Origin of the sequence: Psychrobacter sp. DD43, from assembly GCF_904846555.1 — a bacterium.
Taxonomy (GTDB): Bacteria; Pseudomonadota; Gammaproteobacteria; order Pseudomonadales; family Moraxellaceae; genus Psychrobacter; species Psychrobacter cryohalolentis.
In genome coordinates this window covers 1-57671 of sequence record NZ_CAJHBE010000021.1, presented here as the reverse complement: position 1 = coordinate 57671, position 57671 = coordinate 1, and the positions used below count along the sequence as shown (strand labels likewise).

General features: G+C 42.7%; 45 protein-coding genes, 2 pseudogenes and 2 riboswitches (1 of these 49 running past the window's edge). Of the genes and pseudogenes, 28 read left to right on the top strand and 19 right to left on the bottom strand.

The features are described from left to right. Together JMX89_RS10970 and JMX89_RS10965 are read right to left on the bottom strand one after the other, a co-directional pair. Positions 1–1240 carry the 5' portion of a CaiB/BaiF CoA transferase family protein gene (locus JMX89_RS10970; RefSeq protein ID WP_201532424.1) on the bottom strand. Its footprint begins 32 nt before the window's first position, so only the first 1240 of its 1272 coding nucleotides appear in the window; the start codon lies at positions 1238–1240; its stop codon lies beyond the left edge, outside the window. A gap of 223 nt (positions 1241–1463) precedes the next feature. Next, positions 1464–2648 (bottom strand): acyl-CoA dehydrogenase, encoded by a 1185-nt coding sequence (locus tag JMX89_RS10965; protein ID WP_020443096.1) that lies wholly within the window; start codon positions 2646–2648, stop codon positions 1464–1466. Between the two features lie 187 nt (positions 2649–2835). On the opposite strand from JMX89_RS10965, the gene JMX89_RS10960 reads away from it, so the two are divergent. The 5 genes and pseudogenes from JMX89_RS10960 to JMX89_RS12835 form a co-directional block, all read left to right on the top strand. Beyond that, positions 2836–3651 (top strand): IclR family transcriptional regulator, encoded by an 816-nt coding sequence (locus JMX89_RS10960; RefSeq protein WP_227673077.1) that lies wholly within the window; start codon positions 2836–2838, stop codon positions 3649–3651. 844 nt (positions 3652–4495) lie between these two features. Further along, the gene (locus tag JMX89_RS10955) at positions 4496–6298 is read left to right on the top strand and encodes an FMN-binding glutamate synthase family protein (RefSeq protein WP_133105324.1); all 1803 of its coding nucleotides are present in this window, start codon (positions 4496–4498) and stop codon (positions 6296–6298) included. Between the two features lie 64 nt (positions 6299–6362). Beyond that, the gene (locus JMX89_RS10950; protein ID WP_201532426.1) at positions 6363–7193 is read left to right on the top strand and encodes a phosphodiester glycosidase family protein; all 831 of its coding nucleotides are present in this window, start codon (positions 6363–6365) and stop codon (positions 7191–7193) included. Between the two features lie 590 nt (positions 7194–7783). Further along, positions 7784–8254: pseudogene (locus JMX89_RS12995) on the top strand (hypothetical protein); the annotation flags it as partial. 90 nt (positions 8255–8344) lie between these two features. Beyond that, positions 8345–8521, top strand: a pseudogene (locus tag JMX89_RS12835) (glycine zipper domain-containing protein); the annotation flags it as partial. 792 nt (positions 8522–9313) lie between these two features. Here the strand turns inward: JMX89_RS12835 and JMX89_RS10940 are convergent. From JMX89_RS10940 to JMX89_RS10925, 4 genes are all read right to left on the bottom strand, one after another. Further along, the gene (locus tag JMX89_RS10940) at positions 9314–10537 is read right to left on the bottom strand and encodes a vWA domain-containing protein (RefSeq protein ID WP_201532428.1); all 1224 of its coding nucleotides are present in this window, start codon (positions 10535–10537) and stop codon (positions 9314–9316) included. Positions 10538–10675: 138 nt separating this feature from the next. Beyond that, positions 10676–11530, bottom strand: coding sequence for an AAA family ATPase (locus tag JMX89_RS10935; RefSeq protein ID WP_201532429.1), 855 nt, complete (start codon positions 11528–11530; stop codon positions 10676–10678). Between the two features lie 286 nt (positions 11531–11816). Continuing rightward, a complete protein-coding gene (locus tag JMX89_RS10930; protein ID WP_201532430.1) occupies positions 11817–12404 on the bottom strand; it encodes a hypothetical protein in 588 nt (195 codons plus the stop codon). A gap of 222 nt (positions 12405–12626) precedes the next feature. Further along, positions 12627–12950: a YcgL domain-containing protein gene (locus tag JMX89_RS10925; RefSeq protein WP_020443088.1), complete on the bottom strand. Its 324-nt coding sequence runs from the start codon at positions 12948–12950 to the stop codon at positions 12627–12629. Positions 12951–13333: 383 nt separating this feature from the next. Beyond that, positions 13334–13471: riboswitch (glycine riboswitch) on the top strand. 55 nt (positions 13472–13526) lie between these two features. Then, positions 13527–13665, top strand: a riboswitch (glycine riboswitch). Between the two features lie 169 nt (positions 13666–13834). Here JMX89_RS10925 and gcvT point away from each other — a divergent pair. The 5 genes from gcvT (at position 13835) to JMX89_RS10900 (ending at position 20498) form a co-directional block, all read left to right on the top strand. Beyond that, positions 13835–15007 (top strand): glycine cleavage system aminomethyltransferase GcvT, encoded by a 1173-nt coding sequence (gene gcvT, locus JMX89_RS10920; RefSeq protein WP_201532431.1) that lies wholly within the window; start codon positions 13835–13837, stop codon positions 15005–15007. Positions 15008–15073: 66 nt separating this feature from the next. After that, the gene (gene gcvH / locus JMX89_RS10915; protein ID WP_011280078.1) at positions 15074–15454 is read left to right on the top strand and encodes a glycine cleavage system protein GcvH; all 381 of its coding nucleotides are present in this window, start codon (positions 15074–15076) and stop codon (positions 15452–15454) included. Between the two features lie 348 nt (positions 15455–15802). Next, positions 15803–16561: a nitroreductase family protein gene (locus tag JMX89_RS10910; protein WP_020443086.1), complete on the top strand. Its 759-nt coding sequence runs from the start codon at positions 15803–15805 to the stop codon at positions 16559–16561. A gap of 63 nt (positions 16562–16624) precedes the next feature. Further along, entirely contained in the window at positions 16625–19522 is a 2898-nt protein-coding gene (gene gcvP, locus JMX89_RS10905) for an aminomethyl-transferring glycine dehydrogenase (RefSeq protein ID WP_201532433.1), read from the top strand. Positions 19523–19820: 298 nt separating this feature from the next. Then, on the top strand, positions 19821–20498 hold the full coding sequence (locus JMX89_RS10900; protein ID WP_201551546.1) for an esterase/lipase family protein: 678 nt from the start codon (positions 19821–19823) through the stop codon (positions 20496–20498). Positions 20499–20508: 10 nt separating this feature from the next. Here the strand turns inward: JMX89_RS10900 and JMX89_RS10895 are convergent, their stop codons facing one another. The 4 genes from JMX89_RS10895 to JMX89_RS10880 form a co-directional block, all read right to left on the bottom strand. Further along, on the bottom strand, positions 20509–21807 hold the full coding sequence (locus JMX89_RS10895) for a ribonuclease D (RefSeq protein ID WP_201551544.1): 1299 nt from the start codon (positions 21805–21807) through the stop codon (positions 20509–20511). A gap of 140 nt (positions 21808–21947) precedes the next feature. Continuing rightward, the gene (gene recR / locus JMX89_RS10890; RefSeq protein WP_020443082.1) at positions 21948–22541 is read right to left on the bottom strand and encodes a recombination mediator RecR; all 594 of its coding nucleotides are present in this window, start codon (positions 22539–22541) and stop codon (positions 21948–21950) included. A gap of 110 nt (positions 22542–22651) precedes the next feature. Then, a complete protein-coding gene (locus tag JMX89_RS10885; protein ID WP_011513146.1) occupies positions 22652–22981 on the bottom strand; it encodes a YbaB/EbfC family nucleoid-associated protein in 330 nt (109 codons plus the stop codon). A gap of 84 nt (positions 22982–23065) precedes the next feature. After that, positions 23066–24334: an O-succinylhomoserine sulfhydrylase gene (locus tag JMX89_RS10880; protein ID WP_133105314.1), complete on the bottom strand. Its 1269-nt coding sequence runs from the start codon at positions 24332–24334 to the stop codon at positions 23066–23068. Between the two features lie 424 nt (positions 24335–24758). Here JMX89_RS10880 and JMX89_RS10875 point away from each other — a divergent pair, with 424 nt between their 5' ends. The 3 genes from JMX89_RS10875 to dusA all read left to right on the top strand — a co-directional run bounded on the left by JMX89_RS10875 (position 24759) and on the right by dusA (position 29082). Then, positions 24759–26459 (top strand): phospholipase D family protein, encoded by a 1701-nt coding sequence (locus tag JMX89_RS10875; protein ID WP_201551542.1) that lies wholly within the window; start codon positions 24759–24761, stop codon positions 26457–26459. 199 nt (positions 26460–26658) lie between these two features. Next, the gene (locus JMX89_RS10870; protein WP_201551540.1) at positions 26659–27960 is read left to right on the top strand and encodes an MFS transporter; all 1302 of its coding nucleotides are present in this window, start codon (positions 26659–26661) and stop codon (positions 27958–27960) included. 150 nt (positions 27961–28110) lie between these two features. Beyond that, complete coding sequence (gene dusA / locus JMX89_RS10865; protein ID WP_201551538.1) at positions 28111–29082, top strand: tRNA dihydrouridine(20/20a) synthase DusA; 972 nt, start codon at positions 28111–28113, stop codon at positions 29080–29082. Positions 29083–29178: 96 nt separating this feature from the next. Here dusA and JMX89_RS10860 read toward each other — a convergent pair whose 3' ends face one another. The 4 genes from JMX89_RS10860 to JMX89_RS10845 all read right to left on the bottom strand — a co-directional run bounded on the left by JMX89_RS10860 (position 29179) and on the right by JMX89_RS10845 (position 35399). Continuing rightward, entirely contained in the window at positions 29179–29964 is a 786-nt protein-coding gene (locus tag JMX89_RS10860; protein ID WP_263240372.1) for a CPBP family intramembrane glutamic endopeptidase, read from the bottom strand. Between the two features lie 111 nt (positions 29965–30075). Continuing rightward, positions 30076–30966 carry an alpha/beta fold hydrolase gene (locus JMX89_RS10855; protein ID WP_201551534.1) on the bottom strand — a complete coding sequence of 297 codons (891 nt, stop codon included), beginning with the start codon at positions 30964–30966 and terminating at the stop codon, positions 30076–30078. A 142-nt stretch (positions 30967–31108) separates the two neighbouring features. After that, positions 31109–32164, bottom strand: coding sequence for a signal peptide peptidase SppA (gene sppA, locus JMX89_RS10850; RefSeq protein ID WP_020443076.1), 1056 nt, complete (start codon positions 32162–32164; stop codon positions 31109–31111). Positions 32165–32420: 256 nt separating this feature from the next. Beyond that, entirely contained in the window at positions 32421–35399 is a 2979-nt protein-coding gene (locus tag JMX89_RS10845) for a ComEC/Rec2 family competence protein (RefSeq protein WP_227673076.1), read from the bottom strand. Between the two features lie 262 nt (positions 35400–35661). Here JMX89_RS10845 and JMX89_RS10840 point away from each other — a divergent pair, with 262 nt between their 5' ends. Next, positions 35662–36255, top strand: a complete 594-nt coding sequence (locus JMX89_RS10840; RefSeq protein ID WP_011513137.1) for a DUF2062 domain-containing protein — start codon at positions 35662–35664, stop codon at positions 36253–36255. A 9-nt stretch (positions 36256–36264) separates the two neighbouring features. On the opposite strand, the gene JMX89_RS10835 is transcribed toward JMX89_RS10840, so the two are convergent. Genes JMX89_RS10835 through JMX89_RS10825 form a run of 3 tightly spaced genes read right to left on the bottom strand, consistent with a single transcriptional unit; the run spans position 36265 to position 38592 of the window. Further along, positions 36265–36573: a hypothetical protein gene (locus JMX89_RS10835; RefSeq protein WP_133105306.1), complete on the bottom strand. Its 309-nt coding sequence runs from the start codon at positions 36571–36573 to the stop codon at positions 36265–36267. A gap of 58 nt (positions 36574–36631) precedes the next feature. Next, positions 36632–37312, bottom strand: coding sequence for a lipoprotein-releasing ABC transporter ATP-binding protein LolD (lolD, locus tag JMX89_RS10830; protein WP_011513135.1), 681 nt, complete (start codon positions 37310–37312; stop codon positions 36632–36634). Between the two features lie 44 nt (positions 37313–37356). After that, a complete protein-coding gene (locus JMX89_RS10825) occupies positions 37357–38592 on the bottom strand; it encodes a lipoprotein-releasing ABC transporter permease subunit (RefSeq protein WP_201532441.1) in 1236 nt (411 codons plus the stop codon). Positions 38593–39041: 449 nt separating this feature from the next. Here JMX89_RS10825 and JMX89_RS10820 point away from each other — a divergent pair, with 449 nt between their 5' ends. After that, positions 39042–40010: a hypothetical protein gene (locus JMX89_RS10820; protein WP_133105304.1), complete on the top strand. Its 969-nt coding sequence runs from the start codon at positions 39042–39044 to the stop codon at positions 40008–40010. A gap of 91 nt (positions 40011–40101) precedes the next feature. On the opposite strand, the gene JMX89_RS10815 is transcribed toward JMX89_RS10820, so the two are convergent. Continuing rightward, on the bottom strand, positions 40102–40491 hold the full coding sequence (locus JMX89_RS10815; RefSeq protein ID WP_133105303.1) for an SCP-2 sterol transfer family protein: 390 nt from the start codon (positions 40489–40491) through the stop codon (positions 40102–40104). An 872-nt stretch (positions 40492–41363) separates the two neighbouring features. On the opposite strand from JMX89_RS10815, the gene ccoN reads away from it, so the two are divergent. The 6 genes from ccoN (at position 41364) to JMX89_RS10785 (ending at position 47398) form a co-directional block, all read left to right on the top strand. Beyond that, a complete protein-coding gene (ccoN, locus tag JMX89_RS10810) occupies positions 41364–42845 on the top strand; it encodes a cytochrome-c oxidase, cbb3-type subunit I (protein ID WP_011513131.1) in 1482 nt (493 codons plus the stop codon). A gap of 9 nt (positions 42846–42854) precedes the next feature. Next, complete coding sequence (ccoO, locus tag JMX89_RS10805) at positions 42855–43493, top strand: cytochrome-c oxidase, cbb3-type subunit II (protein ID WP_011513130.1); 639 nt, start codon at positions 42855–42857, stop codon at positions 43491–43493. Next, a complete protein-coding gene (locus tag JMX89_RS10800) occupies positions 43493–43672 on the top strand; it encodes a CcoQ/FixQ family Cbb3-type cytochrome c oxidase assembly chaperone (protein ID WP_011513129.1) in 180 nt (59 codons plus the stop codon). The genes ccoO and JMX89_RS10800 overlap by 1 nt, the downstream gene beginning before the upstream one ends. Further along, positions 43672–44820 (top strand): cytochrome-c oxidase, cbb3-type subunit III, encoded by a 1149-nt coding sequence (gene ccoP, locus JMX89_RS10795; protein WP_011513128.1) that lies wholly within the window; start codon positions 43672–43674, stop codon positions 44818–44820. The genes JMX89_RS10800 and ccoP overlap by 1 nt, the downstream gene beginning before the upstream one ends. A 440-nt stretch (positions 44821–45260) precedes the next feature. Further along, positions 45261–46670, top strand: a complete 1410-nt coding sequence (ccoG, locus tag JMX89_RS10790) for a cytochrome c oxidase accessory protein CcoG (protein WP_201551530.1) — start codon at positions 45261–45263, stop codon at positions 46668–46670. A 146-nt stretch (positions 46671–46816) separates the two neighbouring features. Then, on the top strand, positions 46817–47398 hold the full coding sequence (locus JMX89_RS10785) for a FixH family protein (RefSeq protein WP_011513126.1): 582 nt from the start codon (positions 46817–46819) through the stop codon (positions 47396–47398). A gap of 108 nt (positions 47399–47506) precedes the next feature. Here the strand turns inward: JMX89_RS10785 and ttcA are convergent, their stop codons facing one another. Further along, a complete protein-coding gene (gene ttcA, locus JMX89_RS10780) occupies positions 47507–48652 on the bottom strand; it encodes a tRNA 2-thiocytidine(32) synthetase TtcA (RefSeq protein WP_201551528.1) in 1146 nt (381 codons plus the stop codon). 354 nt (positions 48653–49006) lie between these two features. Between ttcA and queC the strand changes: the two genes are divergently transcribed. The 7 genes from queC to JMX89_RS10745 all read left to right on the top strand — a co-directional run bounded on the left by queC (position 49007) and on the right by JMX89_RS10745 (position 57401). Beyond that, positions 49007–49783 (top strand): 7-cyano-7-deazaguanine synthase QueC, encoded by a 777-nt coding sequence (gene queC, locus JMX89_RS10775; protein ID WP_020443065.1) that lies wholly within the window; start codon positions 49007–49009, stop codon positions 49781–49783. Between the two features lie 274 nt (positions 49784–50057). Then, positions 50058–50387, top strand: a complete 330-nt coding sequence (locus tag JMX89_RS10770) for a hypothetical protein (RefSeq protein WP_201532447.1) — start codon at positions 50058–50060, stop codon at positions 50385–50387. A 161-nt stretch (positions 50388–50548) separates the two neighbouring features. Next, positions 50549–51046: a peroxiredoxin gene (locus JMX89_RS10765; RefSeq protein ID WP_201532448.1), complete on the top strand. Its 498-nt coding sequence runs from the start codon at positions 50549–50551 to the stop codon at positions 51044–51046. 53 nt (positions 51047–51099) lie between these two features. Beyond that, entirely contained in the window at positions 51100–52635 is a 1536-nt protein-coding gene (locus JMX89_RS10760) for a dihydrolipoyl dehydrogenase (protein WP_201532449.1), read from the top strand. Positions 52636–52847: 212 nt separating this feature from the next. Continuing rightward, on the top strand, positions 52848–54041 hold the full coding sequence (locus JMX89_RS10755) for a mechanosensitive ion channel family protein (protein WP_227673075.1): 1194 nt from the start codon (positions 52848–52850) through the stop codon (positions 54039–54041). A 185-nt stretch (positions 54042–54226) separates the two neighbouring features. Continuing rightward, on the top strand, positions 54227–56557 hold the full coding sequence (gene rlmKL, locus JMX89_RS10750) for a bifunctional 23S rRNA (guanine(2069)-N(7))-methyltransferase RlmK/23S rRNA (guanine(2445)-N(2))-methyltransferase RlmL (RefSeq protein WP_201532450.1): 2331 nt from the start codon (positions 54227–54229) through the stop codon (positions 56555–56557). Between the two features lie 268 nt (positions 56558–56825). Further along, positions 56826–57401, top strand: a complete 576-nt coding sequence (locus tag JMX89_RS10745; protein WP_011513118.1) for a TerD family protein — start codon at positions 56826–56828, stop codon at positions 57399–57401. Positions 57402–57671: the final 270 nt, after the last annotated feature.

Below are 57671 nucleotides of genomic sequence, written 5' to 3'. Positions count from 1 at the left end.
TCATATCGCTGTCATAGCCCAAATTACTAAGCGTGCTGTCAGTATGCTCGCTCAAACGCGGTGGCGGTGTACGATAAGTGACAGGCGAGCCTGAGAGTTTAATGGGGCTACCAAGTGCTCTTACCGGACTGCCTTGCGCGGCAAAATTAACAATCATCCCTCGTGCCAGCGCTTGCGGCATAGCCAAAGCTTCTGCAACATTATGAATAGGACCGCAAGGAATACCCGCCTCATGCAAGCGCGTAAGCCAATATGCACGTGGATGCTCGGCAAATGCGTTTATGAGCCACTCACAAATCAGCTCACGATGGGCAACGCGTTGAGGGTTGGTCGCAAAACGACTGTCAGTATGCCACTCTACGGATAACATCTGGCATAGTCTGGCAAATTGACTGTCATTACCGCAGGCTAAAATGAAATGCTCCTCCCCTGCACCGGCAAACACTTGATAAGGAACGATGTTAGGGTGACCATTGCCCAGTCTCGGCGGTATCTCACCAGATGCCAAATGATTCATACCAACATTGGCGAGCATTGCCAGCGCACTGTCTAGTAACGCGACATCGACATGTTGACCCATTCCAGTATGCTGGCGCGCTATTAACGCCGCTTGAATACCAATCGTCAGCTGCAAACCTGCAAACAAATCTACCACTGCCACGCCAACTTTATGCGGTTCGCCATCAGTAGGTCCAGTGATGCTCATTAGCCCTGACAAACCTTGAATAATATAGTCATAGCCCGGCAGCTCAGCATCGGGACCTGTTTGCCCAAAGCCCGTTAATGAGGCATAAATCAGACGTGGATTGCTTTGCTTTAAACTCTCATAGTCCAAACCGTATTTTTTCAGACCGCCAACTTTAAAGTTTTCTACCACGATATCGCTTGTTTCAGCGAGCTGCTTAATGATGTTTTGTCCAGCAGGCGTGGTGATATCGACCGTGAGGGATTTTTTATTGCGATTAATGGTGGCGTAATAAGCGGATGTATCATCGCTGAATTTTGGCGGCGCCCAATGACGGGTTTCATCACCAATATGTGGACGCTCAACCTTGATCACATCGGCACCAAGGTCGGCGAGCACTTGAGTGCAAGAAGGACCTGCCAATACCCGCGACAAATCAAGCACCTTGATACCATATAATGCGCCTTTTGATACCGCATCAGTCGCAATATCAGCGGTAGCATTATTAGTAAATTTGGCTTGTTCAGGCTGTTGTGTCGTTGTAGTGACAGTCATAATAATCCCTTATTGATAACGTATTTTTTATAATGATAAAAATGATAAGACAGTACCTAGTCCTCATTTATCTAATTCTTTAAAACTACTGCTAAACCAGATATAAATGAGGACTAATAACTAAAAAACGCACGCTACTGCTTATCAAGTGCTTCGTAAGAAGTACAACAGTAACGTACGTTAATGGTCGGGAAATTAGCCAATACTTATTAGCTAACAACGCTTAATAAAATGCCTGAATCCCAGTCTGCGCGCGACCTAAGATGAGCGCATGAATATCATGGGTACCTTCATAAGTATTGACCGCTTCTAAATTCATCACATGACGAATAATATGAAACTCATCAGAGATACCATTGCCGCCATGCATATCACGGGCAATACGGGCAATCTCTAGCGCTTTGCCGCAATTATTACGCTTAATCAGTGAAATCATTTCAGGAGCAGCATTGTCCTCATCCATCAAACGACCAACACGCAATGCTGCTTGCAGACCTAGTGTGATTTCCGTTTGCATATTGGCAAGTTTTAGCTGTACCAACTGTGTCGCTGCTAGCGGACGACCAAATTGTTTACGGTCAAGGGTATACTGGCGAGCCGCTTTCCAGCAGAATTCAGCAGCGCCCATTGAACCCCAAGCGATACCGTAACGGGCTTTATTTAGGCAACCAAACGGACCTTTTAGACCACGAATATCTGGGAAAGCATTGGCTTCAGGGACAAACACTTTGTCCATAACAATCTCACCCGTGACAGACGCACGCAATGAGAACTTGCCTTCGATTTTCGGTGCGGACAGCCCTTTCATACCTTTATCTAAGATAAAACCACGAATGTCACCAGCATCATCTTTTGCCCAAACGACAAATACATCAGAAATCGGGCTATTGGTAATCCACATTTTATTACCAGTCAGCTCATAACCGCCTGCCACTGCGCGCGCGCGCGTTGACATTGATGAAGGATCTGAACCCGAATCCGGCTCTGTCAGACCAAAGCAGCCGACATATTCCCCAGTTGCCAGTTTTGGCAGATATTTTTCTTTCTGCTCTTCTGTACCATAGGCATGTATCGGATGCATGACCAAGCTTGACTGCACGCTCATCGCTGAACGATAGCCCGAATCCACCGCTTCCACTTCTTTCGCAATCAAACCATAAGCCACGCTTGACATGCCAGCACAACCATAACCGTCGATCGTCACACCAAGAAGACCCATCTCGCCCATCTGACGCATGATATCGCGGTCAAAATGTTCATTACGATTGGCCTGAATGATACCCGGCATCAGCTCTTTTTGAAAAAACTGACGCGCACTGTCCGTTACCATGCGCTCTTCATCTGTAAGCTGGTCACGTAATAAAAATGGATCTTCCCAATCAAAACGTGGGCTGCTAGAAGTTGCCATGTGGTGCTCCTTGTTGTCAGTCATCCTGACCGACGATTAATGGTGAATATGATGCTTTGGCTAAATTTACTATTGACTTCAAAATTCCGCTGTGCGAAACTTAGTTTCATAATATAAACTATTTAAGCAAAATTTTAGCGTCCTGTAAACCCTTATTCATTCAGATGGTTATAAAATGAGAAAAAATATGCTGGTAGCTGCACCATTACTGGATCGATTAAATAGCTCCCTTACCCAAGGTAAAGAAGACAACGATAGGCAATTTGTCACTGCCCTTGGACGTGGCTTAATGATATTGGCAGCTTTTGAGCATGAAGAGACGCTTAGCCATCAGCAATTATGCCAGATGACAAAATTGCCAAAAGCGACGATTACTCGTCTGATTCATACCTTGATGACGCTTGGATTTTTGCGCGTGACGCTACATGGACAGTATAAATTGGGTAGTAGTGCGGTGCGATTAAGTGCAACAGCGTGGAGTCGTCATGATTTAGTGGCAGCAGCTGAACCGTTATTGCGGCAGTTTGCCAGTCAAAACGAGGTGTCGGTGAATTTGGCAACCGAAGTCGAAGGGGAGATGCGCTATCACGCTTGCTGTCGTAGCCCTGCCCGCCTATCGGTCAATTTGCAAGTTGGCTCAGCCGTTCCCGTCGCCCGAACCGCTATTGGACGTGCTTTTTATGCGGCTAGTTCGCAAATACGACAGGCTGTTATTCGTAGTAATTTACAAGAGCAGCTATCAGCAGAAGATTATAACCATGCGCAGGCTGCTTTATCTGACGCCGCAGACCATTATAAAATGCATGGTTATACCGTATCGGATGGTGAGTTCTCTACGGACATATTAGCAGTGGCCGTTGGTGTCTTTGATGTTGCGACTGGGCAATATGCGTATTCACTCAATGCCAGTGTCCCAAGTGCCAATTGGGAAAGCGAAGACTATGCGGCGATGATAGTACCTAAGTTGCAAGCGTTGGCTGAAAGGATTGGCAGCGGGGTTTAAACTAATTGAGTTGCCAGGTAAGTTTTAACTTAGTTTACCAATGATACTAAAGCCTTTCGATGCAATCAAAAAGTGATTTGGTCTAAGTGCTATACACTTTGTAGCAAGTAGTTTGTGCTGAAGCGTAAGAGACGTTAAAATTTTATGTAAATACCAATAATAAAAGTAATGTGCCATAAGCCATTGATTGAAGCGATTGATATAACTGGCAAATTGACCTTGTTGAATAATTGCTTTTAAACTATTAATGTCCGAATTTTCTATATGCTTTATATAAACGTATAGACTCCCCCTTTGCAACCGATTGGGCGAGTTTCAGGCCCTGCACTCTCGCAGCAGCGGGTTGAAAACATACTGCAGCGGCTACTGTGCATTGCGGATAAACGCTTTTTTAACCTTTATGCATCGTCCTCGTCACAGCCTACAAGATGCTTTTTAGACATTACCACCAGACACTGACAGTCGGTTTCAATTTTATTTTTAATATTTTCTGCCATTGATTATAGGTAACTTAATCATAGCTACGCGACAAACCGTCATTAAAACATGAGCTTAAGGTTTTTTTTGGAATTATTAAAGCCTGAGAGTAGTAATTGCAAGGTCTTTATTGGTCTGCCGTTACTTAATTGATATGGAGCCGTGATATTATAGGCGTATGATACACACCACAAATTTGAGCCCCTAAGGGCGTTTGGCCTGCTTTTAACATGTTGGCTTTTAGCGCTTTCGCTCATTTTAAAACTCTTATTTAATCTTTCTATATTGAATCATGAATAGCGGCAAAGTTACCAAATAACTTACTGCCGCATTTTTTAATTCCTATTTTTTATAGTTGAGCCTTGTTATGCCCGATTCCAGAACCAATTTGAACCCTGAGCCTGAACACAACTCCCCTTACCTAACCGGTGTTTTGCTACGCTACAGCACCTTTGGCGCCGCAATCTTGCTGTTTTTAGCAGGATTACTCCTCGTCAACTGGGTACTCATTATCATCGGTGGACTCGCCGTTGGGCTAGGTATTTATGACTTATTGCAATCTAAGCACTCTATCTTAAGCAACTATCCTATCGCCGGTCACATCCGCTATGTGTTAGAGGATTTCCGTCCTGAGATTCGCCAGTATTTGCTCGAAGACGACAAAGAGCAAGTGCCGTTCTCACGTCAGCAGCGGGCCTTGGTCTATCAGCGCGCCAAAAACGTCAGCGATACCAATGCTTTTGGCACTTTGGACAATTTATATGCTCATGGTAAAGAATGGTTTTTGCAATCTGCTGTCAGTGAGCCGATTAAGAATAAAGACTTCCGCATCATTGTGGGCGGTGAGCGGTGTAAGCAGCCGCATGATATGTCAGTGTTTAATATCTCAGCGATGAGCTTTGGCAGTTTGTCTGCTAATGCCATTATGGCGCTCAATCAAGGCGCAAAAATGGGCGGCTTCACTCATGATAGTGGTGAAGGTGCTATCAGTCCTTATCATCGTAAATTCGGTGGTGATTTGATTTGGGAGCTGGGTACAGGTTACTTCGGTTGCCGCGATGACAATGGCAACTTTGACCCACTGTCATTTGCCGAAAAAGCTGTTGATCCGCAAGTCAAAATGATTGAAATCAAACTGTCACAAGGTGCTAAGCCCGGTCAGGGCGGCGTGTTGCCAGCAGAAAAAATCACCCCAGAAATCGCTGAAACCCGTCAAGTGCCGATGGGTCAAGACTGCGTATCACCTGCGTCGCATTCTGCTTTTAGTACGCCTCGTGAATTGGTTGTGTTTTTACAGCAGCTACGGGATTTATCAGAAGGCAAGCCAGTTGGCTTTAAGCTATGTATTGGGCAGCCTTGGCAGTTTATGGCGATTGTCAAAGCCATGATAGAAGCCGATAACTACCCTGATTTTATCGTTATTGATGGTGCTGAAGGCGGCACGGGTGCTGCACCTGTTGAGTTTATGGATAGCGTCGGTATGCCATTGATCGATGGTTTTTTATTCGTCCATAATACCTTGGTTGGGGCAGGCATTCGCAACCAAATCAAACTTGGCGTGAGTGGCAAAATCGTCTCAGGTTTTGATATCGCTCGCTTACTTGCATTGGGCGCTGATTGGTGTAACTCTGCACGTGGCTTTATGTTTGCTGTCGGCTGTATCCAATCACGCTCTTGCCATACCAATACCTGCCCGACAGGTGTGGCAACCCAAGACCCTTATCGTCAAAAAGCACTTGATGTACCAAGTAAGGCTGAACGCGTTGCCAGTTATCATAAAAATACCCTAAAATCGCTTGCCAGTATCGTTGGCGCAGTCGGCTTACAGCACCCAAGTCAATTGCAGCCTTATCACATTGCACGCCGTTTGGATGATGGACAAATTAAGCTATTGTCGAAGTTCTTTTATTTCACCGATAAAGGCGCCTTACTTGATCATAATGCGCGATCAGAGGTCTTTAATCAGATGTGGGTAATGGCAGATTCGTCGAGCTTTTTAGCCAATAATGATGCGCTGATTGCTTATAATAAAGACTCGCGCGATATCGGTAAAGAAACCGGTGCGCCAACAGAAAAAACGGTTGGAGAGGTAGACGTCAATATTGATGGTGGTAAAATGATTGGCAATGTCAATAATACCGTCCGCGATTTTATACCGCCAACTGTTTAACCATTTAACAGTGTTTGGCTGTGACAATCACGCAATTTATTTCCTTATAAAAGATAGATGATTGATGCCAAACACTGTTTTCAAAAAACTTCTTCATGTACTGCCAATGATGCTTATGGCGCTTATGACTGTTGGTATAAGTGCTTGCCAACCAACTGATAGCAATCAGACGGACACTGCTTCTACTGATTGGTCATGTCAATCACACAACACACCGTTTGCTTATAGCACCTGTCATATTCAGTCTGATTTATTGACAGATAAGCGCTATTCATTAGCATTATTTTGGCAACAATCTGACAGTCGTCAACCGCTACTGACTTTCGATAATCTCTTGAGCAGCCTGCCCCCATCGCAATCTTTGAAGTTTGCCATGAATGCGGGCATGTACAATGAAAATTATGCACCTATTGGCTATACCGTCATCAAATCTGAAGAGATACGTGCATTAAACCTGAAAGAAGGCGGCGGCAATTTTCACCTCTTACCCAATGGCGTACTGTGGTGGGATAAGTCTGGCAAGGTACAAATTACTGAAAGTAATGCCTTAGCCGAGCAGCTAAAAAACGGCACTGCGCAGCCATTGTATGCTACCCAATCTGGTCCTATGCTGGTCATTAATGATGCTATCCATCCGCAGTTTGACCCTGATGGCACCTCAGCTAAAATTCGCAACGGTATAGGCGTGTGTAGCGATGGCAGTCTACAATTTGTCAATAGCGAAGCACCCGTGACCTTTTATCAGTTTGCCGCACTATTTAAAAACGAATTGAAGTGTCCAAATGCTTTATTTTTAGATGGCGGTATTGCATCCGCTTTATACGCACCCACGATAGATAAGCATGACAAAAAAGAGATGGGTGTGATGATTGGACTGGTTGAGTCAGCACAATAGACCATAGTATGGTTACTTACACTCCATCAATTCATCATAAGTAACACCATACCTAATGAGACTGCATCTTTTTAGACTCACTGAGCCACATTAAGTATTTATTAATAAAAATGAAGGCACTATTATTCTTAATAATAGTGCCTTTTTTGTGCTTACTTAATCCTTTTCATAACATCAGTAACTGGGAAATAGCGATTCCAATAAGCTCGACTTACATCTTATTTACTTTTGTGCACTTTGATAATCATTGGTTAACAATAATGCTCATTATAGAAGTATCGTTTACATAGATGCTATACAGGTAGCAGCTATGTGCTACAGACTACTCCAGCACCCTTAGGCTATATTACTTAGCAAGCAAGGCTTACTAGATTTCTTAAAGATAATGCCAATGCTAAGGATTAAAATAAGTATTAGAAATTTGAACAGCTATATAGTGATTGCTAGCAAGTCTCAATAGCAATCACTGATTTAGAGGACAAGCTAAGATTGGATGTCAAAAATGACCTTTATTTTAATGTCATTTAGATTGCAGGCTACTTATATCATTCTTCATAACTTAACAATAATAGTAAAAAGGATAATAGCTCATGGATAATATCAATCGTACAGTAGTAGTCAATGACAACGCTGACCCCATTACAGGTGAGCCAGGCTCACATCCAATAGGTACAGCTCTTGGTGGTACAGGCGGTGCAGCAGCAGGCGCAGCTATTGGTGCTATTGGTGGTCCATTAGGCATGCTGATTGGTGGTGCTATTGGTGCTATCGTCGGCGGTGTCGCAGGTAGCTCGGTCGGTGAGATGCTAGACCCAACAGTAGAATACGAATACTGGCAAGAAACTCATACCACGCGCCCTTATTATCATGAAGATTATGATTATGATACCGATTATCATCCAGCCTATGCAGTAGGTTATGCCACCCGTGCGCATTATCCAAATGCGACGCGTTTCGAAGAAGTTGAAGCTGAGCTTGAACAGCGCTGGTATGAGGTAAAAGGCGACTCACGCATGACCTGGCTACAAGCAAAAGACATGGTACGTGATGGTTGGGATAAGACCCATGCCCGTATGAATGGTGAAAACTATGAGCCAAAAGAGTACGTCCATTATGCAGGTCATAGAGAGCCTATTGAGCCCATTCATCATGGTGAAGATAAGCCGCATCCAGTAGCGACTGGTACTGGCGCGCTTAGTGGCGCAGCAGCAGGTGCAGCCGTAGGCACAGCAGTTGGAGGTCCAGTTGGCACCTTAGTAGGCGGTGCTGTTGGAGCAATCGCAGGTAGCAAAGTTGGACATGAAGCAGGCGAGATGGTCAATCCTACCGATAGCTTAGAAGCTCATGAGAAGCCGCATCCTATTGCTAGTGGTACTGGTGCACTGGGCGGTGCAGCAGCAGGCGCTGCTGTAGGTACAGCAGTTGGTGGTCCAGTCGGTACGGTAATCGGCGGCTTAGCAGGCGCAGTTGCTGGTGGTGCTGGTGGCCAAGAAGTTGGTGAAGCCGTTAATCCTACTGATCAAAATGAAGTACAACGAGAAGCCAATCCTGTTAGTAGTGGTACAGGTATGGTCGGCGGTGCAGCAGCAGGCGCAGCTATCGGTGCAGTAGGTGGTCCAGTAGGTTCAGTCGTAGGCGGTGCCGTTGGTGCAGTCGTCGGTGCAACAGCTGGTAACGCCGTTGCCAATGCCTTTGAAGGCAATATGGAAGAAGACACTTACTGGCGTACTCAGCATGCGACGACTGACTACTATAACCCGCAATATGACTACGATACTGATTATCGTAATGCCTATGGTTATGGTTATGCGCAGCGCAAGCAGTATGGTAACGATCAAACGTTTGAGCTGGTAGAGCAAGACTTGCAGAGAGATTGGTTGAATTCACGTGGCAACTCACGCTTAGAATGGTCAGATGCTAGATTTGCCGTACGTGATGCGTGGAATCGTCCTATTATTTAATTATTAATGATGAGGCAATAATTGCTTATCGTAAACAATTAAAATGTTATAAAAAAACAGCTTCTATTAAATAATAGAAGCTGTTTCTTTATTCTGATTTATATCATCTAAAAACTGACTGCAAAGCTAACATTCAATTACTCTAAAGCTGATATAATATTACCGCGCCATATAATTGGTCATATCTTCCACGCCATGTAACGTCATCGGATACATCTTATTATCAAACAGTTTTTTAATCTCAACGATGGTTTGGGTATATTGCCAATAGGTTGGATTCTCAGGGTTTAGCCAAGCGACTTTATCAAAGTGCGCGAGCACCCTCTTTAACCAGACGATGCCTGCTTCATTATTCATATATTCAACGCTACCGCCTACCGTCATGAGCTCATAGGGTGACATCGACGCATCACCAACGAAGATGACCCGATACTCTCGGCCATACTTATTAAGCAATTCAAACGTTGGCATCGGTGCGCTATGACGACGGTTATTATCCTTCCAGACATAATCATATAGGCAGTTATGAAAGTAAAAAAACTCTAAGGTTTTAAATTCATTTTTCGCCGCAGAAAACAGTTTTTCGAGCGCTTCGACATGGATATCCATACTGCCGCCCACATCAAACAACATTAGCACTTTGACACGGTTACGGCGCTCTGCTTGCATATGTATATCGAGTACACCCTTTTTTGCCGTGCGCTTAATTGTCTCATGAATATCGAGCTCATCAGCACTACCGGTCCGTGCAAACTGGCGCAGATTGCGTAGCGCCATCTGAATTTGACGAGTACCGAGCTGACTGTCATCATCAAGATTGCGATATTTGCGCTGCTCCCAAACTTTGGCAGCGCTACGTTTGCGTGACTCACCGCCGACACGCACGCCCTCAGGATGGTCACCATAAGCGCCAAACGGTGAGGTGCCACCCGTCCCTACCCATTTACTACCACCTTGATGACGCTCTTTTTGCTCTTTTAACCGCTCCTCTAACGCCTTCATCAGCTCTTCAAGTGAACCGTACTTTTTTAGCAGACGTCTCTGCTCATCGGTCAGGTTCTTTGGATCAAGCTTTAAATCGAGCCATTCTTTGGGCACGTCCGTTAGCTTGGCCAACAGCTCATCCATGTCTAGACTATCGACGCCTTCGAAATAATCCGCCATGGCACGATCAAACTTATCAAAATGGCGCTCGTCTTTGACCATGCACAATCGAATCAGACGATACATGTCTTCACGACTGGCAAAAGTAGTCAATGCTGGATCTTCAGGGTGCGGCTGCATCATCAGCCCTTGCTCTAACGCAGCATTTAAATCGAGCAGCTCGCGCGTACTGACTGGCACGCCATAAGTACGCAAGGTGTAAAATAGTTTGATAAACATAAGAGTCGTATCACTTATTGGCTGATATTATTATCTGGTGATATTGCTGATATCATTAATTGATACAGTCATAGGCTAAGCGCTGGCATTGACTTTGACTTTGATATCTGATGTTAAAATCAATGCAAGCTACAAATATTAACGACGCATCATATTAGCAAAACGCTGCAACAAATTCACATCGGCTTCGTTTTTCAGTAACGCACCATATAGTGGCGGAATAGACTTTTCACCGCGCAAGTTTTCTTCTAACTCTGCTTGTGCCATATCATCCGCCAATAATAGCGTCAACCAATCGACCAACTCAGACGTTGATGGCGGCTTTTTGAGTCCTTGAACGTTACGTAATTTATAAAAGATATCAAGCGCATCATTGACCAGTTTTTCTTGAATATTAGGAAAATGCACCTCAACAATTTGGCGCATGGTTTCTTCTTCAGGGAAATCAATATAGTGGAAGAAGCAACGACGCAAAAACGCATCTGGTAACTCTTTTTCATTGTTTGAGGTGATAATAACCACGGGACGCTGCGCTGCTGTGATGGTTTCGCCCGTCTCATAAACATAAAAAGACATCTTATCAAGCTCATGCAACAAGTCATTTGGGAACTCAATATCTGCTTTATCAATTTCATCAATCAATAATACACTACGCTCTTTGCTGGTAAAGGCATCCCACAATTTACCCGGCTTGATATAATTGCCAATCTCATAGACTTTATCGTCACCCATTTGCGAATCACGCAGACGCGATACCGCATCATACTCGTACAAACCCTGCTCTGCCTTAGTCGTCGACTTGATATGCCACGTAATCAGTGGCATACCTAAACTTTCAGCAACCTCTTCTGCTAGTAAAGTCTTGCCTGTACCCGGCTCACCTTTGATAAGTAGCGGTTTTTGTAGCGTCATTGCCGCATTGACTGCCAATTGCAAATCATCAGTAGCGATATAGCTTTTCGTACCCGTAAATTTGGTTTTTTTATCGGTCATAATACAATCTCATTTATTGTTATCGTTAAAAGGTTTTAAGAGCGTTAATAAATTGTCATTTAGATTAGCACAGCCTTATTGATTGCCAAAATACTCATGCGTTCGCAGATATTTATCATATAAAAAAAGACACGCATGGTGTCTTTTATAATCATTAGAAAAAATGCATGAATCAGGAATCAGGAATCAGGAATCAGGAATCAGGAATCAGGAATCAGGAATCAACACTGTCAACTAGAAAGGAAATACTTTAAAAGGTTATAGCGTTAAAGCAATCGCATTCAGACTAATCATTATTTTTAGATACAGGCGTATCCTTTTTTAGATTAATTGCTGGATCAATATCTTTAACTGCCACCACTTCATCAGATTCTGTCGCCAAATAATTGCCAGAAGCTAGCTGCATATTTGCTTGCTTGTCCTGTGCGGTACGACTGCGAGCTTTATCTAAGCTTGATTCAAAGGCGCCGCGAATCAGCTGCCAAACAAAACCAACAAATAAACCAACAAATAATACCACCATGATGGGCAGCATATTGGCAATCGCACCAGTCGTGTCTTTCATCATAATCGCATAGACCACGCTGATACTGGCAGGTGCAATCACACTTGGGTCACCCAGTGCTGTACCTGGTGCTAATAATACAGCAAACAGTATCATCCAACTCATGCCGCCTAATGGACGTGGTAATATGCGCGCGACCAGTAGCCAAAGTACTAACACGATAATGACGCCACCAAGATAAGCATACATTGGTAAATCTGCTACCGGTACGTCTTTTACCAGCTGCCCCCACCAAATAGCAATCTCACCAAGAATATCGCTGATCGCTTCTAGTGGTAAGCTGTGTAAGATATTTTTTAACCAGTCCATGCGTGTTTTATTACCTGCGTTCGTAAATATTGCGGGATAGTGATTATATTAATAAACTGCTAGTTTATCATGACTATTCATCAAAATGCATGACACTATATATTTCGATATTTCATCTGTATCTATCCACTCTGTTCAAAAAAGCCAGCTAAAAAATTAGACTTGATAAAACGAGCTGCAAAATATCGACGTAAACCTTGTTAAAATGTACTTTTATAACTATTACGTATTATAAATACTGTCTTGAGATTCGCGGGCACGCAATTCTGCTTGGCGGCGCATGACATCTTGTGGTGGTAATTGTACAAAATACCCTTGCGACGCTAGCTTTTCTAGCACTTCTTCTTTGTCCACTCTAGCAAGTGTAGGCGTTGTAGCCAAATCCAGATGCATGACAAACTTGCTACGACCTAAGCCTGCACGAAAGTCTTTGGGTAACACACCCAGCCAATCTTTGATTTCATCCGTATCATTCGGATAATCAGGACGGGCAATATAGATATACATATCATCATGTTTAAGGAATTTATAAATATCGCAATGCATAAAAACAACCTATCAGAAACTATCGTCATAGATTAGCATATTTCAAGCCATTATCAGTAGTGACTTTACGTTCAGATAAGGTAAAGCATCCCAAATACTATCGCAACTTAGCTTAAGAGAAAGTAAGGAATATCTTCATATGAGCACCCTGCACGCCTTGTACCGTCAAGCATAACGCTCATAGATAAATTTTATACTTTTAAATTTTTATAACAAATGCTTCAGCTTTATTTTTTATTGGCACTATGTAATTTTACAGAAACACATGTACTCTATTTTGCTGTCGTTCGATGTATTGTCCGTATAAAAAAGCATGTTTGCTAAAATTATTCACTATAATTTATATGATGGGTTGTAAAAAAGCTGTGAACCTTTCATAATAAAAGCGTTTTTCAGGAGAGAGTCTTTAGCCTAAAGTTAGTAATGCTCGTATCAATGAGCTTGTACTGACAGCCGCTATACGACCACCGAAGGCGCATCCACCCTGCCAATCGCTCAGGTAAAAGGACTGAAAACACATGTCACAACGGTTTATTTGTATCGCGCTGATTGGCGGATTGCCCTTTAAACCTTAGGCATAACAAATCTGGAGAGCGGTAAGGACGGACGACGCCTTACCCACCGAAGGGGAGAAAACGCGACATCATTGCTCTGTTAAAGACTTACGATGATGGATCGTGTTGAAAATCTCAGGTCACAGGACAGATAGGGCTTCCCTCTAAACTGACGTTAAGCGTTTGTTTGGCGGACAGTTTTATCTTTTTTCTGTACTACCCTTGGTTGCAATGCTTGTACCCTGCAATATTGCTTCTCGCTACTATGATCATGTACATCAGCCCTAATACTTTTACTAAGTATAGCTAATGTCCACATAAGGATTTGTTATGACCGATATTCAAAATACTGACACCCAAGCCCCTAAGCGCACTCCCCTTTATCAGTCTCATGTCGAGAGTGATGGCAAACTGGTAGATTTTTCTGGTTGGGAGCTACCTATTCATTATGGCTCACAAATCGAAGAGCATGAAGCGGTACGCACTGACGCCGGTATGTTTGACGTCTCTCATATGGTTATTGTCGATATCAAAGGCACGGATGCCAAAGCATGGCTACAGAAGCTATTGGCTAACGATGTCGATAAACTAAAAACAGCTGGTAAAGCCCTTTATTCTCCAATGCTGAATGAAGAAGGCGGCATCATCGACGATTTAATCGTTTATCTATCAAATTCTGATGAAACTGAATACCGTATCGTCTCAAATGCTGGAACGCGAGATAAAGATATGGCACAGTTTGAAAAAGTAGCCAAAAACTTTGATGTTGTCTTAACTGAGCGCACAGAACTTGCGATGCTTGCCGTTCAAGGACCTAATGCAGTTGAAAAATTAGCAAAGATTAAACCCAGTTGGGCTGATACATTAGCTGCGCTTAAACCTTTTGTTGGTGCTGATTTAACAGACATCGAAGGCACGGATTGGTTTGTCGCTCGTACAGGCTACACCGGTGAAGATGGCGTCGAAGTAATTATGCATGGCGATGATGCGCCGGCATTCTTTGAGCAGTTGCAAGCCAATGGCATAAAGCCTGCCGGTCTTGGCGCTCGCGATACCTTACGTATGGAAGCTGGCATGAACCTCTATGGTCATGACATGGATGAAAGTATTAGCCCTTATGAATGCAACATGGGCTGGACACTGGCGCTAAAAGACGAGCGTGACTTTATTGGTCGCAATGCTATGGTCAGCAAACGCAAACAGTCAAAAGATGACAATACTGCTATGAAGCAAGTGGGCTTATTAATGACTAGCCGTGGCGTATTACGTGAAGGTATGGAAGTGACCATTAATCAAGGCACTGATAAAGAGCAAAAAGGTATCATTACTAGTGGTACTTTCTCTCCTAGCCTCAAAAATTCTATCGCTATCGCCCGTGTTCCTGCTACCCTAGCAGAAGATGACAATGTGCAAATTGATCTGCGCGGTAAAGGTAAGTTCGTCGATGTACGCGTGCTTAAACTACCGTTTGTCCGTAATGGCAAGCAGCAGTTTGACTCGTAGGCAACAGAAAATTTATTATTAGCTTTCTTTTTTATTAATTAACCTCTATCACCTAGGAGAGAAACCATGAGTAATATCCCAGCAGAACTAAAATACATCGCCAGCCACGAGTGGTTACGCTTAGAAGACGACGGTACTATCACGGTTGGTATCACTGATCATGCTCAAGACCTATTGGGTGACGTAGTATTTGTTGAATTGCCAGACGTGGGTGACATCATCGCTGTTGATGACGAAATCTCTGTTGTTGAATCAGTAAAAGCCGCTTCTGACGTTTATGCGCCTATTTCAGGTGAAGTGGTTGCTATCAATGAAGCCTTAGAAGATGATCCAGAAATCATCAACTCTGACCCATATGGCGAAGGTTGGTTCTTCAGAATGAAGCCTGACAATATCGCTGACTATGAAGCGCTGCTAACGGCTGATGAGTACGAAAACGAGCTGTAATATCAGTCTTACACTCTCTTAAAGGCAGCATTTAACTTTAGTATTGCTGCTTTTAATATTTTTATTGATAAGACAGTCTTGATAAGATTGTCATTTATAAAATGTTTACTGATGAAAAGAAGCAACTCGACAGATACTGGCAAGCGCTGGTATCTGTGTGCTTTACTTTTAAGCCAATAATGGCAAGACCGTGTTTTCAATGCAGTATTTTCAAGACAATCAGCACTCAATTTATGACGCCCAACTGCTATCTGATTTATTCATATTAATCACTCGTCAGACACTATTGAAGATATGCAATCGATAATGCCTGAAGCTGATTACTCATTCCTCAGCATGGATCCTACTATGAATTCTAATACTGGCAATAAAGACAGTCTTGCGACGCCTAGTCACACCCCGCAGCTGCAAGCATTTTGTGAGGTGGTAGAGTCGCGCCGTTCGGTACGCCGATTTACAGATGCGCCGATACCTGACGATGTATTAGCAGACTGCCTGCGTTTGGCAATGCTTGCCCCAAACTCAAGCAATCTTCAGCCATGGGAATTTTATGTTATTGATGATGCTGGTAAGCGCAAGCGCGCAGTCAAAAACTGCATGAATCAAAACGCAGCAAAAACCTCAGCACGTTTAATTGCGGTCGTTGCTCGTACTGATGTTTGGCATGACCATGCAAAGCAAATATTGCGTGAATACCCTGATATGCCGGTGCCAAAAAAAGTCAAAGACTACTACAACAAAGTCGTTGCCTTAGATTTTTTACGTGGACCTGCTAACGTGGTATCAGTAGCCAAATGGAGCGCCATTCAAGTAGTCAGACGTATAAAGGGTCCTATAAAATCGCCTTATTATACCTTTGAAGATACCAAAAATTGGGCAACCAATAACACCGCATTAGCGGCTGGAAATCTAATGCTTGCCTTACGCGCGCATGGATTTGATAGCTGCCCGATGGGCGGTTTCGATGAGCCTGCTATGAAGCGCTTATTAAAGCTGAGTGATAATCATCATATCGTTATGATGATTGGTGCTGGGGAGCGTGCTGATAATGGCGTTTACAATACCCAGTTCCGCTTTGAGCAAGACCAATTTGTACATTACGTATAACCTGCTACTACCCTATTTTTATTATAGCCATCTCCTTTATTCCTATATTTACCAAGGATCACCATGACTATCTCTCAAAACCCAACGCTTGATACGTTTGAAGGCTTGTTCAATGAAGCCGAATTTGTTTATCGTCATCTTGGCTCTAATGATGCCAAACAAGCTGACCTGCTCAGCGCTGTTGGTTATAGCGACATGGCAAGCTTTATCAATGATACCGTGCCTGAACCAGTACGTCTGCATAAAGAATTAGATTTGCCAGTGGCGATGAGTGAGCACGCAGCGCTTGCCAAATTGCGTACCATGGCAGATGACATCACTGTTAATAAGAGCTATATCGGTCAAGGTTACTCGCCTGTGCGTATGCCAGCAGTTATTCAGCGCAACGTCCTTGAAAATCCAGGTTGGTATACCGCTTACACGCCTTATCAGGCGGAAATCGCTCAAGGTCGCCTAGAAGCCTTGCTTAACTTCCAACAAGTTTGTATCGACCTGACTGGTCTTGAGCTTGCTGGCGCCTCACTGCTTGATGAAGCAACGGCTGCTGCTGAAGCGATGGCAATGTCAAAACGTGTCAGCAAAAGTAAGTCTATGCAGTTTTTCGTTGATGACCGCGTGTATCCGCAAACGCTAGATGTGATTAATACTCGTGCCAAATATTTTGGTTGGGAAGTGGTGGTTGGTGATTTTGAACTGGCTAAATCAGGCGACTATTTCGGTGCATTATTCCAATATGTCGGTGTTGAAGGCGATGTTAAAGATTTAACAGACGTCATTGCTGCTGTGAAGAAAAACAAAACTTATGTGAGTGTCGTCAGTGACATCATGAGTTTGGTGTTACTAAAATCACCAGCTGACATGGGCGCAGACGTGGCATTGGGTAGCACGCAGCGTTTTGGTATTCCAATGGGCTTTGGTGGTCCACATGCTGCCTACTTTGCGTTCTCTGATAAAGCCAAGCGCTCAGCACCTGGTCGTATTATCGGAGTTTCAAAAGACTCACAAGGCAATACTGCCCTACGTATGGCGCTACAGACTCGTGAGCAGCATATCCGCCGTGAAAAAGCCAACTCAAACATCTGTACCTCACAAGTACTATTGGCAAACCTAGCTGGTATGTATGCGGTTTATCATGGTCCAGGTGGTGTAAAGCGTATCGCTACTCGTATCCATGCATTTGCGACTGCCTTCGCTGACGTCATCAAAAACGGCAACGATAGTAATTTAAATGTGGTCCATGATCAATTCTTTGATAGCGTTGTGGTTGATTGTGGCTCAGAAAAACTTGCTAGCCAAATCTTTCAAAATGCTGACAATGTTGGTTATAACTTATGGCGTCTTGGTGAGACCAAATTAAGCGTTGCGTTCAGTGAAACCAGCGATCAGAAAGACTTTAATGTCCTAACTCAGCTTTTCGTTACTAAAGCACATGACTTACCAGAAGACGCTCGTGTCTCTCTTGATAGTGCTCATTTGCGTACTGATGCCATCTTATCGCATCCAGTATTCAACTCGCATCATACCGAGCATGAAATGCTGCGTTATTTAAAATCGCTTGAAGATAAAGATTTGGCGATGAACCGCAGTATGATTTCACTTGGTAGCTGTACCATGAAATTGAATGCCACCAGTGAGATGCTACCGATCACTTGGCCTGAATTTGCCAATGTGCATCCTTTTGCACCGCGTGACCAAGTCACAGGCTACGTTGCCATGATTGATAGCTTGCAAGAGCAATTAAAAGCCATTACCGGCTTTGATGATGTCTCTATGCAGCCAAACTCTGGCGCTTCAGGTGAATATGCAGGCTTGCTAGCGATTCGTCGTTATCATGAATCACTTGGTGAGACTGATCGTGATGTTTGCTTGATCCCTATGTCAGCGCATGGCACTAACCCTGCGACTGCTATGATGATGGGCATGAAAGTGGTCGTGGTCAAAACCGATGACAATGGCAACGTTGATATCGACGACCTAACTGCCAAATCTGAAGAACATAGCGCGCGTCTAGGTGCATTGATGATCACTTACCCATCAACGCATGGTGTGTTTGAAGAAGGTATCCGTAAAATCTGTGATCTTATCCATAAACATGGCGGTCAAGTTTATATGGATGGCGCCAATATGAATGCGCAGGTTGGCATGATGCAGCCAGCTGACGTTGGTGCTGATGTACTGCACATGAACTTGCATAAAACCTTCTGTATCCCACATGGCGGCGGCGGTCCAGGTATGGGCCCTATCGGTATGAAGGCGCATCTGGCGCCATTTATGGCCAACCATACATTGAGCCCTGTACATAATGCGCAAAAAGACTGCTCAGCAGTATCAGCAGCTCCTTATGGTTCAGCAAGCATCTTACCTATTTCATGGATGTACATTGCCATGATGGGTCGTGATGGTTTATTAAAAGCGACCGAGCTTGCGCTACTGAATGCTAACTATGTTGCCGCTGAATTAAAAGACCATTATCCTGTGCTATATACGGGTAAAAACGGTCGCGTTGCTCACGAATGTATCATCGATATTCGTCCTTTAAAAGAAGAGACGGGCATCAGTGAAAGCGATATCGCGAAACGCTTGATGGATTATGGTTTCCACTCACCAACCATGAGTTTCCCAGTAGCGGGCACCTTGATGATTGAGCCGACAGAATCAGAGTCAAAAGAAGAGCTTGATCGCTTTATCAGTGCTCTAAAATCTATTAAAGCGGAAGCGCTGAAAGCCAAAGCGGGCGAAGACAACTGGACGTTAGAGAACAATCCATTGGTCAATGCCCCGCATACAGCTGCTATGGTAATTGACGGCGAATGGACCTATCCATACAGCCGTGAGACAGCAGCATTCCCACTGCCTTATATCCGCACCAATAAGTTCTGGCCAAGTGTGGCTCGTGTCGATGACGCTTATGGTGATAAAAACCTCATGTGTTCTTGCCCCAGTATCGAAAACTATATGTAGTCTCAGTTTTATGTAATCCTAGTTTTTGATACTTTATAAAAGATAAAAATAAACCTCCAAGTCAGTCGCTGATTTGGAGGTTTTTATTTTGCTGACAATATAGTCAGGGAAAAATAATATCGATACATCAAGTACTGCTGATATTCATTTTTCTTGCTTGCTGTGCCTGCGCAGACAGAGGCTGCAAAAAATTTATACCAGCAGTACTGTAGCGTTTTTGAGATATTTTAACTATATTAAGCGCTATAATAAAATGGCTATTAATCTATTCACATCATTCACTTGGTTAGAATTAACTATGCAGAAAAACAATCTTGTCATTCTTATTCATGGACTGCATCACGCGCCATTTATTATGCGCCCATTGGCCAAACGCTTGCAAGCACAAGGGTTTAATACCCATCAATTTGGCTATCGTAGTATGCGAGATGGTATTAAAACCAATAGTCATCGGCTTAACAAATGGCTTGAAGAAAATCATGATCCTGATCAACCAATAGATTTGGTCGGTCATAGTTTGGGCGGTTTGATTATTCGTGATTTTGTCACTCAGTATCTCAAGTGGCAGATTGGACGTTGCGTCACACTAGGTACGCCGCATATGGGTAGCATTTGCGCAGATTATCTTTGGCATTTGGCGCCAGCGGTAGTCGGGCGTTCATACGTTGATGCGCTAGATGGTACTGTTGCATTATTACCAAAACACATTGAGCTTGGCGTGATTGCTGGCAATCGCCCTTATGGTATGGGACAGTTATTTTTGCATCATCATAACCGTAAGCTGCGTAAAGCAGATGTACCACCACTGAAGCAGCATCTCATCCATGATGGCACAGTATATGTAGAAGAAACCAAACTTGAAGCTGCTACAGACCATTTAATCCTGCCAGTCTCGCATACCAGCATGTTGATTAATAAAGAGGTCGCCAAACAGACCATATATTTTTTACAGCACGGTCAATTTGAACGCAGATAAGTGTCAGACGTTAAACAGTAATGCCCATACCTTGCTGCAGCTCAGTTTTGTGCTGTTTAATCACAGGTATTAAGGTATCCATGACCCACTCGTTGCGCCAGCCTTTTAAGCCTTCTGGCAGCTCGCTGATATCTTTGTCAAAGGCAATCACTTCATATAATTGCCCAAGCCATTTTTTACGCATCAAGACATTGGCAGGTACGACAATAGCTTCTGCTTGATCATCTATGGCTTGTTGCACCGCTTTTGACAACACTTTATTTTTTGAGCGATACGGCGGCAGTAGGCAATCAGGGTACTCAGCCGGATGCAGGTTTTTTGCATCCTTGATCACTTTTAGCAGCTCTTCGCCATATAGCCTTAGCATGCTACGGTGCATGGTGGTTTTGTGCGCAAGCTCGCGCATCGTGTTCGGTTTTTCAGTGATAATCTCACGCACCGCTTGCTTTTTTATCACAAACGTACGCGGCTGATTGGTCGAACGCGCAAGCTCTTCACGCCATGTCGCTACCGCCTGCAATATTGCCATTTGCTCAGAGGTATAGCGATAATCTGCCATGGTCAGATACATCGCCTCGTCCTCAACATTCTGCGCATTATATAAGTCGTTAGCATAAAGCTGACAGTCTTCCCAGACATACTCATAGAGACCTTGTGATTTTAGAGCATATTCAAGGCTTAAATAAAGCGCTGGCAAAAAGCGCACATCATCAATCGCATATTGCTCTTGCTCATCAGATAATGGACGCTGTAACCAATCTGATTGACTTTGTTCTTTATCGATGTGCATATCGAGCTGCTCATCAAGCGCCTGCTGATAGCCCATCTGTAATTGTCCCGTCAAATAAGACAAAGCGATTTGCGTATCAAATATATTGCTCAGTGGCGGGCAGCCGGACAACAGATAAAATATGCCTAAATCTTCACCACAAGCATGCCAGATAGCCACATCAACTTTCATAAGTGCTTGCCATAGCTCACTCAGTTGCAACTGCGGCGCATCTAATAAATATACATGATTGCCAGTATTGAGCTGTACTAGTGCCAAGCGTGGATAGTAAGTATCACGCTTGATAAACTCGGTATCCAATGCCACGCGCCCGCAAGTGGCCAATGCATCAATCACTTCATCCAACTGGCCCTGCTTACGCACCCAAGTGATGGCAACCTCATCAGCGATATCTAATAATGCATCGATATCCGGCTCTACTGGCAAGTCTACCAATTCGGCTGTATTGGCTGTCTGGTATACTGCGTCAGTAGCAAGGGTATTTTGAGGGTTTGATTCGGTTGGAGCAGTGTTAGACACGGGCAGATACCTGCATTGATAAAAGGAGATAAAACGCCAAAGCACGTCTTAATAAAATTAAAAGAGAAAATAATAAAAGCAATTATAACCACATCATCGAACAAAATGCGCAAGATTTTAATACGATAAAGATAAGATGGCTATAAAAAGGAGCGGTTTTGCATCGCTTGTCCTAGCGTCATGCTATCAAGATACTCAAGCTCACCGCCCATCGGGACGCCTTGCGCCAAACGCGTGACTTTATTGACATGACGGCTGACCGCTTCGCTAATAAAATGCGCGGTGGTTTGCCCCTCAACTGTCGTCCCAGTCGCCAATATCAACTCCTCAACAGGCTCTTGCTTGACGCGCCAGACCAATTGCTCAATATTTAAATCATCGGCGCTAATGCCATCAATCGGTGATAAGTGACCACCTAACACAAAATAACGCCCACGATAGCCTGCCGTCTGCTCTATCGCCATCACGTCAGCTGCAGTCTCAACCACGCATAGCAATGCATCATCACGCCTAGGATCTTGGCATAATGGGCAAACAGCCTCATCGCTAAAGCTATGGCAGCGCTGACATTCGACGATATCACGCATCGCTTCATCAAGCGCTTGAGCAAGTGCCATGCCTTGTGGGCGTTTTTTGGTGAGCAGATGCAGCGCCATACGTTGAGCGCTTTTTTGACCAACGCCCGGCAAGATACGCAACTGTTTGACCAGCTGATCAAATTTGGCTGTCAGCAAAGTGATGTCCTTTGTTTATAAATCATAGCTATGAAAATGGGGTCGTATCATGTCGATAACAACCCCATTTTTCTTTAATATGTCGCCTTTAGCGTTTAAGAACCAGCTACTTAGAACATGCCTTGCATACCTGGTGGCAAGCCCATACCTGAAGTCGCACCAGCCATGGTTTCTTCATATAGCGCATCTGCTTGGCGCACCGCGTCATTGATAGCAGCAGCGATAAGATCTTCGATCATATCTGGCTCATCTTCTAATAAGCTTGGATCAATGGTCAAGCGCTTAACCACATGACGACCCGTCATGGTTACTTTTACCAGACCACTGCCCGCTTCTGCATGCACTTCTTTATTGCCAAGCTCTTTTTTAGCATTTTCGACGTTTGCTTCGACTTTCTTTTGCATGGTTTGTGCTTGTTGCATCAATGCTTGGATATTCATAGTTGCCTCTTGGTTTTTTAATAATAAATAATGGGGGTTTTGATAATAAAAAATAAAATACTAATAGCAATTATACCGTTATCTTTACAAACTGTCTAAACCACGCGCCAAATCTTTGATGATATCTTCTACATCTTCTAGACCGACCGACAGACGAATCAGACCGTCTTTTACGCCTGCTTCTGCGCGCTCTTGGGCGCTCAAACGAAAATGGGTCGTTGTTGCAGGATGGGTAATCGTTGTTTTCGCATCACCCAAATTATTGGTGATAGAGACCATTTGAGTTGAATCAATGACATGCCATGCGGCAGATTTTGAATCACGCGTCTCTGATGGCTGCACTTCAAAACCCATAATTGCTCCAAAGCCGTCTTTCATATGATGCTGACGTTTGGTCAACTCATGCGATGGATGGTCGCTCAAGCCTGAAAAGTGTACGGTGCTGACATTGGGATGATTAACCAAAAACTTTGCCACTTGATTGGCATTACTACAATGCGCTTGCATACGTAATTTAAGTGTTTCAAGTCCTTTGGTAAAGACCCAAGCATTAAAAGGGCTCATGCTGATACCGCCTGAACGTATGACGGTAAACGCTTCTTGCATCAGCTTATCGCTACCGACTAACGCGCCACCAAGTACTCGACCCTGACCGTCTAAGTATTTGGTTGCAGAATGAATCACCACATCGGCACCCAAATCAAGCGGACGTTGCAAAGCTGGGGTGGCAAAGCAGTTGTCAACGACCAAGAGTATATCATTGGCTTTACATAGCTGGCTTAAAAAGCCAATATCACAAATCTGTGCCAATGGATTACTGGGGCTTTCGCAATAAATCACCTTGGTATTTGGTTGAACAGCATTTGCCCATGCGTCATTGTCGAAACAATCAACGTAACTGACTTCTACACCAAACTTTGCCATATAGTTATTAAACAGACCAATAGAGGAGCCAAATAGCTGATTAGCAGCAAGTAAATGGTCACCGGCTTTTAAGTACGCCAAACACATGGTCAAAATCGCACCCATGCCAGAGGCTGTTGCGACTGCACGCTCACCATTTTCAAGTGCTGCTAAACGGCGCTCAAAGGTACGTACGCTTGGATTGGTATGACGTGAGTAGACATTGCCCGTTTTAGTGCCATCAAAATGACTGGCAGCATCAGCTGCTGAGCTATATACATAAGAGCTGGTCGTAAAAATAGCTTCTGAATGTTCGCCCTCATCGGTACGATGCTGACCTGCACGTACTGCAATGGTTTGCATACCATAATCGAGTTCTAAATCCAGTGCATCATTGCACCAGTTTGCATCCAAGCCGTTTATATTGTCTTTATTTTGCGGTTGACTCATAAAGTTTCCATTGCCTTGATTGTTATTTATAATAGCGTTTATTTTTGATTATAAACATCACGCATTCGCGTTATCATATCATGATAAATTATTCCAAGCAGCAGCTTCAAAGCAGCAGTTTTCAGCGCTGACTGTCCATTATTTTGCCTAACGTATCACTTATTAGAAATAAGAAGCAAAAATTGTGCTACCTAGATCCAATAAGAACAATATCTAATACAGGCAATATTTTATAAAAGTAACGTATTTATAATAGGCACAGATGCCGACACCTGATAAGCTTAGCGGCGATTTAAACTTTGCCTTAGGCGATATTATCATATGCCTTATAATCAGTGTTATTATCTGCAAAACCACCAAGAAATCCATACATATTTTTTGGCAACTTCTCCATTATATAAAGGCTCACTAAGGTAATTTATTTATGTCGATGTTCAGTATAGAACCCAGCAACTTATCGTTGAGCCTGACACTCGGTCTCACCTTAGGTCTTAGTGGATGCCAAAGCTTACCCAAGCAGCCGCACTTGCCTGAAAGCCAAGCACTATCTGCACGGGTCAATGCTTTATACCAATCGGACATCAGCAAACAAGCTGAAATAGAAAAAGACGCCCAAAAAGAGGGCGATCCTATAAATACTACGACTGTCAGCACAGACCTTGCTACCCCAAACACGGATAGTCTTGATTTGGTTGCTGCCATCAGTCAACAGAGTGAGATTCACCCTGATTTATCAGGCTATCATCCAATTGTGACGGGCGCCAATGCTTTTGCCTCACGCAGTATATTGACAGGTATGGCAACGCGCAATATCGATGCCCAGTACTATATCTGGCACGATGATCAAGCCGGTCAGCTGATGCTCAAAGACTTATGGGATGCGGCGGAACGCGGCGTGATTGTACGTTTACTGCTCGATGATTTTAATAATAATGCTAAGTTTGATCAGCATTTACTGCGTTTTGCCAGTCACCCTAATATTGCTGTGCGTATTATCAATCCACTCATGCATCGTAAATTTCAGACTTTAAATTTTGTCACCGGTTTGCCACGTATCAATAGACGCATGCACAATAAAAGCATGATTTTTGATAAACAAATCACCATCATTGGTGGTCGTAATATCGGTGATGAATACCTAAGCAATGATAAAAGCAGTCAGTTCGCAGATTTGGATGTACTATTGATTGGTAAAGTGGTGGCAGATATTGACAATAGCTTTGCCAGCTACTGGTCAGCACCAATATCATTCGATATTCAAACCTTAGCGACTCTTGATAAAGGAGAGACGACTGACTTCGTACAAGGGCTCGATAAGTTAAAAGCCGATGAGAAAAGTAGTAGCAGTGGCAGTTTATCAGTGTATAAAGCAGCCATTGAAGACTCCTCTATCGATACGGATTTGATTAATAAACGAGTGCCGTTTCGCTGGACGGACATGCAGTTCTTGAGTGATGACGTCGGCAAATTGACCAAAACCGTGCCAGCAGACACCAATCTGGTGCATCAGCTGCGCACTTTGCTTGGTAGTCCATCAAAGAAACTGACTATTATCTCCTCCTACTTTGTACCGACCAAAGACGGTGTTAATACGTTGGTCTCATTAGCAGAATCTGGTATCGAAATCAAAATTCTCACCAATTCATTTGATGCAACCGACGTAACGGCAGTACATTCTGGCTATAGCCAATGGCGTCCTAGTTTACTGCGCGCGGGAGTCAAGATTTATGAGCTAAAATCAACCGCTTCTGAAGAAAAGCGCGAAAACAAACTTTGGAAAGCGCGTAGCCAATCTTCAACCAGTTTACATGCAAAAGCTTTCGCCGTTGATGACTATCAAGTATTCATTGGCTCATATAATGTTGACCCGCGCTCGGCTAATATCAATACTGAGATGGGCGTGATTATCAATGATGAGGAGCTTGCGACTCAGTTGCATGGTGCATTGAGCGATGACTTACTAAACCAAGCGTATGAAGTGAAGTTACTAGAAAACGGTGATTTACAATGGCATACCATGGAAAAAGATAAGAAAGTCATTTATGATTCAGAGCCGCGCGTCGATATCAGCGACCACGTTTGGCTGACCATCATGTCATGGCTACCTATTGATTGGCTTCTATAGGTATTTGCCGATAAAGGCGGAAGTTGAGTAAAGCTTAGGCTCAATGCTTAACTTTGAATTTATAGCCATATTTCACCCGAACACCCTTATTTCTACGATGAATCATTAGCAATGATGGTTTGTCGTTTTTTATTATAGAGAGTTATTTAGATAATAACCCTCTTAACGAATACCTTAATATGTGGATGCACGACCTATTATGCCTTCTCGTTCTCAATATGCACTCATGACGTCTAAAGATAGAAATATGGTCTTATTTACCTGCTATAGCAGTGCAATAGCATTTTTTGACTTTTTAATATATCTTTATCTTGCAGAGGTGATGGCAGCGACTATGTTTCCTGTCAGCTCCGATCCCAACACTGCAAAGATACAGGGACTTGCACTGTTTGCCATTGGTTATGTTGCACGTCCACTCGGTGGTGTTATCTTTGGACGTTATGGCGATATCAAAGGTCGCAAGCCTTTATTATTGATTAGTATCTTGGTCACGGCAGCAAGCTTATTCGCGATGGGGTGCCTACCTACTTATGCACAGTGGGGTTTGGCAGCGCCAGCATTGTTTATCGTCTTGCGAATCATACATGGCATGGCATACGGTCTTTATGTGCCACTTTCTTGGGTGTTTGTCGCAGAGCACGTGCCGCGCCAATATCTGTCTGTAGGCTGTAGCTACGTTACTGCAAGCTTTTTTGTGGGCGTTTTATTTTCTAATGCTTTTTTTCTCTGGTTAAACAGTACGTTGACCACTGAGCAATTGGCAGATTATGGCTGGCGTTTGCCCTTCTTTATCGCAGCTATCCTGACGGTCTTACCGCTCCTTGCCTGGCGATGGATAGAAGAAACACCGTTTTTCACTCAGATGAAAAGTTCAAGACCCAGTGATTATGTTGCTAAGCCTTTTACAACCCTATTTAAGCATTGTAAACATGCTATCTTTATTGGTCTTGTTCTCACTTTAATTGCCTCAAGTATTACCACAGTCGTTGTTATTTTACTGCCTGATTTGATTGAATTACGTTTTACACTTGATACTGACTTGTTTGGATTCTCGCACAGTCTTGGCATCGTCTTTATGATTTTTGGTTGTGTCTTTTATGGCATCATCTCTAACCATCAGAACTTTGGCAAAATCTTGATGATAGGCTCTATTATTTTGATCGCTCAAATGCTCGCCTTCTTCTATCATTTAGAGGCTAGTGGCGACTATATCCTTATTATGTATGCGCTTTTGGGGTTTTGTGCGGGTATTGTCGGCATGATACCTGCCATCTTGATTCAGCTATTTCCTACCAATGTGCGACTCACCGGAATGGCTTTTTGCTATAATGTCACTTATGGTATTGTTGGGGTATTGATACCGTTCGGGCTTGGCTACGCCACTTTATATGTGAGCTTTTCTCCTGCACTCTATATCGTCTTTATCGGTTTTATTGCCATAATTATGGGGATTTATTTTTATAATCTGCCTGAACTCAAAAGAATCAATCAGGTCATTTAGTAATATTTTATCCAAATAGGCTGATGTTTTATCCGCCTATTGATTATAGATTCACAAGCCCTTATAAGTGATTCGCAAACTGGCGCATACACCATAAGCATTTAGCATATACATCTTTAAAAATTTCTAAAAAATTAAGGCTTAACCACTATGGTTGATATGACCAACAAACGTCTTTCGGTTGCCCCTATGATTGATTGGACGACTACAGATTATCGTTATTTTGCCCGTATTTTTAACCCACATGTCTATTTGTATACTGAGATGATTAGTACAGGCGCGCTGATACATGGTAATCGCGCGCGGCATCTGCGCTTTGATGACCTTGAACACCCTCTAGTACTGCAACTTGGTGGCGCAGATATAACTGAGATGACGCAGTGTGCAGAATTTGCTCAGCAGTATGGTTATGATGAGGTCAATATTAATGTGGGCTGCCCCTCTGATCGTGTACAGCATAATAAGATTGGTGCTTGCCTAATGGCAGAACCCAATACGGTTGCAGATTTGGTCAAGCATATGCAAGCAGCTATCGATATCCCAGTGACGGTCAAACATCGTATCGGCATTGATGACTTTGACAGTTATGAATTTATGGCGGATTTTGTGCAGACAGTGGCAGCAGGTGGTTGTACACGCTTTATCGTTCATGCGCGTACGGCGTGGCTACAAGGCTTGAGCCCAAAGCAAAATCGTGAAATACCACCGCTACGCTATGAGGATGTTTATCGGCTTAAACAAGATTTCCCAACGCTTGATATTGAGATTAATGGTGGGATTGAGAGCATCGCTGATATTGAGGCACACCTTAAGCATATCGATGGCGTCATGATAGGACGTGCCTTTTATCATAACCCGTATCTGCTTGCCGAAGCTAATAGCTTATGGGACGACCCTATTCCTAGGCGTTCAGATATACTAGCGCAGCTGTATCCTTATTTAGAGGAGCAAATAGCTAAAGGGGAAGCGCTTCCAACGATGACTCGGCACTATTTAGGATTATTTCAAGGGCTGATGGGTGCGCGCAAATGGCGTCAAGCATTGAGCGGTAAGCCTCAATTGACCATCGATGATATCAAGCACGCGGCGACTGAAGTATTAGCCCTTAACCCTGATGCCTGATGCCTGATGCCTGATGCCTGATGCCTGATGAAACCTACTATTAAATAACAATGCATACGGCGTAAGTATTAATTATCAGATATTCACTGTTATTCTTTATGCTACTTGCGCCAAATACTGCCACATAGCCGCGCCGTTATTTATAATATGTAATAACATGGGCAATATCAGCGAGCCTGATTTGATACGCGCATAGCAAAATAGTAATGCTAACACCACGATGGTACTGATCTCGTAAATTCCATATTGCAAATGAATGACCGCAAATATCAAACTGGTCACTAGACTTGCTACGATTGCCCCGCGATATTCTGTATCAGGTGGCGAGGTGAATTGCTCTGCAATCGCCGACCACAATATGCCACGAAATATGAGTTCTTCATAAATGGGCGCGACGATAACCATCGCAAAAATAAGTAGCCATACTGAGCTGACAGACTGATATAAAGGATCTACAAACGCCAACGGTGATTTATCAAGCATATACGTCAATGCCTGACTGCCAATCATAAATATTAACAGCAGCCCTATCATGCCCATACCGACCGCCAATGAGAACGGTCTTAATGCCAAATACTGCTTTAAATTGCCGCCTCTCACGCGTATAACCAACGCACTGATTGCCACTAATAACACGCAGCCTATCATGATAGAAATACTGACAACCGTTCCATCATTGCTGCCAAAAAAGAAAATATCGCCGACCGTTGCGCTTTTGGCAGTTGGTAATACCAGTTTGCCAGCGATGTAAATCCCGATCAATTGACTGATAAAGAAAAAAACCACCATGCCTATGATAAGCAGTAAAGTGCCTAAGCATGTGAATAAAGGCTGAGGATGTATGACAACTTTGTTGTTTTCAGCGGTGCTCTTATTTGGCATTCGCATTGACATAATAGGTTTACTCGAAAAGATACTGAAGCATTACTTAAAAACTGCTCACAAAGACAATCAGTTTAGCGTAAGGAAATTGATTAAAAACAAAGTCTGTTGTTATTTGGCAGATAACTGTTTTTCAATCAATGCTAATACCTGCTCTGACACAGACTCTGGATGCTCAAGTGGAAACATATGACCGCCCGCATGAGTAATATAAGGAATACGTAAGCGCGACTTTATTTGTTGCGGGAATCGACGTTTTAAAAAGATACTGTCCTCACCAATAATCAAGGTAACTGGCACTTTAGGGGCTCGATTTGGGGTCAACCAATACCAAGAAGGGTTGGTGCGAAAGACGGCGACTTCACTGGCTTTTGGAATCGCCAAGGTAACTTTACCATCGGCACGCTCATGCAGACCATGCTCAATATAACCTTGAAAACTGCGCTCAGTAAAATCTTTAAAAAATCCTTTATGGCGCAGTTTGTCATACGCATCTTCTCGGCTATCCCATACGTCACGGCGATGCTTAGACACGCCAGCTGGCGATAGCTTATCCATCAAACGATTATTCATCAATGGCAATCGATCTGCTGTCTTGGCAAGATGCCATAGCAAGCTAACTTTGCCATAAATCCATGGTGGATCCATCAGAACGGCTTGCGAAAAGTACTCAGGTGCACGGTACAACGCTTGCAAGGTACACATGGCACCAAGCGAATGCCCGACGGCTACGACTTGCTTAACGCCATGTTTTTTACAGGTATCTTTGACGCTATCGACAATCTGCTGCGTGAGACTTCGCCATTGGTTATCGACCGGATAATCAGGCGTATCGCCTAACATGGAGATATATTCAATAGTAAAAAATTCAGCCAATTTCTCAAAAAACGGCTCATAGACAGGACTTGGCATTCCATTGGCATGAGCAAAATGGATGACTGGTTTTTGGGTTATTTTCGATATCGGTAAGGACGCAAAAGACTGCAAATTGACTTCACTCATGACACATTCTCATTAGTTGTTATAATGGTTTGTATTGTATTTATGGTTTTAAATGCTAGATAGCGACACATAAATAAGGCTGAGCGTAATCATACGCTCAGCCTTAACAATCATACACGGTAACGCTAAAAATTAAAGTCTATTAACGCATCTGCGCGTTGCCTTCTTCTGATGGCAAGAGATCAAGATTGATGCTTGAACCCACACCTGCGCCCAATTTAACGGCGAAGCGATCCATAAATAATTGGAACGGATCACTTGGCGTATAATTAACCACGTTATTTAATTTAAGCTGCTTCTCTAAACTTGAGATACTGCCTTTTTTGTCCGCCAAGCCAAGCTCGATAGATTGCTCACCTGTCCAAAACAGTCCCGAAAACAGCTTATTTTGTTCAGGATTTTTTAAACGATCGCCACGACCTTCTTTTACGGCATTGATAAAATGCTTATGAGTATTGTCTAGCACTTTTTCAACATGCTTTTCTTCATAATCCGTTAGGGGACGTGACAGGCTCAAGATATCTTTATATTCACCTGCTGTAATGGTGCGATCTTCTACGCCGACCTTGTCCATCAAGCCTTTTACATTATAGCTTGGCATAATGACGCCGATCGAACCGACTAGGCTTGATGGGTTGACATAAATCTCATCAGCCGCTGATGCGATATAATACGCGCCAGAAGCACCCATATCGCCAATCACTGCATAAAGCTTTTTATCTGGATATTCTTTACGCAAATCCATCATAGTCTGCCAGATTTCATCTGACTGTACAGGCGAACCACCCGGTGAGTTGATATCGAGCGCCACTGCCTTTGAGTTACTGTTTTTAAAGGCGCGTGTGAGCGCATCATTGACATCATAAGCATTAGCGACATCACCACTGCTAATAGTTCCTTGAAGCTCAACCACTGCCAAATGCGGCTTACTGGTATCTATACCATCAAGACCAGTGGGTGCTTCAGTACTACAGCTACGACCAATCGTCAAAAATATCAATAAAATATAGCCAAAGGTCAGTAGCTTAAAGAAAATACTCCAACGACGGGCACGGCGTTGCTCGACCACGCTTGCTAATAAAGTATTTTCAATCAGTCGCCATTCTTGCCCGCTCGGCTGGTTTGACTGCTGCATCGGTGCTGGCTGATTTGCCGAATTATCAGGACGTTTGTTAGGGTCTGGCGGCCAGTTGGGCATATAACTTCCTAAGTAGAAACAATGTAAAACGATAAAAGACAGATTATATAAACTTACGACAGAAAATTCGAGATTCTTACTGTTTAAGTTTTCTGTATGAATAGGTGGTTAAGTATGGTGCCATTTTACTCGTGGTTCAATAGCATCTCTGTGAAATACGTGTATTTTATAAATGTGATATCACAAATAAAACACTATCACTAGATATTAGGAGTTCCCAATAACATCTGCAACATTATTGATATTGGAACAATTCTTAATCACCCTCTTTGAATAGCGCATCAGAAGATAAAGCAACTTCTAACGGTTTATTATCATAGGTGATTATCTCATCTATTTGTTGCTGGCTGATTACCTCATTCGAGATATGTGAGGTACTGTGACCCAGCCATATCGTATGATTCATGGCTATATTGCTATTGGTTAAATCAGCCGAGCATAGTAACGACCACATTTGCCAAGTTCGCTCATGCGTATCTGCATTCAAAATTAGCCGCGATTGCGACATATTTGCTTGGTCAGGTAGTGGTTTGCTTTTTGACATAAGTGTTTGTGAGTTAGCAGGTAATGACTTGAGAGGATCATTTGCTTGATACTTGAGTACTCGTATGGGCGTGCTACTATCAATAGCCACAGTACAATCCCAAACACTAGCATCATCTATCTTGCTCCAGCCTGTGATTGCTTGCAACGTTAATTTGCCATTTGGCAGCTGCCATATTTTACCGGATTCGCAACGTTGGGCGCTGATAGTTGCCGTCTTTTGAGAGTCCGTAGTAACTTTATAAGCTTGATACAGCGCAGACCAACGCTCACTATGTCCTGCTTGCCAGTATTGGCTCACAGGCAATCTCTGACTGAGTTGAGCGACTATCATGGGTAAGAGCTCTGAATCATTAGGAGCCACTGCGCTGCTCTTTTTATCGTAAACGCGTGAATCAGTCACGCCACTACTACTGCTTTGTACGACGATGCCCTCTAGCTTGTTGACAGATAAGCTACCCAATTGCTGCGCTAACATGGCAGAGAATTTATCTGCCGTCAGATTGCTAGGCATGGTCTTAATTTTAGTATTACTGGGTCTATGATCTGCCAAAAACAGCCAGCTGGTATTTTTGGCATCTTTATCATTGACGACCGGATATTGTAATAAAGCGGCACTTATATAATGATCACCCGTTGGCAATATATATAGAGTGGGTGTCGTAGTCAGTGACTGCTGATTGGCATATACCGTCATTACCAAAAGACTGAGCGGTGGCAATACTAGCCAACGACTGATCAGACCGCGAGGTAGCAACCAAGGTAACATGGTTAATAATGCCATAAGCAAAATAGCGGCATTGACGGGCGTATAAAGCCACGCATCTGATAGCACAGGCATTGCCGTTAGCCATCCTATCAGTTCGTGTAGGTTACTGACAATCGCAGTGACTAACATCCAAATAATATCAGCTACAGACGGCAATATGAGATAGCAAAGCCCAGCCAATAAATTAAGCGGTACGATAATCCAACCAAATAAGACAATAGCAAAAAGATTTACGATTAACCCCCATAATGAGGTTTTGCCAAAGAGCAACAACGTTACAGGTAATAGAGCGAGGAACAGCCAACACTGTAACTTAAATAAGCGCTTAAAACTTAGCCATAGACGTCTGAGTAATTTGTCATAGGAAGTAGAGGGTTGGTTTGATGTTAATAGCTGATTTTGTGAGGTATCTTCATATTTAAGCAATAACGCCACGGCAATAAAGGACAGCCAATAACCTGCTTGCCATAATACATAAGGGTCATGCCATGCCATCAGTACTGCCAGAGCAAATAATACGCGCATGGTACTGACAGGTAATAAAGTTAGTCTTGTCAGACCAATTGCCAGTAGCATCCATGCGGTACGTGCAGCGGGCACATCAAACCCTGTAAACAATGCATAAATAAATGCGGCGCTAATCATCACCCACCAACGTACGTGCCAGCGCGGAATATAGCGATATAAAGCGGGATACATACGATTAGCTAGTAGAATAACTATACCAGCCAGCACAATCGCTAAAAACAAAACATGCGTACCCGATATTGCTAATAAGTGTGAAATGCCAGCCAACTGATATAGATCTTTGGTCTCACGATTAATTAAACTGCGATCACCGGTCAGCAAGCTTAATGTGACCGCTTTTGCTTGTTGCTCTGCAGCAGTATTTGTAGCCCAATCTTTATAAAAGTGCTGACGTAATTGCCAACGCCCTTGGTCAATAGCAGTACGCAACCGTGTTAAATAAGAATCAGAAGAGAGTAAATGTGAATTTGAATGTGACTGTGGGTGACTGGATGGCAAAATCGCGCTGCTGGTAGCCAGTATATTGGCAACGCCGTCAATGTGCCGACTACGTAGCCAGCGATAACTATCAAACCCTGATGGGTTATTTGATACTTGCTCAGAAGTAGCAAGCGGTGCCAGCGTCAAGGTCATAAACAATCTATCACCCGGCTGCAAATGATTTAAGTCAGCAATCTGACTTTGTTTTTCTGTTTTCTTAGATTTTTTCTGAGAGTTAGTCTTAGATGACTGTTTGGCTGGATTTTTTGGATAAGCATTGAGTAGGACGCGGTATACCTTATCTTGAACAGCGTTTTCAGCAAGTGTGTTTTGATGTGAAGATATGGCATTTGAAGACTCATACTTGATATCATTGCCGCTTAGGCTATTATTTAGCCCTGCTCCATATTCCGCTGTCACTCTATTCAAGTCTTGCGCTGTCAGCTCAGAAACCAATGGCAATATTTGACTGATGATCGCCACTTGCCGATAGCCAGTATCGGTACCAGCATCATACACACTATCGCTTATTCCCTCTATATGAACCAAAGCCTGCACACGCATTGGCTCAGTAATTTTTTGATCGTCTGCTTGTTGATGACTTACTAGTGCCTTCAAACCACTGCCGATAACCAAAGTGCTTGCTAGTATAGCGATTGATATAAAATAGAGAATACGAGAAGCAAACCTAGAGTGATGAGACGTATTTTTTACGGAATTGATAGGATTAACTGACGGGATAGTAAACTGGCTGATCAAAATTAAAATAAAGGTAAGAAGTACGAATGAAATAGTCAGAACAGGAGTGCTGGCGCTATCCATAAATAGCGGCATTATTGGTATAGGCGTGCTATCAGCAACCGCCAAAACACCCATCATAGCAAGGATGATAAAGCTACCTATTAACCAATACACCAGTGCTCCTTGCGTGATATTTGAAATAATATATAGCATCCACTAAAAAACCGTAATGTGCTTGCTCTATTACCTTGGCGCTAAATACCACTACATCAAGCCATGGTATTTATCCGGATATTATCCTATACTAATTGCACACACTAGGATGGTGATTGTCTAACGTTCTCTTTACGTTTTTCTGATAGAATTCTTATCTATACTTTTATCAATAACATGACTGCCTATCTGCCTATTATTATGATTGAGCGGGCTGCAGACAATGAGTAAAGGCAAATCTGTGCCAAAAAAACGTTTAAAAGACTTATTACCTACCCCTGAGAAAGTGTTAGAAAGTCGCACATTAAAACTGTTTGCGCCGCAACTTTCTGACCCACGATTGTGGCATTTTAATCGCCATAGCTTAAATAAAGCCGTCTATATCGGCGTGCTGAGTGCCTTTTTTCCATTGCCAGGACAGATGTTATTAGCATTGATTGGTGCGCTTATTTTCCGTGCCAATGTCCCTATGGCACTGGGCTTAACTTGGATTACCAATCCACTCACCACCTTACCGGTATTTTACGCTGGATACTATATCGGTGCCGAAATACTCGATCTGCCAATGATTAGTTTACGCACGATTGGCAGGATGATCTCTGACTTAAGTTTATGGATTATATCGGACGGCGCCAACCCCTTTATTACTTATAAAGGAACTGTGTCCTTAACTGCATTTTGCCTAGGTCTGACTATCTTAGCCATTATTACAAGCATCGTCTGCGGCTTAGCGTTTAAAGCCATTTGGCGCTATAAGACTGTCACGAGTTGGCAAAAAAGGCAGCTTAGCTCTTTAGATAAGCCGCCCGAACTTTAATAAATGCTATCAATCCTCATCTCTATTTGCTTCAATAGCATTAAGGATGTTGTCAGTGAGCTTATTATCCATCACAAAAACTTCAACCACTTCTTCGTTTTTGAGCAATACATAACGCTTACCTGTCGCACTGTCTTGAACCTTTAAATCAAAATCAACACCTGCCAAAGTAATACGATCGAAAACGGGCGTCAATAAATCTATTTGACCTTGTTTATCGAGCGTATCAAATAACGCGGTATCCATATAAAGGTTTAGTGGCTCATCACCTTCTTCAATACTGCCAAAAGCAGCAATCGGGTCGTCATCTTTATCCATTATATTTATCCTTACTCAATCAATAGACTGCTATCTTGCAATCCTTTTCTATTATATTTTAGTAATTTTCCCAATGACCATTACGTAAAAGCAGCTGACGATCAGCAAGCGCCGCTAGATTTCGATCATGAGTGACCATCAATAGTGCCGTTTGCATCGTACTTTGCAGCTCTGATAATAATCCAAAAACGCTTTGTGCGTTATCATAATCTAGGTTACCTGTTGGCTCATCTGCCAAGATAAGCGACGGTTTGGTGACTAAAGCACGCGCAATCGCCACGCGCTGACGCTCACCGCCTGACAACTCACCCGGTCTATGAGCCAAACGATGTTCAAGACCAACACTGTTTAAAATATCGATGGCTTGCTGACGCGCTTCAGCCGTCGATACTTCTGGGCGCATTAGTAGCGGCATGGCAACGTTTTCAATGGCAGTAAATTCAGCCAATAGATGATGAAACTGATAAATAAATCCCAAATGCTTATTACGCATCGCACCGCGTTCGGTCTCATTCATACTGTTTAATAACTGACCATGCAACCAAACCTCACCGCTGGTTGGCGTATCAAGCCCACCAAGTAGATGGAGCAAAGTACTCTTTCCTGAGCCACTGGTACCAACGATAGCGATACGCTCACCAGCGGTGACAGTCAAATCCAAACCGGTCAAGACTTGGGTGCTCACGGCACCTTCATCGTATATCTTATTAATATTGGTCGCTTTTAAGATAGCAGACATAATGCTTCCTTTATTTTATTTATAACGGCATTAACGCCTATAAATTACTCGTAACGCAGCGTTTGTGCAGGCTGAATTTTAGCCGCTCGGCGTGCTGGATAAATGGTCGCCAAAAAGCTCAATATAAATGACGCACTGGTAATCAATACCACATCCGCCAAACGCAGCTGCGATGGTAGATAGTTCACAAAATAGGCATCAAATAAATTTAGACCAAAGCTATTATTAATAAAGCCCAAAATATCACTGACCGTTAATGCAAATATCACGCCCAATATCGTACCTGCAATGGTACCAATAAAACCAATCACCACACCTTGTACCATAAAGACTTGGGTAATCAGACGCGGTGAGGCGCCAAAAGTTTTTAAGATAGCAATGTCAGCCTTTTTATCTGTGACTAGCATCACTAAACTTGAAACAATATTAAAAGCTGCCACGAGGATGATTAAGAACAGTAGCAAGCCAACCATGGCTTTTTCCATTTGGATAGCACCAAATAGATTGCCATGCGTCTGGGTCCAATCACTAGGATATAATTGCTCTGGCGCAATCGCCGCCGCTTTTTGTGCTGCCATTGGCGCTGTAAAGATATCATGAAGCTTCATACGGATACCTTGGGCGCCCTCTGGTAAACGCAGTAATTTTGCCGCATCGCCCATTGGAATAAATGCCATGAGACTGTCCACTTCTGGACTAATAGAGAATATACCAGTCAAGGTAAAGCGTTTAAAGCGTGGTATCACACCAGCAGGTGATGGTGATGCTTCTGGCAGCACAAGAGTGACTTTGTCACCCAACTGCAACCCTAGTGATTGCACCATACCTTCACCAAGCACAATACCGAACTCGCCATTCTTTAGCGTATCGATATTGCCTTCTACCATATGCTCATTGATGATAGAAACGTTTTTCTCATACTCAGGATCAACACCTGTCACCATGATGCCAGCTACTTGACCATTCGAGGTCAACATACCTTGCAACTGGATAAAAGGCGCGGCCGCAACCACTTCCGGATCTTCTTTAATCTTATCAGCGACTTGCTTCCAATCACCGATAATCTCGGTTGATGTGACAGTCGCTTGCGGTACCATACCCAAAATACGCGTTTTTAGCTCACGATCGAAGCCGTTCATGACTGACAGTACGGTAATCAATACTGCCACGCCAAGCGTCAGACCAATCATTGAGATCAGTGATATAAAAGAGATAAAACCATTACTACGTTCTGCTCGGGTGTACCGTAAGCCGATAAATAACGCTAAAGGACGAAACATATTCAAACTCTTTATCTTATCTACGTGCGACTTTATGTAGGTTACAAAACAAATAGCGGCAATTGCATCATACTTTTGCAGCTGCCACAAAAACATATCAATCGAACACAAAAACAGGGTGTAAGACAAGCCAAATGTGGCTGTCAAAAGGGAGCTAGTTTGACACAATTTGGCTAACAGGTGCCAGTCATTACCGAAAACTGTCCAGATTTTATAATAAAAAATGCGGTTTTATGATTATTTTTTATAACAGACTTGCTATTCTCTGTGTCTATACCTATATATTGTATGCTAAGGACAATTGTCATTAACCCCTCATTGTTGTTTGTTGCCTCTTTACTGACGGCATTGCTGACCATCATAAACCCCTCTTTTCAAGTGGTACATGGTACTCAGCGATCACAGTTTCAGACCCAAACCTCATGGCTGACTTAAGTTTGAGTATTTTCATGACCATTAATTATCAATATAAAAACATCCAATCTCCTACCAAAATCACCTTAACTGATGAGCAATCAGCTGGTCACGGTGACCATTGGCGTATTCTGACTGATGACATGAGTCATGATGTACCTGAATGGTTACAACAGATGATTGAAAAAGCAGCGATGCCTAAAGGCCTTAATACCGATGTCAGTGCCAAAGACAGCTGTTTATTGCTATCTGAGAACCAGCCTTGTCATATCAATCAAGTACTGGCAATGAAGGATGGCAAGCCTGAATGCTTTATCAATGCCTATCCTTGTGTCGATAGCCCATATGGATTGAGCTGTAAAATCGAGCGTATGATTGTCAATGACAACTCACACGATGCCGTATTACGCTTACGTACCACTGATGGCAGCATCATCTATGCTTTTGATCAGCTATATACGGCTAACCGTCATTTATACCAACGTGATACCAGCTATTTTGTGAACTTTAGCGCATGGGCACATGAGATCAAAATCAGTGAACAAAATGAAGTCATCAAAGTAGAAGACCAAGAAGCGATACGTTATCACCGTGCTTTTAATGATATCGTTGCGGCAAACGATGGAAAAATGCCGGATGACCTACAAGAACAAATCAAAGCATGGCAACCAGAAACCAAAGAACAAATGGCGCCGGTCGAGATCAATCTGGGTCATATGTGTGCTTATTTGTTTGGCGATACGTTAGGTCAAGAAGATGAAGCATGGTGTCAAGGTCAAGTACTTGGCAAGCAAGAAACCCTATTTAATGGTAAAACGATTATTCTGTTTGATGTGGTGGTACTGCGCGAACAAGATGCTGATCCGTTTGTGATGCGTATTGGGGCGCTAAAAACATCTGATACTGCCTCTATTAACGTTCATGATTACGTACAAGCAAACGTATGGCTACAAGCGGCCATTTATAAAGAAAATCAGCAAGCAGCACAATCGAAAGCCAGCTAGTCAGATTTAGATTGTTTTAGACAAATAAAAAGCCCCTAATTGATTTTAGGGGCTTTTTATTTATCTAAATACGATTAAATTAATAACGACTCTAAGCCATTGTAGTCATTGACTTAACATTGCTATAAAGCGCTTTTTGCTCAGCACTTGGACGAGCCGTCTGTACTGCCATCAACTGTGACATATCGCCTTCGACACGAATCTTGCCACCCATAAAGGCGCCCATGATTTCATTGGTATCGAAATCAGTGATGATGGATTGTAGGATACTACGATCAAGCAATAACGTGGTGGTCGCTCCATCGTTTAAGCCGCGATGTAATAGACCGTTTGCAAAGTTGGCTTCGATGTCTTGATCGCTATCAGATACTTTTAGATTGACGATCATATTCGCAAGTGCGGGCGGCAAATTAAGCTCACCTGCTTCTTGACCCATTTGCTCAACTTGCTCAAACCATTCATCTGTCAAAAAAACTGCCATATTATTATCCTTAATACCTATTGTTGTTAATCGGTGCTAGGTCAGCACCTTTCGTGCTCTAACCTAACAGCCAGTTAAATGCCAAAAAACTTACTACTACAAGGTGACTATTTTATATAATAAGCACTTTATTATGGATACTGCTCAGTGGCATTATAAGATGCGACTTTACAATAAGTAAAACTTATTTGTAGAACAAATAATAAAATTGTTACAAAACCTTGTTCATAGTTAATCCATACAAACTTGTGAATACTATCTTTTTTCATCTATAGAATAGTCATGAAATTGGGTATAAAATAAGTGGATAGCATAGCAGTGATAAGTTGCTTGCTAAGATTTTACTAAAGAGTTTGTATTTTGGCGCATAGTTCTGATGATATTTGATTAGGTTTGCGTTACAATACCCTTAAACAGAGTCGGGAGTTTTAACTAAACATTACGTAAATATGTTTTTTTGTCAGCTATCGCTAGCATACATTGACGGTCGATACCTTCTTATCACCGGTTGAACATCAGTATCTATCTTGGTTTGTACGGCTTTTGGCGGTGACAATTAAGATAAATACTCAGCCTCAATAGATGTTTGATGCTCGAGAACGGCACATTTTCTTATTAAACCTGACAACATATTAACAATCCTACTATCAATCAGCTTCGCGAGCAGTGCGCTTTAGTACTGCTCTCTACCCATCAGCAATCACTGATATCTAGACCATGCTTAGCTTGATAGTTAATACCGTCAGCCTGATAAGACGAGTGAAAACAGCCTTTACCAAAGCCATTGTTTGGTTATGATCTTTATCATGATCTAGATGACATGGCATGTTAGTTAATTCTGTTGATAATTCGGGCTGTAAAGGAATCATCCAATGAGTTTACAAAACACAGCACTCGCCCCCATTGACCGTGAATATGAAATTACTATCGTAAGATTCTTTACGGTTATGGCCGTGGTATGGGGCATCGTCGGCATGAGTATTGGTGTGTTCATTGCTTCTCAGTTAGCATGGCCAGCACTCAATTTTGACATTCCATGGCTGACTTTTAGTCGTTTAAGACCACTGCACACCAATGCGGTTATTTTTGCGTTCGGTGGCTCAGCCTTGTTCGCAACGTCTTATTACATCGTTCAGCGTACTTGTAAGACAAGATTATTTGCGCCTTACTTAGCTTGGTTTACCTTTTGGGGTTGGCAGACGGTTATCGTAGCGGCTGTTATCACCTTACCATTAGGTTTAACCTCGACTAAAGAATACGCTGAGCTTGAGTGGCCGATTGATATCCTTATCGCATTGGTATGGATTTCATATGCTATTGTCTTCTTCGGTACGCTAATTAAGCGTAAAACGTCACATATTTATGTGGCTAACTGGTTCTTTGCTGCCTTTATTATTACGATTGCGCTACTGCATATTGTAAACAGCATGGCGATTCCTGTTAGTGCGTTTAAGTCTTACTCGCTATTTGGCGGTGCAACCGATGCCATGGTGCAGTGGTGGTACGGGCATAATGCGGTAGGCTTCTATTTGACGGCTGCTTTCTTAGGCATGATGTATTATTTCGTGCCAGTACAGATTGGTCGCCCAATTTATTCTTACCGTTTGTCTATCGTTCACTTTTGGGCATTGATTGCTTCATACATGTGGGCTGGTGGTCACCATTTACATTATTCAGCGCTTCCAGATTGGACGCAGTCATTAGCAATGGTATTTTCTATTATTCTATTTGCTCCATCTTGGGGTGGTATGATTAACGGTGTACTAACGCTTTCAGGTAGTTGGGATAAGCTACGTACCGATCCGATCATTCGCTTTATGATTGTCGCTTTGTCATTCTATGCCATGTCGACGTTTGAAGGTCCAATGATGTCTATTAAGACAGTCAATGCGCTATCGCATAATACGGATTGGACAGTTGGTCACGTACACTCAGGTGCGCTTGGCTGGGTTGGTATGATTACCATTGGTTCGCTATATGTACTGTTACCACGTATTTATAACAAGCCAAAAATGTATTCTATCAGCTTGATCACAACGCATTTCTGGCTAGCAACAGCGGGTACCATCTTCTATATCGTATCTATGTGGATTTCAGGTATTGGCCAAGGCATGATGTGGCTTGCGACTAACCCTGATGGTACTTTGGTATACAGCTTTGTTGATACCGTTGAGTTCTCGCATTTCCCATATATTGGTCGTGCGTTTGGTGGTCTTCTGTATGTATCTGGTATGTTTGTGATGGCATATAATGTCTATAGAACAATCAAGATGCCAGAAGGTAAGCCAGTAGACATTGCTGATCCGACTGATCATGAACCTAGTGTCGATCAAATCTCGACAGCTAAAGTATAAGGAGCGATCATGGCTGGTACACCGCATGAAATTATTGAAAAAAATACAGGCTTGTTGGTCATCGGTATCGTTATCGCTATTAGCTTTGCAACGCTCGTTGAGATTGTACCGCTGATATACGATTATAGAGGTGCTGAAGAAGGTGGTGTGAACACTCCTCTCCCTTCTATGGAGCCTTGGACTGCGCTTGAATTTGAAGGTCGTGACATCTACATTCGTGAAGGTTGTCATGTCTGCCATACCCAAATGGTACGTCCATTACGTGCTGAAGTTGAGCGTTATGGACCATACTCACGTGCTGCCGAATCAACGTGGGATCACCCTTTTCTTTGGGGCTCAAAACGTACTGGTCCCGATTTAGCACGTGTGGGCGGACGTTATTCTGAAGATTGGCAAAGACAACATTTGATTGACCCACGTTCATTAGTGCCTGAATCAGTCATGCCCGGTTTCCCATGGCTTGCGACCAATGAAGTGAATGGTTCTAATGTTCAAGCCAAAATGCGTCTCTTCCGTGATCGCTTCGGTGTGCCTTATACTGAAGAAGATATTGAAGGCGCTCCAGATGCTGTGCTTGGTGCTACTGAGCTTGATGCTTTGGTTGCCTACCTGCAGCAGTTAGGTACCGCAATGGAAGGACAGCGCTAATGGGTATTGGTGAATTACAAACAATTGCGACCGTTTCTGCCTTTATTGCCTTCGTAGGTGTTGCATGGTGGGCGTATTCGCCAAAAAACAAAAAACGCTTCGAAGAAGATGCACAACTTGCGCTTGATGACGAGGATATCAAATCTCTGTCTGACGAGCAGCGCGATAAGGATAAATGATGACATTCTTTTGGAGTTCTTGGATAACTATACTAAGTATCATGTGCTGGGCGTTTATCCTCGGTATTTTACTAATGGTCTTAAAATTCAAACCAGAAGTAGAAGATGATGGTACCACAGGGCATGAATACGACGGTATTCGAGAATATGATAAAGCGCTGCCTAAATGGTGGCTAGTGATATTTTTTGGATCAATCATTTGGGGTGTTGCTTACTGGGTATTCTTTCCAGGTATTTTCCCCTCAAAATGGGAAGGCATCACAACTGTAGAAGTCGATGGCAAAACTTTGCCATGGACCTCTAAAAACGAGCTTTACAGTGAGCTTGAGAGTAACAACAAAGTATTTACGGATAACTTTGAGAAAAACATTTTGGCAAAAGCAGATGCCAGCGGTGCTACTAAGACCCTAGCCAGCTTATCTGAGATGCAAGCGACTATGCGTCGCAGTGAAAAGCCGCCTGCAGATCTGCAAGCTCAAATTGATGAGAAAATTGCAGAACTATCACCTTATGTAGAAAAGCTATCTGAAAACCCGAATGCGTTAAAAGTCGGTAGTCGCTTATTCTTACAGAACTGTGCGGTCTGTCATGGCTCAAACGCCAAAGGTGCTACAGGTTATCCAAATCTAACCGATAATGATTGGTTATATGGCGGCGAAGCGTCAAACATCTTAACGACGTTACATAATGGTCGAGTCGGCGGCATGGCTGCATGGCGTGATCAACTTGGTGAAGATGGTATTCGTGCTGTTTCTGAATATGTGTTGTCACTATCTGGTAACCAACCTGGTTACGAGCTTGATAAAGCCCAAGTTGCTCAAGGTGAAGCTATCTTTAAAGAACCTACCAACTGTGTGCTTTGTCATGGTCCAGAGGGTAAAGGTATGATTTCAGCGGGTGCGCCAAACTTAACAGATAATATCTGGTTATATGGTGGCGATCGCGAGACTATTCGAGAAACATTACGTTATGGTCGTGCAGGTGTGATGCCTGAGTGGGAAACCAAGCTAGGTAATGAACGTATTATGTTGCTTGCTGCCTACGTATATTCATTATCAGATAGAACTGTTCAACCTGCTGCTAAGGCAACTTCTGTTGCTGCTGCAATGCCGAAACAAGTGGTAAGTACAGAGAAGACGGTTAACTAATACGGTTAATTTTAACTATAGTTACTTGGTTAGCAGCTATCTCATTGACGAGTAGATTTAGATAAAGGGAGGTCTGTCATTACAGTCCTCTCTTTTTTATTAAAAATATTTAAGCTTTGTCATCAATTATGGCTTTTAGCAGTACTACTATTTGTAGCCTAATAGCCCTCATATAGATATTGCTTTTTAACACTCTCACCCCATTTATAGTAGGGAGAATGTTAAAATAGTTAGACCATAAGACATTGGTGACAGAGCCATTTCAGCTTTTTTGCCAATTATTGATCATCCCTCATTTGGTAGACGAATTAAACACATTTTAATTTTTATCTCTCTACTTACTGACATTGATAACACCGCACATCCACCTATCTTATTTTTATAATAGATGTTTGTTACCCATGCCAGCAGACTGATTCTTTTTTTAAAGAGGCACGTTTATGTCAGCACCACAATCTAATAAAATCCCTGTACAGCAAGTAGATCTTGATGCCACAAAGCATCGTGTCCATCCACGATTTGTGACTGGTTTCTATCAAAACATTCGTGTTATTACGATGTATGCACTTTTAGCGGCGTTTTTGCTGTTGCCGTGGTTACGCTATAACGGACGACAAGCTATTTGGTTTGATGTGCCATCGCAGCATTATTATATTTTTGGCATGACATTTTTGACGCAGGATTTTTATTTTATTGCCGCCTTTGCTATCATTGCAGCCTTCGCCTTATTTATGGTAACAGTCTATGCAGGGCGAGTTTGGTGTGGCTATGCTTGTCCCCAGACCATTTGGACGCATTTATTTCAATATGTAGAAAAATGGGTGATTGGCGATCGTAATAAACGCATTAAGTTTGATAAAGAACCAATGAGCGCAACCAAGATGTTTAAACGCTTCTTGATATATTTTATCTGGTTTGTGTTTTCCATGATTACCGCCACGACCTTTGTAAGTTATGTATCGGGTACAGATGCTCTATACAATAGCTGGCAGATGATTGGTTTTATCCCCTTCCCTGATTGGGCGACGTGGATTTGGGTATCAGTATTTATCTTTGCGTTTTCGACCTACGTCAATGCAGGTTATATGCGCGAGCAGATGTGTATCCAAATCTGCCCTTATGGTCGTTTTCAAAGTGTGATGTTTGATAAAGATACCTTGGTGGTTTCTTATGATTATGAGCGCGGCGAGCCTCGCGGTGCTCGCAAAAAAGGCACCAACCCTGAGAATTTAGGCGACTGTATCGAGTGTCAGATGTGTGTACAGGTCTGCCCTACTGGGATTGATATTCGTGATGGATTACAAGTAGCTTGTATTCAGTGCGCCGCCTGTGTGGATGCTTGTAATGAGATAATGGATAAAGTGGGCTATCCACGCGGACTTATCCGCTATACCACAGAGCGTCAATTGGCTGAAAAAGAGAAGAGCCGTGTCTTTCGCCCTCGTTTCTTCGCTTACTTAACACTTCTCACGATACTTTGTGGCGGTGTTTTATACGCTTTGAATGACCGTGTGCCATTAGAGATTGATATACGGCGTGACCGCAATCAGTTGTCTTCATTGAATCAGCAAGGCATGATTGAAAACAGTTATATCGTTAAGCTGACCAATAAAACCCAAGATGCCCATACTTATAAAATAACGCTCGCACCGCAAGAGGGTTTGAGCTTGGAGATTCGCTTTAACGATGTACCGTTAGATGCCGGTGAAAGCTTTGATATGCCAGTTAGTATCTATGGCGACCCTGATGTGATTGAATTTGGTCAAACACCCGTGACTTTGAATGTCAGTAGTGAAGACGGCAAATATCATGTTAGTAAGCAGAATGTTTTTACCACTCAAGGTCAGTAAGTATTAATATTCATTGTTAAATGATACCTACCAGTGAGTTAGCGCTTGATAGCTCACTGGTGATTGAGTTACCTTACCTTGGCAGCTTTTGGCTGTCAGCTTTATCCGTTGATACGGTTACTAGATATCTGATTAATAGGTATGTTATGTCCAGTCCAGCCCCAAATTTTAAGCATCAAGACAGCCAGCCATGGTATAAAAACTATATGGTGGTTATTTTTGTCATTGGTATGCCAGCTTTTGTCGTCATTGCTTGCATCTGGTTTGTTTATTACTCTTATCAGATTCGTGATAGCGTGGTACGCGACGACTGGTATATGGATGGTAAAACCCTTTATCATGATGTGTCGCGTGACAAGTTGACCTATGATTTAGACTTGCATGGACAAATGCAATTTGCAGACAATGGCGATGTTGTGTTTTATCTGAATTATCCTGAGCAAAGTTTGCAGTCGGGTAAACTGATTAATGGCAGTCCACTTAGCTATCCTGAAACACTGGATCTGTCTATATCTCATGCCACTGACATTAAAAAAGACCGTGATGCGGTGTTAAAGCATCTAGAAGGCAATAAATATAGCGCCCAAGTAGATATCGATCCTCTTAAAGCAAAATATTATTTACAAGTAAGTCATAAAGGTAAAGACGATTGGCGCATGCAAGATGTTGCCAAGTTACCACGATCAGAGGTTAGCTTTGATCCTCTACCAGTATTTGGCGAAAGCTAAACTGTTCAAAATATGATTAAAATAAAAAAACCAGCCATGAATCTATCATGAGCTGGTTTTTTTATTTGAAGAGCGTAAACGGTATTAGATCATTAAATTATTAAGTCATCAAATCACTGGATTAATCGTTGGAATTTTTTTCGGCGCACGGCTGCCCTTTTCTGCATTAGCAAAGTCTGGATTGAATATCTGCGTTTCTGGTGATACTGGCAAACCAATCTCAGCCAGACTCTCTATTTGCCCCGCTTGGATATTGTCACCTTCAAACAAACGCTCGTTATCATCACGATCCAGACTTAATGTCTCAAAATCAAACAGCTCTCTATCTGCCAATTGCGAGGGCGCAACATTTTGCATCGCTTTAAAAATAGACGCTAGGCGCTGAGGATGAGCATCGTCCCATTCTCGTAGCATATCATTAATAATGGCACGTTGCAGATTGGTCTGGCTGCCACAGAGATTACACGGAATAATAGGGAATTCTTTTAGGTTCGCATATTCAATGATGTCTTTTTCTTCCACATAAGCCAGTGGACGGATGAGCATGTTTTGCTTGTCATCACTGAGTAATTTGGGCGGCATCGATTTCAACGCGCCGCCATGGAATAAGTTCAAAAAGAAAGTCGCCAACATATCATCGCGATGGTGCCCAAGCGCAATCTTTGTCGCACCGATTTGTTTAGCAAAACCATACAGTGAGCCACGACGCAGACGTGAACACGCCGAGCAATAAGTTTTCCCTTCTGGCACCACGCTTTTGACAATACTATAAGTATCTTTTTCCAGAATATAATGAGCGATGCCCTGCTCGTTTAGATAGGCAGGCAACACCTCTTCTGGATAGCCAGGCTGCTTTTGGTCAAGATTGACGGCAACGATATCAAAATGAATCGGGGCGATACGTTTTAATAGCAGTAAGATATCGAGCAACGTATAGCTGTCTTTACCGCCTGATACGCAAACCATCACCACATCGCCATCTTCAATCATATTAAAGTCGCGAATCGCCCATGATACTTGACGACGAAGCTTCTTTTGCAATTTCCGAAAGTGAGCCGACTCGGTCAGTGATTGTGTATCAGCCAATATGTTATCTGCTTGCTCATCCATAAAATCATCATTTCTGTCATCGATATCATCATATAAGATCGCCTCAATGTCAGTTGTTTTATCATGATGATTCACATCAGTATCGATAGAAGCCTTGTCAAACTGAGGCGTGATTGATGGTGTAAATAAGGTTGCTGCAGTCATAAGTTACTCAATATCTTGACAAGAATGGCGTTACTTCAAGAGAGATAATCAATCGATTTATTCAAAAGGCTGCGATAAAAGCTATCTGCGTATGGCTAACAATGATGCTTCATAAGGCAACGCTTCAAACATGATTTAAAACAGCAGCGATTATAACAAAATTTGCTAACAGATTGAAAAGATGACATTAAATTATCGTCTTAAATGCGACTGCTTATCTAAAGCTACTAATTATCGATTTCCTAAACTTTATCCTATTACTTGCATGATGTTTTAATGCTGCTTTCAAGGTTCTGTAATGGTAGAATTTTTGCTAAAATAGGCGTTTTTCGCTAACCAATAATAGATGCCATTATGACAAATACTGCTCTGCCAACCTCCTCTGCTGATCAAGAAAACGATACCCAATTAAATGAGCTGCATAAAAGCCAAAATGCGGTCGTACTGCTATCAGGTGGGCTTGATTCAGTGACTTGTCTATATTGGGCAAAGGCCCGTTATGCGTCAGTAACCGCAGTCAGCTTTGATTATGGTCAACGCCATAATAGTGAGCTGGTCGCTGCCAAAGCAATCGCTGAAACTGCAGGCGTTAATCACAGAATTATTGATATCGATATCGCCCAATTGGGTGGCTCATCACTAACGGATCACAGTATGATTGTGCCTGATGGTGATACGGATAAATTCCCAGACAAAAAGCGTGATGAGATTGATAACGACGCGATTCCAAACACTTATGTGCCAGCGCGCAATACCATCTTCTTATCTTATGCCTTGGCAGTCGCTGAAGTAACTGATTCAAACCATATCGTCATTGGTGTCAGTTCAGTCGATTATTCAGGATATCCTGATTGCCGTCCTGAGTATATTGCCGCTTTCCAACATATGGCAAATCTTGCTACCAAAGCGGGCGTTACCGGTCATCATTTATCGATTCAAACCCCGCTACAACAATTATCGAAAGCCAAAACCATCGAGCTGGGTCTGTCGCTAGGGGTTGATTACGGACAAACCATTTCTTGTTATCAAGCAGATGCCAATGGTCTTGCCTGCGGTGTTTGTGATAGCTGCGCGCTGCGTCGTCAAGGGTTCGCTCAGGCAGGCGTTGCCGACCCTACCCATTATCAGTAATGATTTTAGAAGTTTCGCCTTAGAACATGAATAAAGGGTCTTAAAATAAAGGCAATTAAACATTGGCGAAACATTCGCTTGCATTAACACAGCACGCTGCCGTTGTATTTTAAATACAATCATTGCTATGGTATGAGCCACTTTATCTACCACAAGATATAAATGCTCATCAAAGTAGCAACGTTTTATTAGAAGTAATATTTTATCATTTGTACAAAATCGAATTCATTTATAAAAAATTCAAGTTATCGCAGTCACATGTAAAAGGATATTTATGAAATTTTTGCCAGTACTACCCCTAGCTCTTGCTGCAATATTTGCCATGCCACAAGCGAACGCTGTTGATATTAAGCAGAATAATATTAATACTTGCGTCAACGGCGCGGTCAAATATAAAGTCGCTGACAAGAGCACTGCAACCAAGCTTTGTGATTGCACGATCGGTGTCCGTAGCAATATGACCATTGGTCAGATGTGGGAGATTGAGAGCTATGCGCAAAGTAAAAAAGACCCATCAAGCCTCTCGTATGTGAAAAAAATGCAAAAAGATTTGCAACAGTGTACCGTTGGTTTGGACTTAAAACAGCCACAAAAACCTGCTTAATCCTCAAATTTTTAGATATATAAAAGACTGGTCATTGCCAGTCTTTTTTGTTGCTCATCCATAAGTGATGTGTAAAATCGAGGATTTATTTCTATGAATCTGCCTATAATGGGATGACCAATAATAATATAACCGCAATCAAAATAAATAAGGATTTTATGATGGCAAAGCCAACCACAGAAACCATTACTCTACCTGATTTTCCAGTCACTATCGTGCGTGAGCTAGATGGTCATTTTATTCATGATGATATTAGCCTAAAAGAGCTGGTCGCCAACACCAGTAAAGGACTTATCCTTTATTTTTATCCAAAAGACAATACACCTGGCTGTACCACACAAGCAACTGAGTTTACCGCCCATCTTAACGAATTTGATGATTTAGGTTACGACATTATTGGTGTCTCACGTGATAGCGTTGAATCACACGAAAATTTTATTAGCAAATATAATCTACATATTCCACTTATCAGTGATGCCGATGAAAAACTCTGCCACTATTTTGATGTGATTAAAGAAAAGAATATGTATGGCAATATTACTCTAGGTCTTGTACGTTCGGCGTTTGTCTTTGATAAAAATGGTACGCTCACTCATACACAGCGTAACCTTAAGGCAAAGGATTATACTGAGCGTTTATTAACTACGCTTGCGCCTTAGTCTTTTAATCTAGCTTACGATAAACCTTAAAACTATTTTTATTTGAGAATACTATGAATAAACAGCCTGATACCGCCTTTGATTCTTCTGCTCCCTTTGATCATAGCACTCATCAAAACGTGACTCGCAAAGTATCTGTTGCGGTCATTGGTGCTGGGACTGCCGGACAAAACGCTTTTCGCCAAGCAAAAAAGTTCTTAGAAGATGTCATTATTATCAATGATGGCTTTTGGACGACTACCTGTATTGCGGTAGGTTGCATGCCAAGCAAGCTACTCATTGCAGCTGCTGACCGCGCTCATGATGCCAATAATTCTGCTGAGTTTGGCGTACATGCCACTGCTCACATAGATGGCAAACAGGTGATGGAACGGGTGCGCGCTGAGCGTGATCATTTTGCCAGCTACATCGAAAAACAAGTCGATAGCTGGCCTGAGGATAGTAAGATAGCGGGACGGGCTTATATTAATAAGCAAGGCTTGATTGAGGTCAATGATGAATGGATCAAAGCAGATAAAATCATTGTCGCCACTGGCAGCTCGACCTTTATTCCAGATGGCTGGGAAGATAAGCTTGGTGATACTATGCTGACCTCAGATGCTGTCTTTGAGTTAACCGACTTGCCAAAATCTATGGCTGTGATTGGCGCAGGTGCGATAGGTTTAGAACTTGCCCAAGCTTTCACACGATTGGGTGTCAAGGTAACGGTATTTAATCGCGCCAAACGCGTTGCTGGTCTAAAAGACGAAGACATCAATAACAAAGCCATTGATTGCTTAAGTCGTGAGCTGACCATGCACTTGGGCAGCAAAATTACTGATGTCGGTCAAAAGTCAAATGAAAATAGCGATAAAAGCATAAATAAAAACAGCACTGTTGCCTTTATTGATTATGAAGACAGCGCTGGCGAAGTGCAACAATGGCAAGGTGACTATGTACTGGTCGCGACTGGTCGACGTAATAATATAGAGGCATTGGGTGTTGAAAACTTAGGCGTTGAGCTTGATGAAAAAAATCGCCCACAACAGCTGGATAAAAAAACTGGTAAAATCGGTGATTTAGACGTTTATATCGTTGGCGATGCCAATGCCAATATTCCATTGCTTCACGTGGCAAGCGATGAAGGTTTTAGCGCCGGCAGTATGGTCTGTGACAACAAAAAGGATGCTTATATTCGTCCGCCTGCCACACCATTTTCCATCGTATTTAGCTCACCGCAAATCGTCAATGTTGGTATGTCTTTACCGGAAATCCAAGAAGATTCAACACTTGAGCATGTGATTGGGAAAGTCAGCTTCGACAATCAAGGTCGTAGCCGCGTCATGGGTATTAACTGTGGTCTATTGCATATTTATGGCTGCAAAAAAACAGACAGAATCCTAGGTGCAAGTATGGTTGGTCCAGATGCAGAATACATCGGGCATATCTTAGCAATGGCAATTACTAATGACTTGAGTATTAAAGACATGCTTGATACGCCTTTTTACCATCCTACTATCCTAGAAGGCTTGCGTACCGCCTTGCGTGATGTTCAGGATTTGATGGAAATACCGTATCAGTCGCTTGATATTCATCGAAACAATTCTTAATCAACTGTTAAATGCTCTGTTTTAAAAGTAATGGAGTAGACCTACTAGCGCTGACTTCAGAAAATCTAAACTTGATTTGCCGTCAGGACGTAAGCTACTTTATATGGTTAAAGCAGTATTTGGTAAAAGCGGTTTTATTTATAATGATACGGTTAAAATCCTATTAGTACAGAGTAATATTTTTTAGAACCACACCTTTCATGGATAAGATAATGGCAATCGCTAGTATTACTGAATTTTTTCAAGAGATTGCTCGTGACCTACATACCAGCCTTTTTCTTGCGATTGGTGGCTCTATCGAGGAAGGCACCTTAGATTGGTCGTCTAAATCAGTAGAACTGGTGAGCACTGGCATCAAAATTCTAATACTACTTGCGATATCGGGGTTTATGTATTGGCTTGCTATTTATGTACTAAAAAAAAGCAAAGCACGCATTCGTCTGAATGAGCGCCGCGCTAAAATTGCCCGATCAATCTTGCGTTATGTATGGGCTGTGACCAGTGTTATTGCTATTATGAGTCAGCTGAATTTTGAGCCAGATACCATTAAAGCCACTGCCAAAGCCAGTACATGGGCGGGAATATATTACGTGCTATGGACATCATCGGGACAAATTGTCCATAAAATACTACAGCACTACGGTTTAAACGCTTCTATTGAGCAGCTGCTTAAAAACATCTTATCTGTGCTGCTATTAGTCTTAGGGCTTGCCAGTGTCATGGCTCAGTTCGGCTTTGATATTGTATCTCTGGTGGCAGGTTTGGGTATTGCTGGTTTGGCGGTCGGCTTTGCCGCGCAGTCAACGCTTGCCAATTTTATCGCAGGTATTACCATTTTGCTTGAGCAGTCCTTTCAAGTTGGTGACTGGGTCAATATCAATGACAATGAAGGGCGCGTGGTGGTGATTGCCTTACGTACGACCCACGTCTTAACTCGTGACAATATTACGGTTATCATACCCAATTCGAATGTAGCCTCCTCCGTCGTTACCAACCTGACCTCCAAAAACTTTATACGCTTTGATATTCAGATGCGTATTGCTTTTGAAGATGATATTGATAAAGCACGTGATGAGATTTTGCAGGTACTGTCTGATAGTGAGGCGGTCCTCAACCGACCTGAGTCTTCTGCGACCGTGGCAGAGATTGGCGAGTATGGCGTATATTTTATTGTACGCTTTTGGGTCAAACCAGCGGCAGTTGCTCGTATGCCCAAAATCAAAGAAGATTTACGAGAAAATATCAAACGCGCTTTTGATGCCGCTGACATCTCGACCCCTTATCCTCATATGCGCCTACTTATGCCAAGAGAAGACGTCTATCCGATTGTGACCAAGCCCAAGCCATTGGCAACGACCGCGCAAACTGTTTCAGAGTCATTAGCGCTGAACAAAGACCAGCATTAATATCCTTGCAACTTATTTAGCATTTATATGCCATAAAAAGTTCTTTCAGATAGACATCTTTTAATCATCGCTTTCTTAAACATCAGCGCTTTAAACCATCCGCTATAGAATTATGGTAAAATTAGCGGTTAAACATCTTATTTTATGATGTGCACTATTTATTAATTTAGCCCACAGGTATCCGTATGACCGAAACAACCGCGCTCGCCTCATCCACAGCGTCTTCGCAACCATCTTCACAAGTATCTTCACAGGTATTGTCGCTTGACCTTATCATCACCTGCGCCGATGGGTTAGAAGCACCGCTACAGACTGAGCTGACCAGTTTTGGTATTGCAAGTGAGATAAAAAGTACTGGTCGCCTTGCTGTTACGGGTACCTTGCGTGATTTATATAAGATCTGTCTTTGGTCGCGCGTGGCATCGCGCGTATTAATGCTGATTAAACGCAAAAATATCAATGCTGAATATGATGTGGCTGAGCAGCTGTATGGTTTGGCGAAATCGGTCAATTGGACAGAGCAATTTAGCCTAGAGCAAACCTTTGCGATTCGTCTGTCTGTTGATAAACGTGTAGCTGTCAGCCAACAGTTTGCCATGCTACGTATTAAAGATGCGATTGCGGATACCTTTAACGAAGTATATGAGAGCCGCCCTAACGTCGATAGTAAAAACCCAGACTTTTCTGTTTTTGCGACCGTCAATGATAAGCAAGCTGAGTTATATTTGGATTTATCAGGTACCAGCTTGCATCGCCGTGGCTATCGCGTTGCAATGACAGAAGCACCACTAAAAGAAAACTTAGCAGCGGCGCTACTTTATAGCGCAGGCTGGCATAAGAAAAACGAAGCAGGTGATGCGCCTTTTTATAATGCGCTAATCGATCCTATGTGTGGCTCTGGTACCTTTATCATTGAAGCGCTCCTCATGCACTGCGATTATGCCGTCGGTATCGATAAAGCCGCCAATCAGTTTGGTTTTTACGAGTGGCAGCATCATGACAAGATCTTATGGCAAGAAATGATTGATGATGCACAGACCCGTTTCCGTGCAGCCTTAGAGATTGCGAATGAGCAGCCGGATACATTACCGCTTATCTTTGGATTTGATGCCGATAAGGGCGCTATCATTGCCACAGAAAAGAATCTGATTGCTGCTGGTTTACAAGACCTGTTACCGCTACTCGATATCGAAACGCGCGCCCTTGATCAGCTAAGCACGCTCTTAAAACCTTTGGTTGCTGACGGTCGTTTGAGCAATCCTTTGATTATCACCAACCCACCTTATGGTGAGCGTCTGGGCGATGAAGAAATGATTAAGCCGTTATATCAATCGATTGGGCTTATCCTACAAGACAGCTTTGCCGGTAGTGGTATTGACCCGATGCTTGGTATATTGGCGTCGCATGTTGAGCAAGTCGATATTTTGCCGATTAGAGAGCCAAAAACGTTACGGTGTCATAATGGTGCCATTACTGTGTATTTCCGCTATGGCACCTTGATTGCTGGTCAGACAGGGAATCTCGTTAGCCGCTTTGAGAAACGTGAAATTGAAGTTGAAGATGGTCAAGATTTTATCAATCGTTTGCAAAAAAACCTGACCCGACTAAAGAAATTGGCTAAAAAAGACAACGTGAGTAATATCCGTGTCTACAATGCTGACCTGCCTGATTTCAAAGTGGCGATCGACTTATATGGTGATTATGCCCATGTACAAGAGTACGCGCCGCCAAAGACCATTCCACCAGAAACCGCCAAAAAACGCTTTAATTTGGCATTAATGGGTATTCGTGAAGTGTTCGGTATTAACCGCGAACAAATCTTTATTAAAACCCGTGCTCGTCAATCCGGTAATGATCAATATAGTAAACAAGGCAATACCGAAAAGCGTGGCAAGTTTTATATTGCCCGCGAAGATGGTGCTTATCTTTATGTCAATTTCACCGATTATCTCGATACGGGTCTATTTATTGACCATCGCAATATGCGTGCGCGTATCAAAGACAACAGTCGTAATAAATCGGTATTGAACTTATTCGCTTATACTTGTACGGCAAGTGTGCATGCGGCATTGGCGGGCGCTAAAAAAGTCACCAGCGTTGACTTATCACAGAACTATCTGGATTGGGGCAAACAAAACTTTGCTTTAAATGGCTTGAATGTCAGTGGTAATAAATATCAATTCGTTGCTGCCGATATTTTTGAGTGGATTAAAGACAACACGGAACAATTCGATATTATCTTTATTGATCCGCCAACCTTTTCAAACTCTAAAAAGTTTCAAGGTACCTTTGATGTCCAGCGTGACCATGCTGCACTAATTAACCGCGCGATGAACCGCTTAACCGCAGATGGCATCTTATACTTCTCTAATAACTTTACCCGTTTTGAGTTGGATGAACAGCTGACTGAACGTTATGACATCGTTGACATTACCCAAAAAACCATTGGTTTTGATTTTGATATCAAAAAACCGATTCATCAAAGCTTTGAGATTCGTCATCGTCAGAGTCTATAACAAACACTAAATCTTAGCTTTGACGCCTAACTGGCTCTAAAACATAACAATGACCCAATCAGCTTTGATTGGGTCATTTTTTGTTGGTATGATAGAGCGCTACTAGTGATCGTTTTATCGTTATTGAATCCCATTATCGCTGGTATGGTGAATATCATTCAAAAGCGACACAGCACTATTTTGAACTGACGGTCTTAAAATAGTTATTACTTTTTACCGTTGTAAACGTGCAGTCCACCCTACTCCAATAAATAACAAGGACCATTCCATGGCATTATCTCTAAACAAAGGCGGTAATTTATCGCTAACCAAAACGGATCCAAACTTAACTAAGCTGCTTATTGGTCTTGGTTGGGATGAGCGCGCAACTTCTGGTGCCGAATTCGATCTTGATGCAAGTGTATTCTTATTAAATGCAGCTGGCAAAGTACGCGGCGACCATGACTTTATCTTTTATAACCAACTCAAATCTGACAATGGTGCCGTTGAGCATACTGGTGATAACCGTACAGGCGAAGGCGACGGTGATGACGAAGTGGTCAAAGTCAACCTAACGCAAGTACCTGCCGATGTCGACAAAATCGTTGTGACAGTCACTATTCATGATGCAGCGGCTCGTAGCCAAAACTTCGGTCAAGTTGCTAATGCCTTTATTCGCGTTGTGAATGAAGAAACGGGTGCTGAAGTGGTGCGTTTTGATTTAGCAGAAGACTACTCTGTTGAGACAGCAATGGTATTTGGAGAAGTCTATCGCCACAATGCAGAATGGAAATTCCGCGCCGTTGGTCAAGGTTACTCTGGTGGCTTACAAGCGATGTGCCAGCAATATGGTGTCGTTATTTAAACTGTCATTTAAACTACTATCTAAATCGATATTTAGCCCTTGCTAAAACCATCCATTAGATGATAAGTAGGTGCAAAACCTAAAGCCATTATGCCTCACTATTGGCTGTAAAATATGGTTGCAAAATAGTCACAATCTTTAATAGCCAAATGACTGATAATACTTTATATTTTATTAAAAATCACACATGGAGAAGTGGCTAGCGATAGCCACTTTTTTTATGCTGCGTCTATAATAGACAACCTTAGCTTTACGCAACCAGACAGGATG

Bases quoted from the DNA above. Each gene is read 5' to 3' on its own strand.
- JMX89_RS10925 (WP_020443088.1), bottom strand. From the start codon at position 12,950: ATGCATTGCGATATTTATAAATTCCTTAAACATGATGATATGTATATC.
- gcvH (WP_011280078.1), top strand. From the start codon at position 15,074: ATGAGTAATATCCCAGCAGAACTAAAATACATCGCCAGCCACGAGTGG.
- ccoO (WP_011513130.1), top strand. From the start codon at position 42,855: ATGGCTGGTACACCGCATGAAATTATTGAAAAAAATACAGGCTTGTTG.
- ccoN (WP_011513131.1), top strand. From the start codon at position 41,364: ATGAGTTTACAAAACACAGCACTCGCCCCCATTGACCGTGAATATGAA.
- JMX89_RS10860 (WP_263240372.1), bottom strand. From the start codon at position 29,964: ATGCCAAATAAGAGCACCGCTGAAAACAACAAAGTTGTCATACATCCT.
- JMX89_RS10935 (WP_201532429.1), bottom strand. From the start codon at position 11,530: ATGACCGATAAAAAAACCAAATTTACGGGTACGAAAAGCTATATCGCT.
- JMX89_RS10855 (WP_201551534.1), bottom strand. From the start codon at position 30,966: ATGAGTGAAGTCAATTTGCAGTCTTTTGCGTCCTTACCGATATCGAAA.
- JMX89_RS10755 (WP_227673075.1), top strand. From the start codon at position 52,848: ATGGCAATCGCTAGTATTACTGAATTTTTTCAAGAGATTGCTCGTGAC.
- JMX89_RS10815 (WP_133105303.1), bottom strand. From the start codon at position 40,491: ATGGCAGTTTTTTTGACAGATGAATGGTTTGAGCAAGTTGAGCAAATG.
- JMX89_RS10770 (WP_201532447.1), top strand. From the start codon at position 50,058: ATGAAATTTTTGCCAGTACTACCCCTAGCTCTTGCTGCAATATTTGCC.
- ccoP (WP_011513128.1), top strand. From the start codon at position 43,672: ATGACATTCTTTTGGAGTTCTTGGATAACTATACTAAGTATCATGTGC.
- ccoG (WP_201551530.1), top strand. From the start codon at position 45,261: ATGTCAGCACCACAATCTAATAAAATCCCTGTACAGCAAGTAGATCTT.
- JMX89_RS10880 (WP_133105314.1), bottom strand. From the start codon at position 24,334: ATGAGTCAACCGCAAAATAAAGACAATATAAACGGCTTGGATGCAAAC.
- JMX89_RS10765 (WP_201532448.1), top strand. From the start codon at position 50,549: ATGGCAAAGCCAACCACAGAAACCATTACTCTACCTGATTTTCCAGTC.
- gcvP (WP_201532433.1), top strand. From the start codon at position 16,625: ATGACTATCTCTCAAAACCCAACGCTTGATACGTTTGAAGGCTTGTTC.
- dusA (WP_201551538.1), top strand. From the start codon at position 28,111: ATGGTTGATATGACCAACAAACGTCTTTCGGTTGCCCCTATGATTGAT.
- JMX89_RS10760 (WP_201532449.1), top strand. From the start codon at position 51,100: ATGAATAAACAGCCTGATACCGCCTTTGATTCTTCTGCTCCCTTTGAT.
- JMX89_RS10965 (WP_020443096.1), bottom strand. From the start codon at position 2,648: ATGGCAACTTCTAGCAGCCCACGTTTTGATTGGGAAGATCCATTTTTA.
- gcvT (WP_201532431.1), top strand. From the start codon at position 13,835: ATGACCGATATTCAAAATACTGACACCCAAGCCCCTAAGCGCACTCCC.
- JMX89_RS10940 (WP_201532428.1), bottom strand. From the start codon at position 10,537: ATGTTTATCAAACTATTTTACACCTTGCGTACTTATGGCGTGCCAGTC.
- JMX89_RS10800 (WP_011513129.1), top strand. From the start codon at position 43,493: ATGGGTATTGGTGAATTACAAACAATTGCGACCGTTTCTGCCTTTATT.
- JMX89_RS10820 (WP_133105304.1), top strand. From the start codon at position 39,042: ATGACCATTAATTATCAATATAAAAACATCCAATCTCCTACCAAAATC.
- JMX89_RS10840 (WP_011513137.1), top strand. From the start codon at position 35,662: ATGAGTAAAGGCAAATCTGTGCCAAAAAAACGTTTAAAAGACTTATTA.
- rlmKL (WP_201532450.1), top strand. From the start codon at position 54,227: ATGACCGAAACAACCGCGCTCGCCTCATCCACAGCGTCTTCGCAACCA.
- JMX89_RS10960 (WP_227673077.1), top strand. From the start codon at position 2,836: ATGCTGGTAGCTGCACCATTACTGGATCGATTAAATAGCTCCCTTACC.
- JMX89_RS10910 (WP_020443086.1), top strand. From the start codon at position 15,803: ATGAATTCTAATACTGGCAATAAAGACAGTCTTGCGACGCCTAGTCAC.
- sppA (WP_020443076.1), bottom strand. From the start codon at position 32,164: ATGCCCAACTGGCCGCCAGACCCTAACAAACGTCCTGATAATTCGGCA.
- JMX89_RS10930 (WP_201532430.1), bottom strand. From the start codon at position 12,404: ATGGACTGGTTAAAAAATATCTTACACAGCTTACCACTAGAAGCGATC.
- ttcA (WP_201551528.1), bottom strand. From the start codon at position 48,652: ATGACTGCAGCAACCTTATTTACACCATCAATCACGCCTCAGTTTGAC.
- JMX89_RS10875 (WP_201551542.1), top strand. From the start codon at position 24,759: ATGTCGATGTTCAGTATAGAACCCAGCAACTTATCGTTGAGCCTGACA.
- JMX89_RS10785 (WP_011513126.1), top strand. From the start codon at position 46,817: ATGTCCAGTCCAGCCCCAAATTTTAAGCATCAAGACAGCCAGCCATGG.
- JMX89_RS10885 (WP_011513146.1), bottom strand. From the start codon at position 22,981: ATGAATATCCAAGCATTGATGCAACAAGCACAAACCATGCAAAAGAAA.
- JMX89_RS10950 (WP_201532426.1), top strand. From the start codon at position 6,363: ATGCCAAACACTGTTTTCAAAAAACTTCTTCATGTACTGCCAATGATG.
- queC (WP_020443065.1), top strand. From the start codon at position 49,007: ATGACAAATACTGCTCTGCCAACCTCCTCTGCTGATCAAGAAAACGAT.
- JMX89_RS10870 (WP_201551540.1), top strand. From the start codon at position 26,659: ATGCCTTCTCGTTCTCAATATGCACTCATGACGTCTAAAGATAGAAAT.
- JMX89_RS10745 (WP_011513118.1), top strand. From the start codon at position 56,826: ATGGCATTATCTCTAAACAAAGGCGGTAATTTATCGCTAACCAAAACG.
- JMX89_RS10900 (WP_201551546.1), top strand. From the start codon at position 19,821: ATGCAGAAAAACAATCTTGTCATTCTTATTCATGGACTGCATCACGCG.
- JMX89_RS10835 (WP_133105306.1), bottom strand. From the start codon at position 36,573: ATGGATAAAGATGACGACCCGATTGCTGCTTTTGGCAGTATTGAAGAA.
- lolD (WP_011513135.1), bottom strand. From the start codon at position 37,312: ATGTCTGCTATCTTAAAAGCGACCAATATTAATAAGATATACGATGAA.
- JMX89_RS10825 (WP_201532441.1), bottom strand. From the start codon at position 38,592: ATGTTTCGTCCTTTAGCGTTATTTATCGGCTTACGGTACACCCGAGCA.
- JMX89_RS10955 (WP_133105324.1), top strand. From the start codon at position 4,496: ATGCCCGATTCCAGAACCAATTTGAACCCTGAGCCTGAACACAACTCC.